The 57,671-nt window shown below is 75.3% G+C and carries 33 protein-coding genes, 1 pseudogene and 1 CRISPR repeat array (2 of these 35 only partly in view); of the genes and pseudogenes, 14 read left to right on the forward strand and 20 right to left on the reverse strand.

Annotated elements, in window-relative coordinates:
* From ACFVFR_RS19070 to ACFVFR_RS19090, 5 genes are all read left to right on the forward strand, one after another.
* A protein-coding gene (locus tag ACFVFR_RS19070; RefSeq protein ID WP_383703031.1) for an EsaB/YukD family protein crosses the window boundary here: on the forward strand, positions 1 to 91 show its 3' portion. 1,241 nt of this gene lie to the left of the window's left edge; only the last 91 of its 1,332 coding nucleotides appear in the window; the start codon falls outside the window, past its left edge; the stop codon is at positions 89 to 91.
* 77 nt (positions 92 to 168) lie between these two features.
* Entirely contained in the window at positions 169 to 1,497 is a 1,329-nt protein-coding gene (locus ACFVFR_RS19075) for a hypothetical protein (protein ID WP_383703034.1), read from the forward strand.
* The gene (gene eccCa / locus ACFVFR_RS19080) at positions 1,494 to 5,651 is read left to right on the forward strand and encodes a type VII secretion protein EccCa (protein ID WP_383703036.1); all 4,158 of its coding nucleotides are present in this window, start codon (positions 1,494 to 1,496) and stop codon (positions 5,649 to 5,651) included. The genes ACFVFR_RS19075 and eccCa overlap by 4 nt, the downstream gene beginning before the upstream one ends.
* Before the next feature lie 342 nt (positions 5,652 to 5,993).
* Positions 5,994 to 7,484, forward strand: a complete 1,491-nt coding sequence (locus tag ACFVFR_RS19085; RefSeq protein WP_383703038.1) for a DUF6177 family protein — start codon at positions 5,994 to 5,996, stop codon at positions 7,482 to 7,484.
* 769 nt (positions 7,485 to 8,253) lie between these two features.
* Entirely contained in the window at positions 8,254 to 8,661 is a 408-nt protein-coding gene (locus ACFVFR_RS19090) for a hypothetical protein (RefSeq protein WP_383703040.1), read from the forward strand.
* Between the two features lie 1,263 nt (positions 8,662 to 9,924).
* Here ACFVFR_RS19090 and ACFVFR_RS19095 read toward each other — a convergent pair.
* The 3 genes from ACFVFR_RS19095 to ACFVFR_RS19105 all read right to left on the reverse strand — a co-directional run bounded on the left by ACFVFR_RS19095 (position 9,925) and on the right by ACFVFR_RS19105 (position 16,723).
* A complete protein-coding gene (locus ACFVFR_RS19095) occupies positions 9,925 to 10,953 on the reverse strand; it encodes a PP2C family protein-serine/threonine phosphatase (protein ID WP_383703127.1) in 1,029 nt (342 codons plus the stop codon).
* A 1,540-nt stretch (positions 10,954 to 12,493) separates the two neighbouring features.
* Complete coding sequence (locus ACFVFR_RS19100) at positions 12,494 to 13,225, reverse strand: S1 family peptidase (protein WP_383703042.1); 732 nt, start codon at positions 13,223 to 13,225, stop codon at positions 12,494 to 12,496.
* A 543-nt stretch (positions 13,226 to 13,768) separates the two neighbouring features.
* Positions 13,769 to 16,723 carry a protein kinase gene (locus tag ACFVFR_RS19105; protein WP_383703044.1) on the reverse strand — a complete coding sequence of 985 codons (2,955 nt, stop codon included), beginning with the start codon at positions 16,721 to 16,723 and terminating at the stop codon, positions 13,769 to 13,771.
* Positions 16,724 to 17,048: 325 nt separating this feature from the next.
* On the opposite strand from ACFVFR_RS19105, the gene ACFVFR_RS19110 reads away from it, so the two are divergent.
* Positions 17,049 to 18,701: a hypothetical protein gene (locus tag ACFVFR_RS19110; RefSeq protein WP_383703046.1), complete on the forward strand. Its 1,653-nt coding sequence runs from the start codon at positions 17,049 to 17,051 to the stop codon at positions 18,699 to 18,701.
* Between the two features lie 362 nt (positions 18,702 to 19,063).
* Positions 19,064 to 19,336: direct repeats of the CRISPR family, unit length 29 nt; unit sequence CTGCTCCCCGCGCGTGCGGGGATGGACCC.
* Between the two features lie 341 nt (positions 19,337 to 19,677).
* Here ACFVFR_RS19110 and ACFVFR_RS19115 read toward each other — a convergent pair.
* The 12 genes from ACFVFR_RS19115 to ACFVFR_RS19170 form a co-directional block, all read right to left on the reverse strand.
* Entirely contained in the window at positions 19,678 to 23,295 is a 3,618-nt protein-coding gene (locus ACFVFR_RS19115) for a hypothetical protein (protein ID WP_383703048.1), read from the reverse strand.
* Positions 23,292 to 25,397: a hypothetical protein gene (locus ACFVFR_RS19120; RefSeq protein ID WP_383703050.1), complete on the reverse strand. Its 2,106-nt coding sequence runs from the start codon at positions 25,395 to 25,397 to the stop codon at positions 23,292 to 23,294. Before ACFVFR_RS19120 ends, ACFVFR_RS19115 begins: the two co-directional genes overlap by 4 nt.
* Positions 25,394 to 28,066, reverse strand: a complete 2,673-nt coding sequence (locus tag ACFVFR_RS19125) for a hypothetical protein (RefSeq protein ID WP_383703052.1) — start codon at positions 28,064 to 28,066, stop codon at positions 25,394 to 25,396. Before ACFVFR_RS19125 ends, ACFVFR_RS19120 begins: the two co-directional genes overlap by 4 nt.
* Entirely contained in the window at positions 28,063 to 31,818 is a 3,756-nt protein-coding gene (locus ACFVFR_RS19130) for a tubulin-like doman-containing protein (RefSeq protein ID WP_383703055.1), read from the reverse strand. The genes ACFVFR_RS19125 and ACFVFR_RS19130 overlap by 4 nt, the downstream gene beginning before the upstream one ends.
* Positions 31,819 to 32,099: 281 nt before the next feature.
* Positions 32,100 to 34,415 (reverse strand): VWA domain-containing protein, encoded by a 2,316-nt coding sequence (locus ACFVFR_RS19135; RefSeq protein WP_383703057.1) that lies wholly within the window; start codon positions 34,413 to 34,415, stop codon positions 32,100 to 32,102.
* Positions 34,416 to 34,488: 73 nt separating this feature from the next.
* Entirely contained in the window at positions 34,489 to 35,040 is a 552-nt protein-coding gene (locus tag ACFVFR_RS19140; RefSeq protein ID WP_383703059.1) for a Pycsar system effector family protein, read from the reverse strand.
* Positions 35,040 to 36,158, reverse strand: a complete 1,119-nt coding sequence (locus tag ACFVFR_RS19145) for a hypothetical protein (protein WP_383703061.1) — start codon at positions 36,156 to 36,158, stop codon at positions 35,040 to 35,042. The genes ACFVFR_RS19140 and ACFVFR_RS19145 overlap by 1 nt, the downstream gene beginning before the upstream one ends.
* Positions 36,151 to 38,721 carry a hypothetical protein gene (locus ACFVFR_RS19150; RefSeq protein WP_383703063.1) on the reverse strand — a complete coding sequence of 857 codons (2,571 nt, stop codon included), beginning with the start codon at positions 38,719 to 38,721 and terminating at the stop codon, positions 36,151 to 36,153. The genes ACFVFR_RS19145 and ACFVFR_RS19150 overlap by 8 nt, the downstream gene beginning before the upstream one ends.
* Positions 38,722 to 38,726: 5 nt before the next feature.
* On the reverse strand, positions 38,727 to 39,650 hold the full coding sequence (locus tag ACFVFR_RS19155) for a hypothetical protein (RefSeq protein WP_383703065.1): 924 nt from the start codon (positions 39,648 to 39,650) through the stop codon (positions 38,727 to 38,729).
* Positions 39,651 to 39,778: 128 nt separating this feature from the next.
* Entirely contained in the window at positions 39,779 to 40,489 is a 711-nt protein-coding gene (locus ACFVFR_RS19160) for a Crp/Fnr family transcriptional regulator (RefSeq protein ID WP_383703067.1), read from the reverse strand.
* 884 nt (positions 40,490 to 41,373) lie between these two features.
* Positions 41,374 to 42,249 carry a class I SAM-dependent methyltransferase gene (locus ACFVFR_RS19165; protein WP_383703069.1) on the reverse strand — a complete coding sequence of 292 codons (876 nt, stop codon included), beginning with the start codon at positions 42,247 to 42,249 and terminating at the stop codon, positions 41,374 to 41,376.
* Positions 42,250 to 42,348: 99 nt separating this feature from the next.
* Complete coding sequence (locus tag ACFVFR_RS19170; protein ID WP_383703071.1) at positions 42,349 to 42,822, reverse strand: pyridoxamine 5'-phosphate oxidase family protein; 474 nt, start codon at positions 42,820 to 42,822, stop codon at positions 42,349 to 42,351.
* Between the two features lie 123 nt (positions 42,823 to 42,945).
* On the opposite strand from ACFVFR_RS19170, the gene ACFVFR_RS19175 reads away from it, so the two are divergent.
* Positions 42,946 to 43,485 (forward strand): GNAT family N-acetyltransferase, encoded by a 540-nt coding sequence (locus ACFVFR_RS19175; protein ID WP_383703073.1) that lies wholly within the window; start codon positions 42,946 to 42,948, stop codon positions 43,483 to 43,485.
* A 907-nt stretch (positions 43,486 to 44,392) separates the two neighbouring features.
* Here ACFVFR_RS19175 and ACFVFR_RS19180 read toward each other — a convergent pair.
* The 3 genes and pseudogenes from ACFVFR_RS19180 to ACFVFR_RS19190 form a co-directional block, all read right to left on the reverse strand.
* Positions 44,393 to 45,166, reverse strand: a complete 774-nt coding sequence (locus ACFVFR_RS19180) for a DUF5701 family protein (protein ID WP_383703075.1) — start codon at positions 45,164 to 45,166, stop codon at positions 44,393 to 44,395.
* 186 nt (positions 45,167 to 45,352) lie between these two features.
* On the reverse strand, positions 45,353 to 46,228 hold the full coding sequence (locus ACFVFR_RS19185; protein WP_383703129.1) for a virginiamycin B lyase: 876 nt from the start codon (positions 46,226 to 46,228) through the stop codon (positions 45,353 to 45,355).
* Between the two features lie 57 nt (positions 46,229 to 46,285).
* A pseudogene (locus ACFVFR_RS19190) lies at positions 46,286 to 47,179 on the reverse strand (alpha/beta hydrolase fold domain-containing protein); the annotation flags it as partial.
* A 95-nt stretch (positions 47,180 to 47,274) separates the two neighbouring features.
* Here ACFVFR_RS19190 and ACFVFR_RS19195 point away from each other — a divergent pair.
* The 3 genes from ACFVFR_RS19195 (at position 47,275) to ACFVFR_RS19205 (ending at position 50,633) form a co-directional block, all read left to right on the forward strand.
* Positions 47,275 to 47,937 carry a TetR family transcriptional regulator gene (locus ACFVFR_RS19195; protein ID WP_383703077.1) on the forward strand — a complete coding sequence of 221 codons (663 nt, stop codon included), beginning with the start codon at positions 47,275 to 47,277 and terminating at the stop codon, positions 47,935 to 47,937.
* A gap of 628 nt (positions 47,938 to 48,565) precedes the next feature.
* On the forward strand, positions 48,566 to 49,474 hold the full coding sequence (locus ACFVFR_RS19200) for an aminoglycoside phosphotransferase family protein (RefSeq protein WP_383703079.1): 909 nt from the start codon (positions 48,566 to 48,568) through the stop codon (positions 49,472 to 49,474).
* Between the two features lie 106 nt (positions 49,475 to 49,580).
* Positions 49,581 to 50,633, forward strand: coding sequence for an aldo/keto reductase (locus tag ACFVFR_RS19205; RefSeq protein ID WP_383703132.1), 1,053 nt, complete (start codon positions 49,581 to 49,583; stop codon positions 50,631 to 50,633).
* 204 nt (positions 50,634 to 50,837) lie between these two features.
* On the opposite strand, the gene ACFVFR_RS19210 is transcribed toward ACFVFR_RS19205, so the two are convergent.
* Positions 50,838 to 52,403: an alpha/beta hydrolase gene (locus ACFVFR_RS19210; protein ID WP_383703081.1), complete on the reverse strand. Its 1,566-nt coding sequence runs from the start codon at positions 52,401 to 52,403 to the stop codon at positions 50,838 to 50,840.
* A 299-nt stretch (positions 52,404 to 52,702) separates the two neighbouring features.
* Between ACFVFR_RS19210 and tpx the strand changes: the two genes are divergently transcribed.
* Together tpx and ACFVFR_RS19220 are read left to right on the forward strand one after the other, a co-directional pair.
* Complete coding sequence (tpx, locus tag ACFVFR_RS19215; RefSeq protein WP_383703083.1) at positions 52,703 to 53,203, forward strand: thiol peroxidase; 501 nt, start codon at positions 52,703 to 52,705, stop codon at positions 53,201 to 53,203.
* Between the two features lie 369 nt (positions 53,204 to 53,572).
* A complete protein-coding gene (locus ACFVFR_RS19220; protein WP_383703085.1) occupies positions 53,573 to 54,679 on the forward strand; it encodes a GNAT family N-acetyltransferase in 1,107 nt (368 codons plus the stop codon).
* A gap of 142 nt (positions 54,680 to 54,821) precedes the next feature.
* On the opposite strand, the gene ACFVFR_RS19225 is transcribed toward ACFVFR_RS19220, so the two are convergent.
* Positions 54,822 to 56,264, reverse strand: a complete 1,443-nt coding sequence (locus ACFVFR_RS19225) for a hypothetical protein (protein WP_383703087.1) — start codon at positions 56,262 to 56,264, stop codon at positions 54,822 to 54,824.
* 351 nt (positions 56,265 to 56,615) lie between these two features.
* Between ACFVFR_RS19225 and ACFVFR_RS19230 the strand changes: the two genes are divergently transcribed.
* Positions 56,616 to 56,909: a hypothetical protein gene (locus ACFVFR_RS19230; RefSeq protein WP_383703089.1), complete on the forward strand. Its 294-nt coding sequence runs from the start codon at positions 56,616 to 56,618 to the stop codon at positions 56,907 to 56,909.
* 409 nt (positions 56,910 to 57,318) lie between these two features.
* A protein-coding gene (locus tag ACFVFR_RS19235; protein ID WP_383703091.1) for a helix-turn-helix domain-containing protein crosses the window boundary here: on the forward strand, positions 57,319 to 57,671 show its beginning. Its footprint extends 493 nt past the window's final position; 353 of the gene's 846 nt are visible here — the first part of the coding sequence; the start codon lies at positions 57,319 to 57,321; the stop codon falls past the right edge of the window.

Here is a 57,671-nt window from a genome sequence, read left to right on the forward strand (position 1 = left end):
GAACCTGGGGGAAGCGGTGGGCGTGGTCGTGCTGATACCCGCCGCCATCGGGGCTTTCGATGTCTACGGACGGCTGCTGGACACGTTCTGAGGGGCCGCTCGGTCAAGGAGGTCGTTCCGTACGCCCACGGGGCTGTTCCGTCGTCCCGTACGTTCTGAGAAGGGGCTATGTCGGCAGCGCAGGGGGACTGGCAGGGCGAGGTGTTCCGCGAGTTGGAGGGCGGCGCGCCGCGCGGGGGCGACGCCTCGCGTACCCCGGGCGGGGGCGACGGCGCGCGTACCTTGGACCGGGGTGACGCCCCGCGAGCCGGGCACGACGGCGCCGGCCCGGGGGGGCCGGGCGGAGCAGCGCACGACGTCGGAGCAGCGCACGACGGCCGCGTGGCCGCGCACGACGGCGGGGCCTCGCGGGCGCTCGGCGGCGACCTCGCGCACGTCGCCGGGCGCGTGTCCGCACACCCGCTCGGCGAGCACGCACCCGCACACCCGCCCGCGCCCGGTGGGCCCGCGCCCGTGCCCGTCGAGTCCCAGCCCCAGCCCCAGCCACCGCCGGGTGGGCTCGCGTTGCCCTCGCCCGAGTCCGTGCCGGTGCTGGGGGCCGAGTTCGCGCGGGCGCGGGGGGCGGCGCGGCGGGGGGACGGGGTGGGGCGGCGGTGGGGGCGCGCGGTGGTGCGGCTGGTGTCGTCGGCTGCGCGGGAGAGCGCCGTGGTGACCGAGGCGGCGCGGGCGATCCAGCAGCCGGTGACGACCGGCCGGCAGATCGCGGTGACCAGCATCCGAGGCGGGTGTGGCAAGTCGACCGTGGCGGCGCTGCTGTCGCTGACGTACGCGCACTACCGGAGCGACCCGGTGCTGGCCGTGGAGGCCGATCCGGCGTTGGGCACGCTGCCGCGCCGGTTGGGCGCGACGGAGGTGCGGTGGACGGGCGCGGACCTGGCGCGCATGGTGGACCCGTCGATGCGCCTGACGGACCTCACCGGGTACCTGGTGCCGCACGCGGGAGGCGGCTGGCTGCTGCCGGGGAGCCAGGGCGCGGTGGGGGCGCGGTTCGACGTCGACGCGTACCGGACGGTGATGACGTCCGTGCGGCGCTACTTCGGGACGACGGTGGTGGACTGCGAGACGCTGCCGGCCGTGGTGGCGCGCACGGCGCTGACGACCACCCAGGCCCGGGTGCTGGTGTGCCCGGCCTCCGCGGAGGGGGTGGCGGCCACGCGTGCCGTGCTCGACTGGGTGGGCGGGCTGCACCGCAGCATGCTGCCGAGCACCGTGGTGGTCGTGAACCACACCGTGCCGGACGCCGGTCTCGACGTACGGCGGGCGGTCGAGCGGTTGGCGGACGGGGGCGCGTGCGTGGTGACGATGCCGTACGACCGGCATCTGGCGCCGGGCGGCGAGGTGCGCACGCGCCTGTTGGCGCGGCGGACGGTGGACGCCACCGCGCGCCTGGCCGCGGCCGTGCTGGACCGGGCGATGGCGCGGGAGCGGCGGCGATGAGCGTACGGGTGGTGCACCGGCCCGCGCGGACCACGCGTCCGCTGCCCGCGCCGGCCGAGCGGCGGATCGAGCCGCCGCCCAACCTGCCGGAGGGCAAGGCGGGTTCGGTGGCGACGTCGCTGTTGCCGATGGCGGGCGTGCTCAGCTCCGTGGTGATGATGACGGTGGTGCGCAACAGCCAGTTCGCCGCGATCGGGGCGGTGGTGCTGGTGGTGGCCGTGATCGGTGGCGTGTTCCTGTTGTTCTCGCAGCGGGGCCGGGCGCAGCGCGCGCGACGTACGCAGCGTGAGCGCTATCTGGAGTACCTGGACGGGCTGCGCGAGGAGCTGAGTCGGGAGAACCGCGAGCTGCGGGCCGCCGCGCGGGTGTTGGCGCCGCCGCCGGAGGCGTTGTACGACCTGGTGCGCGATCCCGCCCGGCGGTGGGAGCGGCGCCGGCTCGACCGGGACTTCCTCGACGTGCGGGTGGGGACGGGGCAGGTGCCGGCGCGGGCGCTGGTGATGGAGCGGCAGAGCGGCAGCGTGCTCACGCCGCCGGACCCGTTCATGCTCAACGAGGCGGCCGGGCTCCAGGCGCGGTTCGCCACCGTGCCCGAGGCGCCGTTGACGGTGCCGTTGGACCGGGCGGGCAACGTGAGTGTGATCGGCGAGCGGGAGCAGGTGGTGCGCGTCGCGCGCACCATCGCCCTCCAGGCGGCGGTCGCGCACGCGCCGGACGACGTGGCGTTCGCGCTGGCCGCCCCCGAGGACCGGCTCGCGGACTGGGCGTGGGCCAAGTGGCTGCCGCACTTCCTCGACCCGCGGGAGTGGGACGGCCCGGTGCACGCCCGGCGTATCGCGGCCACGCCGCGTGAGCTGGCCGCCGCGCTCGCCGGCGAGCTGCGCGAGCGCGCGGGGTACGCGGCGGAGGTGCGCCGGGGGCTGGCGGGCCGGGAGGCGCTGCGGCTCGGCAAGCGGTTGCTCCTCGTGCACGACACGTACGGGGCGTCGGCGCACGAGCCACCGCGACCCGACGAGGCGGTCTCGCTGACCGACATGGGCGTGACGGCGCTGCACCTGCTCGCGCGCCGGGTGGACGAGCCGGGGCAGGTCTCGGTGCGCATCACGGTCGGGGCGGACGGGCGCACGGTGGTCGTGGAGGACCTGCGCGGCCCCGAACCGGTGACCACCACGGGCACGTTGGACGAGGTGAGCGCGGCCGGCGCGATGGGCCTGGCCCGGTCGCTGGCGCCGCTGCGGCTGTCGGCCGAGTCCGCCGCCTCGGGTACGCCGCTGTCGGGGCCGGTGGACTTCCCCGAGCTGATCGGCGTGCCGGACCCGGCCGCCCTGGACCTCCCCAGGCTGTGGGCGCCGCGCCGGGACCAGAACTTCCTGCGGGTGCCGATCGGGCTCAGCGACGCGCACGAGCCGGTGTTGCTGGACCTCAAGGAGTCGGCCGAGCTGGGCATGGGCCCGCACGGGCTGTGTGTGGGGGCCACCGGTTCGGGCAAGAGCGAGCTGTTGCGGACCCTGGTGCTGGCGCTGGTGGCCACACACCCGCCCGAGGACCTGGCGATGGTCCTCGTGGACTACAAGGGCGGCGCCACCTTCGCCCCGTTCGCGTCGCTGCCGCACGTCGCCGGGGTGATCACCAACCTGGAGAACCGGGCCGGCCTGGTGGAGCGGGTGCACTCCAGCCTGTCGGGCGAGGTCAAGCGGCGCCAGCGGGTGCTCAAGGACGCGGGGAACGTCGCGGACGTGTCGACGTACGCCGCCACCCGGGCCGAGCGGCCGGAGCTGGGGCTCGACCCGCTGCCGCACCTGTTCGTGGTCATCGACGAGTTCGGCGAACTCCTGACCGCCAAGCCGGACTTCATCGACCTGTTCCTGTCCATCGGCCGCATCGGCCGCTCCATCGGCGTCCACCTGCTGCTGTCCAGCCAGCGCATCGAGGGCGGCAAGCTCAAGGGCCTTGACACCTACCTCTCCTACCGGCTGGGCCTGCGCACCTTCTCGCCCGACGAGTCCCGCACGGTGCTGGACACGACCGACGCCTTCCACCTGCCGCCCATCCCCGGCTTCGGCTACCTGAAGGTGGACACCAGCGCGTACGAGCGGTTCAAGGCGGGGTACGTCTCCGGCCCCTACCGCGGCCCCACCCGGCGCGACACGGACGCCGACGCCGGCCCGGCGGCACTGCCCTACCCCGCGTACAACACGCTCGCCACGCACGACAGCGGGGGCGCGGGGGTGGACGGTGGCCCCGGCGAGGGCGGCGAGGCGTCGGCGGTGCCCGCGCGTCGCACCGTGGGCCCCACCCTGCTCTCGACCCTGGTCGACCAACTCGCCGGAGCGGCGGCCCCGGTGCGCAAGATCTGGCTGCCGCCGCTGCCGGAGCGGCTGACGTTGGACGCGACGGCCGGCCCGGTGCGGGCGGAGGCCAGCGGCATGCGGCTGGCGGGCCGTCCGGGCGGCGGGCCGCTACGGGTCCCGCTGGGCCTGCTCGACGACCCGGCCCGACAGTGGCAGGGGCAGTGGGTCCTGGACCTTACCGTCGCCGGCGGGCACGCCGCCGTCATCGGCGGCCCGGCGGCCGGCAAGACCACGCTGCTGCGCACCCTGGTCCTCTCGCTCGCGCTGGTCCACACGCCACGGGAGGTCGGCATCTACGGCCTGGACCTGGTGGGCGGCGGCCTCCAGGCGATGGCGGGGCTGCCGCACGTCGGCGGGGTCGCCGGCCGCTCCGACCGGGAGCGGGCCGCCCGCACGGTCGAGGAGGTACGCGCCATGCTCACCGCCCGCGAGGAGGTCTTCCGCGAGCACGGCATCGACTCCGTCGACGAGTTGCGCCGCTCGCGCGCCCAGGGCCTGCTGCCCGAGCTGGGCTCGACGGACGTGGTGTTGGTCATCGACGGGTTCGGCGAACTGCGGGAGTCGTTCGAGGAGCTGGACGACGCGGTCACCGAACTCCTCAAGCGCGGCAGCGGGTACGGCATCCACGTGGTGGCCGGCATGCTGCGCTGGAACGAGGTGCGCATCGCCGCCCAGTCCGCCTTCGGCACCCGGATCGAGCTGCGGCTGAACGACCCGTCGGACAGCACGGTGGGCCGGCGCCTGGCCGAGACCCTCACCCCCGACGAGCCGGGCCGCGCGCTGACCGACGCGAAGCTGTTCGCCCAGGTGGCCCTGCCCCGGATCGACGGCCTGGCGTCGGCCGACGCGCTGGGCGCGGCCACCGAGCAGGCGGTGCGGGCGGTGGCCGCCGCGTGGTCGGGCCAGGGCGCGCCGCCGGTGCGGGTGCTGCCCGCCCGGCTCGGCCCGCACCGGTTGCCGGGCCCCGAGGCCGAGCCGCGCCGCGTCCCGCTGGGCCTGGACCAGAACGCGCTCCAGCCGGTGGCGCTCGACCTGTTCCACCGCGACCAGCACCTGTTGGTGTTCGGCGACGGCGAGTGCGGCAAGACCAACCTGCTGCGGCTGGTCGCGCGCGGCCTGATGGCCCGGTACGGGGACGACGAGCTGGTCTTCGCGGTCCTGGACCCGCGCCGTGGCCTGCACAGCCTGGTGCCCGAGGCGTACCGGGGCGGGTACGCGTACAACGCCAACCTGGCGGCCGGGCTCTCCGGCGCCATCGCCACCGAACTCGGCCGGCGCATGCCCGACGACGCGTTGGCGCCCGAGCTGCTGGCGGCGGGCGCGGCCGAGCCGAGCGGGCCCCGCATCGTGGTGCTCGTGGACGACTACGACGTCCTGGCCGTCGCCGGGCAGCAGCCGCTGCAACCCTTCCTGCCGTTCCTGCCCTCCGCCCCCGACATCGGGTTGCACTTCGTGATCACCCGGCGGGTGGCCGGCGCCTCGCGGGCGTTGTACGAGCCGTTCCTGATGACCCTGCGGGAGAGCGGGACCGCCGCCCTGGTGATGACCGGCGACCGGGCGGAGGGCCAGCTCTTCCCCGGCGTGTACGCCCGGGACCAGCCGGTGGGGCGGGGCACGTTCGTACGCCGTGGGGCCGCCCCACGGCTCGTCCAGACCGCGCACATATCCGAGCCGGCACCGTCCGCGGCGGTGCCCGCGCAGACGCGTGTGGCGCGGGAGCGGGCGCCGGGGGCCGGGGAGCGCGAGGCCGCCGCGTGGGAGCGGGACACGTCCGCTTCGCGCGGGTCGGAACGACCGGAGTGACCACGGGGTGGTGGGGGCGGCCTGGGAGGGGAGGGCCGGGGCGGCTGCGGTAGGTGGGGTGGTGAGGGTGACTGGGGTGCAGGGGGCGTCTTGGGTGTGGGGGGTGGCCGGGGTAGCTGTGGCGACTGGTTGCCTGGGGTGAGTGGGGTGAGTGGCTGCCTGGGGTGAGTGGGGCGCTGGGGGTGAGTGAGGTGCCGGGGAGTGGCCCGGCGCATCGTGCTCCGGCGCATCGTGGCGCCCGGGGTGGCTGAGGCAGGTGGGGGCCGGGATGACCGGGATGACCGGCGTGATCCGTACGAGCGGCACGATCCGAACGAGGGGACGAGCACAGGTGAGCACCGCATGACCAAGGACGTGATCGCGCTCACCGAGCGCATGCCCGACACCTGGAGTCTGCTGGCCGGGCTGCTCTCCGGCGGCCCGGACGCCACTGTGGCCACTGTGGCCGACGGCGCTGTCGTCCAGCTCGGCGACGCCGACGGCCGCCCGCTGGCCTCCGTCGAGGCGCCCCGGCTGGTCCGGGTGCCGACCGAGGTGGCCCGGCTGCTCGGGGTGCGGGCGGCGGGGCCGGTGTGGTGGACGGAGGTCAGGGCGGCCACGGCCGCCGAGCGGTCCGGTGAACTGGCCGGTGTCATCGCCTCCCGGCTCGTGGCCCAACTCGGCGGCCGGGTCTGGCCGGCCGACGCGGCCGTCACCGACCTCGGCCGGCCCCTCCCCGACCTGGCCAGCGCCGCCGCGCCGGCCGCCGACCAACCGGCCGTGGACGTACTGAGCGAGCGGGCGGCCGTCGTCATCCAGGACCGGCCGCTGGTCGCGATGACGTCGTGGCTGGCGGAGGCGTTGCGCGCCGCGACGGTCAGCGACCGCGGGTTCCAGCTCGTGACGCCCGCCGGCGCGCGCCTGACCCTCCCCACCCGGGCCGCGCTGGCGGGCCTGCCACACCGCTGGATCGTCGGCGACGGGACCAGCGGCTACTACGACGGGCTGTCCGGGACGACGCTGCGCTGGTCGGACGGCGCGTTCGTCCCGGCCGGTACGACCGCGCCCGCCTTCCTGGCCGGGCCCGGCCAGGAGCAGCCCGGCAGCCAGCTCGCGCTGACCTTCCGTACGCGCGAGCCGGCCGAGGCGGACCTGTTGTTGGGCGGCGCGTTGGAGACCGCGTGGCGGCACCTGACGGGCGTGCCGCCGCACGGGTGGGGCAGCGCGGAACCGGCGGGGCAGCCCTGGTCGCGGACGGAGCTGACCGACTTCGTGCGGGCCCGCGCGCCCGAGCCGACCTGGACGGTGGCCGTCGGCGGCGCGGACCGCCCGGCCCTGGCGACACTGCGCACGCGACCCACCACGAGCGGCGTCGAGGAGGAGGCGACCCTGACCCTCGGCTACCGGGAACCCGGGGAGGAGCCCGACCCGGCGCGCTTCGTCGACCTCGCGGGGGAGCTCGCGGCCGAGCACGGGCTGGTCTCCCTGCTGGTGCAGCGCCGCGCCGCGCGGGCCGACCTCACAGTGCCGCCGACGCTGGAGGGCGCGCCCACGGTGCTGGGCTTCGCGGTCGGCCGCGAGGACGTACGCGCCGCCGGCGTCACCCGTGCCCGCCGCCCCCCGCTGCCAGCCCGCCCCGTCCAGCTCGGCCCGCTGGACCGCGCGGCCTTCTACTACCCCTTCCCGGACACCACGCCGGGCGCGGGCTGGGACGCGCTCGAAGCCCTGGTCACCCACCTGCGCGACGCGGCGTTCCCACGGGGGGCGCTCGCGCTGGGCGAGGGCGAGGGGGGTGGGGGTGTGGGCCAGGGGGGTCGGGCCCAGCCCGGGGGAGCCCCTCCTGGTGGGGGCTGAGGACGGGGGTGCTCGCGTTCGGATGGTGTGGGCCCGGCCTGCCGGGGGCGGGCCGGTGGGGTCGGCCTCGTGAGGCCCAGCCTGGTGGGTCTCCACCTGGTGAGGCCGGGTTGGGTGGGGGCTGAGCGGGGGCTCGCGACCGGTGGGGGTGTGGGGTGTGGTGTGGGGGCCGGCCTGGTGGGTCTCCACCTGGCGAGGCTAGGTTTGGTGGGGGCTGAGCACGGGGTGCTCGCGTTCGGGGAGGTGGCTCGGCTTGTGGGGTGGGCCGGTGGGGCCCGGCCTGGCGAGGCCCACCCTGGCGAGGCTCGGTCGGGTGGGGGCCGAGGCGGAGGGGGCTGAGCACAGGGAGTGCTCGCGCTTGGTGGGGGAGTGGGGCGTGGGTGTGGGGGTCGGCCTGGCGGGGGTCTGGTCAGCGGGGGGTCTGGTGAGGCTGAGCTTCGTGCGGTCGGTTGAGTGGGCTTCGGGCTTGCGAGAGGTCGGCCGGGTGGGGCGCGCGGGGTGGTGCGGCGTGGGAGGTAGGGGTGGTGCGGCGGGGACAGGGGGTGTGCGGGGGGCTCGTGGGGGGTGGTCGGTTGGAGCCCGCAGGGGACGCCGGGAGGCGTGGCAGGCATCATGATGGGGCACCTCACGCGACGATGCGGAACGGGGTAACCCGGTGCGGGCGCGTGCGCGAGGCGGCTGTTGTTCCTGAGGCAGACACCCGCCGTGCCCGGCGGCGGACGTGTTCCCGACCGGCTGGCACGGCCCGAACCGTCGGGGGGAAACCGCGATGACGGTGGAGTGGCACCGCTTCCACGCGCAGACCAGACCCGTTCCCGAACCCCTCACCACGCCGCGGGTGCTGGGTGTCGCGTACGCCGCGGCGTGCGTACTGGTCGCGGTGCTGTGGGCGCTCGGCCTGCTGGCGGACCCGAGCACCGTGCTGGTCGTGCTCTGCGCACTGGCCGTCGGGCTCGGTGGGTGCGCCCGCCTGGCCGCGGCCCCGGGCATAGCCGTGGTCTGCTGGATCTTCCTCAACAGCGCGGCGATCACCCCGCGCGGACGGTTGAGCTGGGCCGGCTACCCGGACGCGGGCCGGATCGGGTTCCTGCTCGCCGCCGCGGTGCTGGGCACGCTCATCGGACGACTCAGCCACGCGCGGCGAGCCTACCGTCGCACGACGACGGGCACCGGCTGACCCGCCCCCGACGTTGGCGCTGGGCGCCGCGCCCCACCCGCCGTCAGGCGCCATGTGCTCCGAGCCTGACCCCCGACGCCCGGAGCTGGCGCCCCGAACCCCGCCCCCGCGTCAGAGTCCCGCGTTGCCGTGGCCTCACCCGACGCGAGGGTCCCGCGGGCGCTGAGCCGCATCCGACGTGAGGGTTGGCCACCTACGTGCCCCGAGCCACACCCGACGCAAGAGTGGGACACCTCCGCGCCCCGAGCCTGACCCGGTGTCAGGGTGTCGCGTGTCCTGGGGCCCGCCCTCACGTCTGGGTTCCGCGTTGCCGTGGCCTCACGCGACGTAGGCGACGGGCAGATCCCCCACTCTGGCCCCGCGTCGGAGTGCCCCGCGCCCGGCGGGCCATGCTCGTTGCAGGCCCCCACGGCCTCGCGAACCTCACCCGACGTCAGGGTGTTGCGTGTCCTGGGGCCCGCCCTCACGTATGGGTTCCGCGTTGCCGTGGCCTCACGCGACGTGAGGGTTGGGCGCCTTCGTGCCCCGAGCCTGACCCGGGGTCGGGGTGTCGCGTGCCCTGGGGCCCGCCCTCACGTATGGGTTCCGCGCTGTCGTGGCCTCACGCGACGTAAGGGTTGGGCGCCTTCGTGCCCCGAGCCCCATCCGACGTCGGGGTGTCGCGTGCCCTGAGCCTGCCCTCACGTCAGGGCTCTGCGCACTAGCGATCCTCACCCGGCGTAAGCGGCGGGCAGATCCCCCACTCTGGCCCCGCGTCGGAGTGCCCCGCGCCCGGCGGGCCATGCCCGGTGCAGCTCCCACGCCCTCGCGAGCCCCACCCGGGGTCGGGGTGTCGCGTGTCCTGAGCCCGCCCCCGCGTCTGGGTTCCGCGGTGTCGTGGCCGCATCCGACGTGAGGGTTGGCCACCTACGTGCCCCGAGCCCCACCCGACGCAAGAGTGGGACACCTCCGCGCCCCGAGCCTCACCCGGTGTCAGGGCGTCGCGTGTCCTGGGACCCGTCCCGCGTCAGGGCTCTGCGCACTAGCGAACCTCACCCGACGTAGGGGTTGGGCAGACCCGCGCCCCCGCCCTCACCCCGCGTCAGGGTGCCCCGCGCCCCGCGCTGCGGCAAGCCTCACCCGACGTAAGGGTTGAGCACACCCGCACCCCCACTCTCACCCCGCGTCAGGGTGCCCCGCGCCCCACGCCCCGCGCTGCGGCAAGCCTCACCCGGCGTCAGGGTGCCCGTGTTCTGGGTCTCACCCCGCGTCAGGCCCCCCCCGTCAGCCCCCGCCAGGGTGCAAGGTGGGGGTGTCCGTTCGGTAGCGGACCAGGAGCATGGCCGCGTCGTCGTGGGGTGGGCCCGCCGTGTGGGTGACCAGGTCGCGGCGGAGGGCGGCCACCGCGGCCTCGGGGTCGGGCTCCAGGAGGAGGGCGGCACGTTGGTGGAGCGGGTAGAACCGGTCGTCGGCGTCGCGGGCCTCGCTCACGCCGTCGGTGTAGAAGAGCATCTGGTCGCCGGGTACGAAGTCCACGGTGTGCGGGCGCGGGCCCTTCATCCCCTGCAGGGCGAGGCCGAGAGGCAACGACCGCTCGGGCGGCGGGAGGTAGGTCGAGGTGCCGTCGCGGCGTACCAGCAGCGGGGCCGGGTGGCCGTAGTTCAGCAGGGTCATCGACAGGTCGGGGCCGGTCTCGGCGAGTACGGCCGTCACGAACTTCTCCGCCGTCAGATGCCGGTCCAGCGCGTGTTCGAGGCGGTCTCCGACGCCGGTCAGGGCCGGCTCGTCGTAGGCGGCCTCGCGGAACGCGCCGAGGACGACCGCCGCCGTCTCCACCGCCTCAAGGCCCTTGCCCTGGACGTCGCCCACGATGGTCCGCACCCCGTACGGCGTGGCCACCACCTCGTACAGGTCGCCCCCGATACGGGCCTCGGCCATCGCCGAGGTGTACGAGACGGCGACGCGCAGCGGGCCGGCGGCGAAGGGCACCGGGCGCAGCAGGACGCGCTGCGCGACCTCGGCGATCGAGCGCATGCTGGCCAGCTCCTCCTCACGTCGTTGCCGCATCACCGCCGCGAACAGGCCGGCCACCGTGACGCCGGCGACCGTGATCAGGGCGGTGATGCCCCGCCGGTGGGCCAACAGGTCGTCGTAGACGCCGAGTCCCGTGGTCAGCGCGAGTGCCAGGGCGCCGATCCACGCGGTGCGCTGCCAGCCGCCGACGAGCCCGGCGAACGCGGGGCCCAGTGATATCAACGGCAGGTACCGCACGCTCGCGCCCGCGGTGACGTCCACCACGGCCACGACCGTCATGACCACGTACGGGATCGCCGACAGCACGCGGGAAGGCCGATTCACTGCCGTCACCGGATACGTGACCTTTCGTCGGGAGAGGCGCGCCTCGGGGACACCTGCCGGTCCGGTCGCCCAGTGGGAGCGGGAAGCGGAGGGGTGCGCTGATGGGCGCGCTGCGCGGAACGTACGGTGAGGACAGCGAGCGCTTACCATCCCCCACCTGAGTGTGCACCGTTCGCCGGGCTTTCGCCCCCTCCTTCCCGCACCCGATCCACCTGCCCCGCCCCTCGCACCCGCGCGGGCGCCGGGCGTGGGGGCGGCAGGGGCACGCGCCGGGGGCGGCCCGCCCCCGAACGGCCCGCGCGCGTCCCGGCGGTGCGCGACGCGCCACCGGCGCTCCCGAACCCACCCCGGGCGCCGGCCGCTCACGCCGCGCCGCCGGCGTCCGCCGGGTACGCGCACGGGCGGGGGCGGCGCGTACGGGACGGGGGCCGGTACGTGGACGGAGCGGGAGGTGGGGCCGGGGGCCGGGGCGTGCTGGGGGTGGCGTGGTGTGCGGGCGGGGCGCCGTGGCGACCGTCGGCGACGGGCCGGCGCAGTGATCCGGGTGGGTCGTGGGTGGCGCGGGGAGTACGCCCCGGTGAGTTACGGCCGGGTGGGCCTCGGGCAGGGAGTCACCGTCCGCTGGGTGGTCAACCTGACGAGGCCGACGGTCCGACGCGGGCCGTAGCGCGGGAGTGGCCCCGTCCGACGGACGCCACGACCGGTCGTCGCCCGGAGACCGTCCGGTCCGTCGCGGCCGGGGCCCGGTGGTGGCCCCGATGGTAAGCGCGGTCACTGTGCGCGATCCGGTGGGGCGGCCCACCCTGACGAGACCGTGATCCAGTGACCGTCCAACCCGACGGGTGTGTGACCCGGTCGGTGCCGGCCGGGCGGGGCCGTCGCCCGTCACCGTAACCCTTCGCCTGCCAGCGCCGGCCGAGCCTCGTCGGCGGCCCGCCCGGGCAGGGGCTGGGACCAGCCGCCCCCCGAGGGGCAGCCCGCCCTGGGGCCGGCCCCGACCCGCCAGCCCTGACGGCGGCCCACTTCGACAACGGCCGGGACGAGTCCGACGGGAACAGCTCACCCCGGCGGCGACCGAGTCCAGTCGGGCCCGCGAAGCAGCTCACCCCGACGGCGACAGCTGAAGCCGGCCGCCGCCACGAGCCGGAGCCAGCCGGACCGAGCGACGGGGCGACAGCGCGACGGGCGGAGTCAGCCGTTCCAACCCGAGGGCGGTCCGGCCCGCCGAGGTCGTGTACCGGTGGGAGCGGGCTCCGTCGGACGCGGGGCGGATGCGCCCTCCGGAGCTGGGGCCGGGGCGAGGTGGGTGGTGCGCGGGGTGCGCGGGGGGTGGTGCGGGCGCCGGTCGGTCGCCGCCGCGTCGACCGGCGCCCGGACGGGAGCGAGGGCACCGCCCGTACGGGGCCCCGGGCGGGGACAGCCGTACGGGGCGGTGCCCCCGACCCGTGGCGTTCCGTCAGCGCGCGTCACCGCGCGCGGCGGGCAGGGGCGCTGCTCAGACGCCCGCGACCTGCTTGATCCACGAGCGGTACGCCGTCACGTTGGTGTACGCCGTGGTGGTCTGGCGGTCGCTGGTGGAGGCCACGCCGACCTGGATGCCGTTGGCCATCATCGGGCCGCCCGAGTCGCCACCGGCGGTGATGCCGTTGCCGCGACGGGCGCAGATCGCCTGGCCGTTGTACGCGTCGGTGCAACCGCCGGAGACGGTCACGTTCGCGACCTTGAGGAACTGCGACTGGCAGTTGATCTCCGAGCCGCACTGGGACGTGGCGCCCCAGCCGTAGACCTGGACGCTCTGGCCCACGTTGACCGAGCCCGGCTGGCCGAGCTGCGCGTACGTCGCCTGCACGGAGCGGTCGAGGCGGACCAGGGCCAGGTCGGACGACGGGCTGGTGACCGTCTGCACGCCGTTGGCCGTGGTGCCGCCGCTGGTCTGGTCGAGGCTACCGATGCGGAACGAGAGACCACCGCCGGTCACACAGTGCTTGGCGGTCAGAATCCAGTTGGCCGAAATGATGGTGGAGGTGCAGGTCTGCCTCCCGTTGGAGAACAGGCGGGCGGCCCAGGGGCCACTCTGCGCGTAACCGCCACCAATGATCTTGGTTTCCACGCTGCTCGGGGCCGTGGGCTTGGGCTGCTCGGCGGCGGAGGCGGTGGTGGCGCCGGCGAGGGTGAGGACGGAGGCCGAAGCGGCTACGAGTGCGGGGATCAACCTGGATATACGCAAGGTTCCTCGTTTCCGAAGACGCGCGATTTCTCGGGCGTCGGTTGCCAGGGGGCTACCAGGATTCCGAAACCTTGTTGAAGCGGGTAGTAACAATTTTCCATAACACGCGGATATAGCTCGCGCGGCCCCGAGGCGAGGTGCGCGGCGCGTCCGGATAACCCGTCGCACCCGGTGTGGACATGAAGCGTCGCAGGTCAACGAGATTGTGCGGGGTTGTTCTCGGGCAGCCGGGCACGCTCCCCGATTGCCCTCTTTCGCGGCGTAAGCGACGGAAAGGCGGGAGAATCGCGCTCGTCCTCGCCGTGTCCGTGCACGGGGCTTTGTGTTTCCTGAATGTGGATTTGTGTTTCTTGGCCGGTAAAGCGCTAGGTGGCCGGAATGAGGTGGTCGATGGTTTTCGCTGGTCGCGGTGCGTACGGTCCGGCCGGGGCCGGGCGTATTTCCCGTATTCCTTGAGGAGTTGACGTCGAAAGGGGGCCGGTAGGTTCCCTCGCGATAACTTCCGAACAGTGCGCGGTCGCCGCGCGCCCCGCCCGTACCCGGTCAGCCGATACGGGTGAAGGGGGTCATGTCGGTCTGGAAGCCGGTGGTCCGGTAGAGGTTGCCGTCGCTGTCGAAGGCGAACGAGGACGCGTTGTCCCCGGGGCAGTAGCCGGTGGAGGCGGGTGTGGCCACGTCGGTGGGGCCCACCGACACCCGCTTGCCGCCCTCGTCCACCGAGACCAGCCGGGCCGTGGACTCACAGTGCCCGGCGCCGTCCCAGCTCAGTGTGATCGCGTGCTGGCCGGGCGACGCCTGACGGACCACCAGCCGCTGGGAGACCGGCCCCGCGTAGTTCTTGCGCTCCCAGGTGCCCAGGTAGCGCTGCGGGATCGCGCCCGAGGAGGTGGGGCGGGACGTGGGCGGCCGGTCGCCGTCGGAGTCGCCGCCGGCGGGGCGGTCGGCCGTGCCCTCCGGCGCGTCGTCCCCGCCGCCGGACTGGTCGGCCGCGTCGCCGCCGACGGGCCGCTCGTCGCCCCGCGCGTCCCGCGAGGGGCTCGCGCCCCCGGCATCCGTGTCACCGTCCTTCTTCGCGTCGGCGCCCTGGCCGGCGTCGTCCCGCTGGTCCTTGTCCGCGTCCCTGGCCTCGTCCTTCTTCCGCCGCTCACGCTGGTCGTCCGCGCTGCGGCTGGCGGACGGCGCGGGCGAGGCGGCGACGGGCGCGGTCGGAGTGGGCGTGGTGCGCCCCCCGGCCTGGGTGCCCTTGTCGTCACCCCGGCTGAGCAGGGTCGCGATACTGGCTGTGGCGACGACGGCGAGCACCACCGTGGCGATCACCCATCCGTTACGCCATCGGCTCCGCCCGCCCCCGCCCCCGCCCCTGGCCCCGCTCCCGGCCGCGTCGCCCGAGCCGGTGGCCCGCGCGGCGGTGGTCGGCCCCGCCGGGGCCGGCTGTGCCGAGGGGGTTGGCTGTGCCGGCGAGGCTGGCTGTGCTGACGGGGCCGGTTGTGCTGGAGCGGTGGCCCGCTCGGTCGCGGGGCGCGTCGCTGCGGCGCCCACGGGTTCCGCCACGGGCGGCATGGGGCCAGCGGGCGCGATGGCGGAGTCGGCCGCTGGGCCGGCGCCGGCCGGGTCGACCGGCCCGGCCTCCGAGGCCGCCGACCCCGCCTCCGAAGCCGCCGGCCCTGACGAGGGGCCGTTCCCGGCCACTTCGCCGGGCCGTACGACTGCGGCTGGCGCCGCGTCGTGGGCTGACCCTGACGCGGGGTTGGGGTGAGCGTCTGGGGTTGGCCCTGACGTGAGGTTGGGGTGAGCGTCCGGGGTTGGCCCTGACGCGGGGTTGGGGCCTGACGCGGGGTTGGGGCCTGACGTGGAGATGGGCCCTGATGTGGGGGTGGGCCCTGATGTCGGGGTGGGTCGGGCGGCCTGGGCTGGCCCTGACGTAAGGGCTGAGCCTGACGCGGGGTCGGGGTGGGCCGTCGGGGCTGGCCGTGACGTCGGAGTGGGGTTCGGCAGCGCGGGCGACGCCTCGGCGGACGCGCCGCCCGCCGCCCCCTCGGCGGAGGCCGCCCCGTAGCCCGCCGGAACGGCGCCGGACGACTCCCCGTCGGTGGAGCGTGCCTCGGCGGGCTCCGCACCGGCCGACACACTCCGACCGGCAGCCGCGCTCACACCCGCCGACGCCCCCGCGCCGGCCGGCACCCCCTCACCCGCTGGCGCCGGCGCCGGTGCCGACGCGTCCGCAGACGTACCCCGACCCGCCGACACGCTCGCATCCGCCGACGTACCGGCACCCGCCGACACGCTCGCATCCGCCGACGTACCCGCATCCGCCGACGCGCTCGCACTCGGCGACACACCCTCACCCGCTGGTGTCGGCACACCCTCGGGCGTGCTGGCACTCGTCGTCGCGGGCACACCCGCACCCGTGCCACCACTCGTCGGCGCGGGGGCCCCCGCGCCCGCGCCCGCGTCCGCCCCCGCGCCGGCCGGCGTGAGGCCGACCGTCGGCCGGTCCGCGGGTGGGGTGGCGGCAGCCGGCTGGCTGGGGCTGGGTGAGGTGGCGGGGGCCTCCGCGTCGAGAAGGCGGGCCGCCTGCCGCGCGATGCGGGCCAGCAGCGTCGGGGGGAGCCAGGCGCCGGCGGCGCTCTCGGGCCGGGGGCGGGCCGGGTCCGCGAGGAGGTCGGCCACGGCGGGGCGGTCGGCGGGGTTCTTGGCCAGGCAGCGGGCGATCAGCGCGCGTAGCGCCTTGTCCCGTACGGGGGCCAGGTCGGGCGCGTGTTGGACGATGCGGAACATCACCGCGTGCTGGTTCGGGGCGCCGTGCCCGAACGGCAGCCGCCCCGTCGCCGCGTACATCGTCACGCAGCCGAGCGCGAAGACGTCGGCCGAGGGACCCACGGCCTCGCCGACGACCTGCTCGGGCGCCATGAACCCGGGCGAGCCGATCACCATGCCGGTGCTGGTCAGCAGGGACTCGACGGAGGGTTGCAGGGCGCGGGCGATGCCGAAGTCGATGACCCGTGGGCCCTCGACAGTGAGCAGCACGTTGGACGGCTTGAGGTCGCGGTGCACGATGCCGGCGCCGTGAATGCCCTGGAGCGCCCGCGACAGGCCCTCGACCAGCGCGTACACCGACGGGCCGGGCAGTGGGCCGTGTTCGCGTACGACCTGTTCCAGCGACGGGCCCGGTACGTACCCGGTGGCCACCCAGGGGCGGCGCGCGTCCGGGTCGCCCTCCAGGACCGGTGCCGTGAACCGTTCGCCGACCCGCCGCGCCGCGTTCACCTCGCGCCGGAAGCGGGCCCGGAACTCGCTGTTCGTCGCGTGCTCCTCGTGCACGACCTTGACCGCGACGGTCCGGCCGCCGGCCGAGCGGGCCAGGTAGACCCGGCCCATGCCCCCGGACCCGAGCCGGCCGAGCAGGACGTAGGGGCCGATGCGGGGCGGGTCGGACGGAGTGAGCGGTGCTATGCCGCTGATGCCGTCACCCCGGCCGTCGTCGTGGTCGTCGTGCATGACGGACTGATCCCCCGATCGCCCCTGTGTGGTCGCCCGGCGCGCGAGCGCCGAACTCGGAGGCAGGATAGACGTCGTCGTGATCCACGACGAAGCGCCCCCGGCGTCGTCACCACCGCCGCCACCTGCGCGGCGGCCCGGTTCGTACGCCACACCGGCCTCTCACGCGGGCGCCGCGCGGCCGGGCCGCGCGCCGTCGACGGCCGCCGCGCTCCGCCGCGTAGGCGCACCGCCACGGTCTGTCGCGCCGGCGCGGCGGACGGCGGACGGACGGAAGTGGCCGTTGCGGGCGCGCGTGCCGGCTGGGCCTGCCACGCTGGGCACCGTGAAGTACGCGGTGAGTGTGGACGCTCAGATAGCCAGCGGGGGCCCCGAACTGGACCCCCTGCACCGAGTGGGCGTCGTGGCCCTGCTGGAGCGCGGGTTCGAGTCGGTGGAGGCCATCGACGGACCCGACGGCGTGGAAGTGGAGGTGCTCGACACCTTCGTCGGCGTGCACCCCGGCGGTGCGCTGATGAAGGTCTTCGTGGACGCTCCGATGCTGGAGTTGGCCGAGGAGGCGGTGCGCTCGCTGGTGGACGAGCTGCTGGAGCGCTCGGAGCTGCTGGCCGAGTGGACGATCGCGCGGTGCGCCGTCGAGCTGCACGCCGACCTCGCCAAGGAGAGCCTGGACGCGGCGCTCGGCCCCGGCGCCCCGCCCGACGACCTGGCCTCCCGGCGCGCGCGGCTCAGCGGCCAGGACGGCCCGGGGACGACGGCCGAGGCGCCCGTCGACGCGGTGGACGCGCTGGCCATGCGCGAGACGTTCGACGCGTTGGCCGACCGGCTGCGGGCCTTCGGCTCGGAGGACTTCGGCGGGCCCGCGACGGAGCGGGCCGGCGAGGGAGCGAACGGGTCGGCCGGATCAGCCGGTTCGAGCCGCTCGGGTGGCCGGGGCGGGGACGGGGTCGGGCTCGTGGCCGTCGTCTCGACAGCCGAGGCACGCCTGGCGGCGGGCGCGCTCGTGTACGGCATGGACCTGCTGCTCGACGAGCTGTTCCAGGACGTGTGCGCGCTGGACGAGGACGGCGGCAGCGTCGCCGACTGCGACGAGCCGATGTGGCTGCTGGACGAGCTGCCCCGGCGCTACGCCCTGCGCTACGACGCCCGCTTCGCCCGCCGCTTCCTGGTCACCGCCATCGCCCTGACCACCCGCTTCACCCAGGACACCTTCGAGCGGCTGAGCTGTGTGGCCGAGGAGTTGGCACTGCGGCTGCTGCTGCGCGAGGCGGAGATCGCCCTCGACCTGTTCGGCCTACTGGACGACGGCGTCGCGCTGGCCCTGGAGTGCTTCGCCGACGCGGTGTACGAGGACATGAACCACGAGTGGCTGTACGACGACTCGATGGACGGCATCGACGAGAGCCCCGTCGGCGCCTACCTCGGCGTCGCCCCCATGGGCATCGCGCGTTGGTTCACACCGTTCGACCCCGAGCGCTACGTCCACCCGTACGCGGCCGACGACCCGGAAGCGGACCCCGACCCCGACACCGACCCCGAACTGAGCTCGGCCCTTGACCCCGACCTGGACGCGGAACTGGACGAGGGCCTCGACGCGGACATCGACACGGCCCCTGACACGACCCCTGACACCGAACCGGGCCCCACACTGGGCTCCGCCCCGCACCCCGAGCCAGGCCCCGAGCCGCACCCCGAACCGGGCCCCGAGCCGGCCACGGACCCGGACACGGAGGCCGGGTCAGGCTCCACCTCCGACGTTCACCGTGGCTCCGACCCGGACGCCGCCTCGGGCCCGGACGCCGACCACCGTGGCTCCGACCCGGACGCCGACCTTGGCTCTGACTCGGGTACGCCCCCGAGCGCCGGCTCGGCTTCCGGCTCGGAAGGTGCCCCAGGCCCGGGAGCCGACGCCGATCCCGATGCCGATCCCGATGGCGGGTCCGCCGACCCTGACGAGGGGGCCGCTGGACCCGGCTAGCCGAGCTGCGCCGTCGGGGATGTGCCCCCGCGTTCGCGGGCATCCGCAGGTATGACCGGCACCCCCCGTGCCTGCGGGTCGGCCCCCGTCGTGGGGCCTAGCGCCACGGCCCAGAGCTCCCCCGGGGCCGCCGGGTACGGCACCGCGACATGCGGGGTCCTCAGCTCTCGCGGCCCCAACTCCCTTATGCGGCGCAAGGTATGGTCAGCGCTCGTGACAGGAAGCCAGGGCGGGCGACTGCGGTGCCAGGCGGGCCAGGCGGAGGCGGGAGCGGGCGATTTGATGGCTTTGGGCGATAGGTCGCGATCGGCGAAAGTTGCAGAAAACCGGCTCCCTGCCGGGTAAACCCGCAGGTCAATTACCTGCTCCCCGCGCGTGCGGGGATGGACCCCTGCTGGACGTATTTCCACTCATCCAGGCTCACTGCTCCCCGCGCGTGCGGGGATGGACCCGCCGCGTACATGCGGCCGTACCTGCGAGAGCGCTGCTCCCCGCGCGTGCGGGGATGGACCCGTACGACGGCATCGCCACCACCTTGGTCGCGCCTGCTCCCCGCGCGTGCGGGGGTGGTCCCACGGTGTCGGGTGGGTCGATGTGTCGGTAGCCCTGGTCCCCGCGCCTTGCGGGGTTGGCTCAATGCTCTACTGCGGGTGTGGGGCGGGGGCGTTTGCGGTCTGGGTTGCGCCGTGGCACGTCGTGGTTGGGTTGGGGCTGGCTGCCTCCTGGGGCCTGGGCTCCTTGTCTTGAAGTCCTGGGCCGGGTTCTGTTCGGCGCGCTGGTGGCTGTTCGCTTGTCGCCGTCGTTGGCGGATTGCTGTGCTCTGTGGCGGGCGGCGGTGCGGGCCCAGGCTGTCTTGTGTGGGGCTCGGCGTGTGGATGTCGTCGGGTGCCGCGCCCGGGGCTGTGTGGCGGTGGCACCGGGCGGCGCTGACGTACGTCGCGTACGCCTACGCCGGTGGTGGGGCGGGGCGCGGGGGCTACGACAGGGCCACGACGATGACCACGACGAGTGTGACGGCGACGCCCACCAGGGCTACGAAAGTGGCGTGGGCCCCGGCTCTTCCGTCGTGCGGTGCCTCGTTCGTCTCGGTGTCCTTTCCCTCGCGTCGGGTGAACTTCGGCAGCCAGGACGGTAGGTGGCGGGGGGTGCGCGGCGGCGTGTCGGGCGGAGTGGGTGGGGTCGGTGCCGTGTCGGAGCGGTCCAGCAGGTCGCGGGTGATCTGTCGCCAGAGAGCGACCGGCAGGTCGGGGAGGGCGTCGTTGGTGGGCGCGAGGATGGTCAGCTCGATCCAGCGCCTGGTGGGGGCGTGTTGTCCGTGGCAGAGCCGGTGGAAGAGCTGCATCAGTTCGTGCAGATGGCGGGTGTCGTGGGCCACGGGGGCGACCGCCCACGCGAACAGTTCCGCCGCGCGGCGCAGCATGTCCTCCGCTGACAGCCGACCCTGTTCGGGGCCGTTCGGCGCGTAGTAGAGGCCCTGTTCCAGCACCTCCTTGCACAGCGCGTAGCGCGTCTCGGAGGTGCGCTCGCGGATGCGCCGCGCCTCCCGCAGCTCGCCCAGGAGCAGGTCCCGTGCCTCGGGGGACAGTTCGGTGGACGCCAACTCGGCGACGAGCGTCTCGTCCGGTACGACCCGTAGGCGCTGGGCCAGCGTGTTGCGTTGGATGGCGTTCGTGTGGCGGTACAGGCGCAGGTCCTCGTGGAGTGGTGGCACCCCGCCGCCGGTCCCGGGTTGGCTGCCACCGGGCTGGGTCGTACCCCGCGCGTCGGGTGTCGGCGGGGTGCTGGGCGGGGCGGTCGCCGGAAGTGCCCCGGGTGCGGCGGCCGGCGGCGGGGCCGCGCCGTGGGGGGCGGCGACCGGTGGGGTGCCGGGGGCGGCGGCTGGCCGCTGGTGGGTGGCGGGCGCGGGTTGAGCGGGCCCGAAGTGGGCGACCAGGCCCGTGCCAGCGCCCGACGCGTGGGGCCCCCACTGGTCGGTTCCGGTCGCGCTGGTCACGCCGGTTGTGCCGGTCGCGGTGTCGCCGGGCGTCGTGCCTGGCCCCGCGCCGGGCGATGGCGGGTCGGCGGACGGGCGCGGCGGGTGGGCGGGTGAGGCCCCCGCCTCCCGATGTGACCACCCGTCCTGGTGCGGTCCCGTGGCCCGGTGGGGTCCGGCGTCCCGCTGCGGCGGCGCCTCGTGTGGCGGGGTGACGCCCTGGTACGGGCCTGTTTCCTGTCCTGGCCCCGCATCCCCGTGCGGGCCGACCCCGTGCGGGCCGACCCCGTGCGGGCCGACCCCGTGCGGCGCTACGCCCCGGCTCACGACCGCCTCCCGGCCCGGCCCCGCGTCCCGCTGCGGCGCCGCCTCGTGTGGTGGGGCCACACCCTGGCGCGGCGCCGCTTCCTGGCGCTGTCCCGGCCCGACACCCCCCTGGCCCAACTCCCCACCCTGGCCCGCCCCCACGCTTTGGCTTGCGCCTACGCCCTGGCCAGCACCCACACCTTGGCCCGCCCCCACGCCTTGGCTCGCGCCTGCGCCCTGGCCTGGCGGTACGCCTTGGCCAGCACCCACACCCGGGCCTGCCTCCACACCCGGGCCAGCACCCACACCCTGGCCCGCCCCCACCCCTTGACCCGTCGGCGCACTCGGGTTGGCTGGCGCACCTGCTCCCGCGCCAACATTCTGGCCCGCCTCCAGACCGTGGCCGGTCGGCACACCCTGACGCGGGTCCACCTTCTGACCTGCCCCTACCCCCGCACTCTGGCCGGTCGGCACACCCTGGCGCGGGTCCGCCTCCTGGCTCGCGCCCATCTCCCGGCCCAGCGACGCACCCGACCCCGCCCCCACACCTTGGCCCGCCCCAACACCCTGGTCCGCCCGCACCCCTTGGCCCGCCGGCGTGCCCGACCCCGCCCCCACAATCTGGCCTGCCCCTACGCCATGGCCGTTCGGCGCACTCGGGTTGGCTGGCGCATCTGGTCCCCCACCCACACCCTGGCTCGACTCCAGGTCGTGGCCCGTCGGTACGCCCTGGCGCGGGGGCGATTCCTGGCTGGCGCCCACCCCCTGGCCCATCGGCGCGCCCGGCCCCGGCCCCACACCCTGACTCGCCGGCCCACCCGGCCCCGGTCCCGGGCCCACACCCTGGCCCGCTCCCGCTCCCTCGCCAGGCGCGGGCCCCGCTGGCCACGGGGTCGTGGCGTCCGCCGCGTGGTGCGCCTGGGGGCGTTCCACCTGGCCCGTCACCGACCGGCGGGCGGGCGGCGTACCGCGCCGAAGCGAGACACGGGAACCAACTCCCCTGTTGGTGCCGGGTGTTACCGCGTCCTCCCGCGACCCGGCGCCCGGCCCCCCGACCCTGGGCCCGGCGCCCTCGCCTGTGCCCGACCCCTCGACGCCCGGCCCCCCGGCGCCCCACGCTCCGTCCACACCCGCACCCACACCCGCGCTGGCCCCCGCTTCGGCCCCGGTATCCGCGCCCCGCGCGGCACCCACCCCCGCGCCCCGCGCCGCACCGGGCCAGGCGCCCACACCCGCGCCCGCAGTACCCGATCCGGCGGCGCCCGCCGCCGTGCCCGTCGCGTCCGCGTCCAACGGCCCCCCGGCGCCCCGCGCCGGCCCCGCCCCCGCGGCCTCCCGCGTGCTCGCCGCGCCCCCCGCGCCCCTCGCACCCGCCGCGCCCACCGCCTCCAGGATCGTCTTGAGTCGGTCGCGCCGCTGTGGCCAGGGGATCGTCGCGCCGCCGCGTAGGCCGTCGGCCAGGGGGGCGACGCCGGCGGGCTGGTCCAGGTGGTGGAGGAGGTATTCCACGAGGCGGGCCGCCGCGCGGTGTTCGAACAGGACGGGGTCCGGTGGTGTGGTCATCACCCGGGCCAGGGGGCCCGCGCCGCCGGCGTCGGGTTCCCAGCGGGGGACGGCGGTCAGCCGGAGGGGATGGGTGTCGACGGTGTCGTACGTCGCGAACGTCCACTCGCGGCCCAGCCAGTGGCCGAAGAGCAGGAACAGGCCCAGGTACACCACCGGCGCGCTGTCCCGGCCGCCGAGTTCGGGCAGCGCGTCCGCGCGCAGCGACACGCGTTGGCGGGGGTCGCGTAGCCACTCCGCGGTGACCATGATCAGCTCCTTGCGTACCCGTGGCAGCTGGTCCGTCATCTCCGCCAGCCGGTCGCGCGCCAGGTCGTCCAGGTCCGCGCAGTCGACCATGGGTTGGTCGCCGACGGCCCGCTCGGCCTTGACCCGCTTTCCCCAGCCGCCGTACGCCAGGCCCAGACACAGCCGGGTCTTGAGGCTGCCGGTGTCGCCGAGCAGGACGTGGCTGACGGTGCTGGGCCGGCCACCCGGGTCGGTGGTGGGCCAGCGGCGTACGAGCATGACGTCGCCGTCGCGCGAGAGGGTGCGCACGACGCTGGTGCGCGCCGGCTGGGACTCGGGGACCCACAGCAACGGGCCCAGCTCTCGGCCCAGTTCGTCGGCCAGCTCGACCGGGCAGGAGTGCGCGACGGCCTTCATGCCGGTGTCCTGGCGGCCGTGGTTGCCGTCCCAGCGGAAGACCATCTGGTGCACCCGGCCGGGGGCCGGTGCCCGCTCGGCCGGCCGGCGCTCCTGGAAGTCGTTCACAGCGTGTCCTCTCCGATCGGCCCGACCGGGCCCCTGTGTCGGGGCGCCGGCTCCGCCTGCCGCGCCCATCCCACGGCGTGCGCCCGCGCGCCGTCCGGCACCTCGATCAGCCCGTGCATCGCCAGCAGCGACAGCAGCGGCGCGAGCACCCGGCGCGGCCCGGCGCCCGCCGGGTAGCGGCCTCCCGCCTCCTGCCCGCCGGTGGCCGACGCGACGTGCAGCGTGCACTGGCGGATCGCGTCGAAGGGCCGCAGCCACGCCTGGCCGGCGTGCTGCCGCAGCAGCCCGTACACGTCCCGGCTCTCCGCGTACGCGGCGGCGGCGTCCAGCGGGGCGCGCGGGCGCTCGTCCAACCAGCGGTCCACGGGCGGCTGGAAGCGCAGCAGATCGGCCTTGGCCAGCACCATCGCGCCCGCCACGGACAGGTACGGGCCGTTCTTCGGCAGCCGGTCCAGGACGGTGCCGAACGCCAGGTCGCCGTCCCGGTTGACCTCAAGCCCCAGGCGTTCTCGCGCGTGGTCCAGATGCGGCAGCGGCAGCGCGAGGACGGGATCGACGACGAAGACGACGGCGTCCACGCCCAGCAGGAAGCGCAGCGCCGAGTCCGTGCGCACCAGGTCCTCGCCACCCAGGTCGAAGAAGGCCACCGGCCGGGTCTGGCCCCGGGCGTCGGTGAGGAGCAGGGACTCCACGAACCGCGCGAAGCCGCCCAGGCTGAGGACGCCGGTGTGGCCCAGGACCTTGCCGTTGCGCAGCGGCTGGACGCGCTCGCGTACGAACCGGGCGTGCTGTTCGGGGTTGACGGACTGCCAGCTCAGGCCGTGTGGTTCCAGGCCGCCGTCGGTGATCTCCGCGATCATCTGGGTCAGCAGGTGGCTCTTGCCGGTCGAGGACTGGCCGACCATGGCGATCGTCAGGGGGCGCCCGTAGGTGAGGTAGGGGACGGGGATGAAGTGCTCGGGGAAGTCGGGGTCGGCCGCGCACTTCTGGACGGCGCCGCGCATGACGTCCTGGCGCCGCACCGGATTGCCGATCCCCGAGATGTCGAGCTTCTGGTACTGGTTGCGGCTGTCGGTCTCGTACAGCGCCGAGAGGTCCAGCCGCAGGGGCTCCAGGCAGTACGGGCACAGCACCTCGCCCGTCGCCAGGGGTGGCGCGGCGGGCGGTTCGGGCGGCGGGGCCTGCCGTTTGAGGCGTAGCGCTCGTTTGAAGGCCGCCCGGTGCGCCCGGCCCTCGCCGTCGGTGGGTGTGGCCGGCGCGAGGCGGCTCGCGACGCCGGGGGCCAGCAGGTCCAACAGGTCGGCCGGGGTGGGCCGGTCGGCGGCGCGCGGGGCGAAGGCGCCGCGCAGCGTCTCGGCGAGCACCCGGTGTTCGCCGAGGTCGGCGGGCTCCCGGTCGCCGGGGCCGGGCCGGCCGGTGACGAGCTGGTAGAGGACCTGGGCCGCGCTCCACACCGCGTCCCGGGAGTCCACCAGGCCCTCGCCGCGCCGCTGTTCGGGCGAGCAGTACGGCGCCCGCCCCCAGCGGGTGCGGGCCTGCCCGGCGCGGGCCACCGCCTCCAGGCCCCACAGCTGTACGGAAGCGCCGTCCCAGAGCACCGTGGCGGGCGAGATACCGCGCGGCACCAGGCCCTGTTCGTCCAGCAGGCACAGCGCCAGGACCAGGTCCCGGGCGAAGATCCGCTGGTCGGTCGCGCTCATCACGTGGGTGCGCAGGGCGGCGGTGCCGCGCGGTGCGGCGTACAGCAGGAACGGCTCGGTCGTGTCCAGCTCGTAGCCGACGATGCGGGGGAAGAGCGCGGCGTGATCGGTGTCGGCCAGCAGGCGGTGCAGCCGCAGCGCGGTGCCCGTCTCCGTGTCGAGCAGGGCGCGGGCCGCCGGGTGCGCCGCGTCGGGGGTGGCCAGGCGGACCTGGACGACCTGCTGGCCCTCGTCGCCCAGCAGCCCGTTGCGCACGCGCTGGGGCAGCGCCGGGTCGCGCCGGGACTCGGGGCCGAAGCGCACCGGGGCGGTGTGCCGGCGCCCGGTGGGCGTGGTGAAGGCCAGCATGGCCCGGTGCGCGCCGGCCTGCTCCACCCGGTGCGGGTGTGAGGTGCTGGTCACCAGTCGCCGTCCCTTCGGTCGTGCGTGTCCACACGGTCGTCCGTGGGGTGCTGGCGCGGCCGTACGGTGTCGACCACGCCCATCCGCAGCGGGGTGAGCCGGATGAGCCCCGCGTAGCGGCCCGTCGTGGTCCACAGCGCCTCGTCGGGCTGGAGGGCGCCGCTGGCCTGCCAGGCGCGCTCCACGTCGCCGCGTACCGCGTCGGGGGCGAACCTGAGCCACACGGTGGCCTGGGGGTCCCGGTTGAGGAGGGTGGCCTGCTCGGGCGAGGAGAGCTGGACCACCGCGTGGCGTTCGGCCTCGGCGCCCACGAGTTCGGCCACCCGGTGCGGGTCGGTGCCCAGCAGGTTGGCCGAGGTGGCCCGGGCCCGGTGGCGGGCCGCGAACGGGGGTGGGGCCAGCACGCCGTTGCGCTGGAGGTGGCGGCGGGCCGTGGACAGCAGGTCGCGTACCCGCTCCTCGGTGCGCCGCACGGCGAGCGCGCCGGCCTGGCCGCGTTCGACGGCGCCCCAGTACGGGCCCATCGCCACCACCGCCGCGTCGGCCAGGTCACCGGTCAGGGTGGTGACCAGTTCGGCGCCGCCCTCCCCGGTCTCCCGCTCCAGCCAGCGCGGCGTGAGTGGGGTGGGCCACGTGTCCACGGCCGGCGCGTCCGCCGGCTGGGGGGCCGGCGCCGGCCGCTCCGCGTCGTCGGCCGGCGGGTCCCAGGCCGAGCCGCCCTCCCAGGCGAACTCGCCGCCCCAGTCGTCGTCCCCGCCCTCGCCCCCGGGAAGGGAGTCGCTCTCCAGCCCCGAGGGCCCGGCCAGCCACGCGTCGCCGGCGCTCTCGTCGGCCGCCTCGCCGACGGCGGCCGGCGCCGGTTCGGCCCGCGCCTCGGCGTCGGCGGCGGCGGCCGTGGCCCGCAGCATGCCGGCCACCGAGCGGGCCGCGTCGGCGCAGTACAGCCGCTCGTCGGCGGCCCAGTGCTCGCGCACCGCGTCGGCCAGCAGCCCGTCCACGCCCTCCAGCGCCTGGCGCAGCGCGGTGATCCCGTACGCCAGGGCCCACGCGTCGGCGCTGGCGTACCAGAGCCGGCGGGCCGTCTCCACCGCCAGGGCCAGGCCCGCCAGCAGCCCGGCCGCGCCCAGCCACACCGGTGGGTGGGTCAGCGCGCCGGCCCCCACGCCCGCGAGCGCGCCCGCGCACACCGCGACCCGGGGGCCCACGGCCCAGCGCTCCGGGTGCCCGGGGCCCCACAGCCGGGCGGCGCCGAGCACCACCACGCCGACGAAGACCAGCGGCACCAGCGCGGCCAGCGCGGCCAGCGGCCCCTGCCACAGGCCGCCCAGCACGCCGGCCACGCCGGCCGCCGCGATCGCGATCTTGGGCGAGGGCACCGGCCCGCCGCCGGCCACCGTGCGCCCGGCGACGGCCTCGGGGGAGTGCTCGGACAGGCGGGGCAGCAGCGCCGAGCCGGGCACCGGCTCCACGCGGCCGGCCAGGCCGGTGAAGCGCTGGGCGACCGCGCGCAGCGCCAGCCCCTGCCCGAGCAGCTTGCCGGCGAACTCCCGCAGGCCCTCGCCGATCCGCTCGCCCACGCCCTCGGCCGACGGCACCCACAGGCCGAGCGCGGCCAGCCGGGTGGTGGCCTCGGCGGTGGAGGGCGCGGAGCCGCTCGCGCCGCCGCTGCGCAGCGCCGCGCGGACCAGGTCGCGGTACTCGTCCAGCGCCCGGTGCGCCCGCTCGATGTCGGCCTCGAACGCCGCCCGCCGGGCCGGGGTCAACAGGCCCGGCAGGGACTGGAGTTCGGCCAGGGCCTCGTCGGCGTCGCGCAGCGCGTCGTCGCACGCCCGGTAGGCGCTGTCGGCGACGCCGCCCTTCTCGCGGTGCTGGCGGGTGCGCCCGCCCCGGCCGGTGGCCAGGCCGCGCAGCGGCTCGGGCAGGTCGGCCGTGGACCACGAGCTGGTGGCCATGCCCGGGGCCAGCTCGGTGTCCTCGCCGGCGAACCGGGTGAGCGCGTCGCGCCAGGCCCGGTCGCGCACCTCCGGCGGCAGGTCCTGCTCCAACAGGCGTACGCCGGGCGCCGCGACCGCCTCGGGCAGCGCGCCGACGTCGGCCAGCACGCGTACGAAGACGTCCGGCACCGAGAGGACGTCCACCAGCACGGCCAGCGCCCGTGGGTCGTCGGGCGCCGGCTGTTCCAGGGCGGTGCGGGCCGAACGCAGGTCGCCGGCCCACAGCAGGGCGATGTTGGACGCGCGCAGCGCGGTGGGCCGCACCAGGCGCCGGTCCGGCTGGAACGCCTCGCCGTGCGCGCCCGCCCCGCCGTACGCGCCGTCCCCGGGGCCCGGGTCGTACGCGCCGTTCCCGGAGCCCTGGTCGTACGCGCCGGGCTCCCCGTCCGGGTCGGCCTCGCCGTTGGAGCCGGGCGCGCGCCCCACCAGGAGGACCAGGACGCGCACCTCGCCCACGGCCCGGTAGGTGGTGAGCAGTTCGTACTGGTGCTGGTGGGCGGTGAGCCCGGCGGGCGTGTCCACCACCAGGAACAGCGGGTGGTCCGGCTCGGGCAGCCCGGCCAGGCCGAGCTGTCGGGCGACCGTCTCGCGCAGGGCGCGGGGGGTGCGCAACTCGGGTGCGAGAGCGCGCAGGTCCAGGTGGACGACGGCGCCCACCTCCTCGGTGGCGATCACTCCGCGTCTCCGTCCCACGGGTTGGGCCGCCGACGGTCGCGGGCGCCCGCCGCGCCCGGGTCGTCGGCCTCGTCCCACGGCGCCCAGGGCCGCTCGCCCTCGCCGGCCCGCTCGCCGGCCCGGTCCTCGGCCCGGTCGTCCCCGGCACGCCGCCGGCGCTCGCCGCCCGCGCCGCCGCCGGGGTCCCCGGGTTCGCCGGCCGCGCCACCGACGTCCCGGGCGTAGCCGTCGTAGCCGCCGTCGTACCCGTCGTACCCGTCGGCGGGATCGCTCGCGCGGCGGTCGCCACGGCCCTGGCCGGCCCGCTGGTCACGACCCGCGCCGGCCCACGCGCCCCGCTCGTCCTCGCCCCGGGCCCGGCCCGGGTCCCGCTCGTGCCGCTCCTCGCCGTACGCGTCGGGGCCGCCGTACGCGTCGGCCCGTGGCGCGGGCCGCCCCTCGCCCCGGGCCCGGGCGCCCGAGCCGGATTCCTGGCGCGGGCGGCGCGGGCGCTCCTCCTCGTCGTACCCGCCGGACGTGGCACGCGGCGCGGTGCCCCAGTCGTCGTCGGCCAGCGGCCGGCGCGCCTCGGGCACCTCCTCGCCGCCCCGACGCGGGTGCGGCGTGCCGCCCCGCACGTGTTCCAGGAGGGTGCGCAGCGTGGGCTGGATGGCCCGCTGGTCACCGAACTCGGTGTCCAGGGCGGCCGGCAGGGTCTCCGCCCAGAACTCCCACAGCGGGCGCACCCACCCCTCCACCCGCTCGCCGTCGCGCTCGCGCCGCTCCTCCAGGAGGTCCAGCTGGCGCGGGGCGATCTTCTCGACCAGTTCGACGAAGAGCGGGTGCGGCTCGCTGCCGTTGCGCGCCAGGCCCAGCGGCTGGGCGCCCATCAGCTCGCGGCAGTAGTCCTCCACGATGCGCTCGTCGTCCAACACCGTCCACCGCTCGTAGCTGCGCAGCAGTTCGGCCCAGCTGGAGACGCCGCCGGGGAAGTCGCCCAGCCGCAGCCGTACGCCCGGTACCTGGTCGCCGGACTCGGGGAACAGCCGCAGCCGGACCCGCTCCGGCGAGGTGGAGTCGCCGTCCACGACGTCCACCTGCCCGTTCCACACGCCGCACAGCAGCCGGTGCAGGATGACGCGCCGGTCCTCCTCGCCGCTGACCATCCAGCTGTCGCGGTAGCCCAGGCGCTGGCGCCACCGCAGCACGTCCTGTGCCTGCTCGGAGTCCTTGGCCCGGGCCCACTGGCGCAGCACCTTGCGGGCCTCGGGCACCTGGGTCAGGCTCATCTCGCTGCGGAAGAGGACCACGGTGATCGAGTCGCTCTCCACGCCCCGGTACTCCACCGAGTTCTTCGCGTCCGAGGGCAGCCGCAGCGCCTTGCCCAGGTGCTCCTGCACCTCCTCGACGGCCTGCACGCGCGGGTGGGTGACCAGCACCCGCAGCGGGCCGGTGCCCTCCGGCGTGAAGCCCACCGGCAGCAGTCCGGTCAGCTTGCGCCCGAACAGGTCCAGGGCCTCCTTGCTGACCTGCTCGGCGGCGTCCGCGTCGCCGGCCGAGGCGGCCAGCAGGGTGCTCATCGGCGGCAGCAGCGGGCGCTCCTCCAACTGCTCGCCGCTCTCCGCGAACAGCCGGGTGATCCGCCCCTCCAACTGGGCCTTGACCACGGCGACCGCGTTGTCCGGGCTGCGTCGGCTCAGCGCCTGCACCCGCCGCCAGGTGTCCCCGTCGACGAGCTTGAGCAGCAGCGTCGCCTCGCTGTCCTGCTCGCGCAGCCCCTCGCGCCGCAACAGCCGGGTCACCAGGTCCTCGTAGAAGTGGTTGAGGGTGCGCTGGGGTGGCAGCAGGTACGAGATGCCCGTCCGGTCCTCGTACAGCTCAAGGCCCTTCTGCGCGGAGACCTTCCGTTCGCGCTCGGAGTGCTTGAGGAAGGCGTCCACCAGGCGCCGCAGGTCGGCCGCCGCCGCCTCCGCCTGGGGCCGCCAGCGCTGCTGCTGCTCGCGCCACGCCTCGTGCCACACGGTGTGGCTGCGCCACCGGTACCACACGTCCTGTTCGCGCAGGGCGGCCTGGACGTCGTCGTCGCCCCAGTGCGCTGGTGACAGGCCACCCAACCGGCCCTTGATCCGGGGGGCCTTGGGTGGCTGTTCGGTCATGCCCGGCGGGGGTGGTGGGGCCACCGAGCGGCGGTCGAGCATGCCGAGGAAGCCCTGTTGGGCGATGAACTCCTCGCTCTTGGCCACGCCCCGCACCACGCGCTCGGCCAGGAACGGGTCGACGCTCTTGAGCAGGCTGTCGATGGCCGGGCGCGGCGCGAACTGGCCGGCCATGGAAGCGGCCCGGCGCTCCGCGTCGTCCCGCAGCGTGTCCAGGTGCTGCATCATCGTCGTCGTGCGCTCGTTCAGCGCGTCCTCGATGGCCCGGCTGCCGCGCGGCAGCGGGTCGGGCTCCACGACGGGCACCTGGGGGCGTTCCCACAGCGTCTGGAGCTGCGCGTCCGCGAACAGCTGCCGGATCATCGGCACGGCACCGTCCCGCAGTTCGGTACGCGGCTGCTCGACCAGGTCCAGTACGGCCTCGCGCAGCAGCCGCCCGGCCACCAGGTCGGCCAACTGCTCGATGGGCGCGGTCATCGAGGCGACCAGGCTGGTGGACACGCCCTGGCGGCCGATGCCGGTGGGGGAGATGGCACTGCGGTGCACGCCCCGGTTGATGAAGCTGGCGGCGAAGGTCTGGTAGTCGTCGTCCGAGGCCAGGGCTCGCCCCCGCGACGAGCCGTCACCCAGTTCGGTACCGACCAGCGACATGACCAGCGAGACGATGGAGCGGCGCAGGTCGTCCTGGCGGATGCCGGCGGTCGGGCTGAACAGGAACGCCGTGGGCAGGATGCCGGTGCGCAGCCGGATGGTCGTGGTGCCCGGGTAGCGGATGCCGATGCCCGTGTCGTGGTCCAGGTCGCCGATCTCCGCGCCCTCGGTCGGCGCGTTCTGCGCGTCGACCATACGGAACAGGTCGACCAGCGCGCGGGCCGCGTTCAGGTCGGCCTCCCGGCCGCCGCCGGAGGCGGAGGGGAACGAGGAGGGCATGACGACCAGCGGGTAGATCTTCGCGCCGTCGAAGCGGCGGAGCTGGAAGGCGTAGTTGATCAGGTGCAGGTAGTCCAGGAAGATCCCCGCGCCGGTGCCGCCGGCCACCGAGAACGCCACGAACACGTCGCAGCCGTTGACCTTGCCACCGCCCAGCTCGCTCAGCTCGCCGGCCGACCGGGCGATCGCGTCGATGGCCTGGAGCAGCGGTTCGAGCACCGGGCTCAGGCTGTGCCGCAGCGTGGCGAACAGCGCGGCGCGCCCCACCGTGGGCAGCTGGCCGGCGCCGTTGTGCAGCGGGGCCACCTTGGGCTCGTCCACGCGCGGCGGCAGCCAGTCGGCGACCTCCTCGCGCAGGCTGGCCCGCAGCATCTTGGTCACCTCGGGCGAACTGTCGAAGTTCGGCAGCAGGTTGTGGGTGGCCCGCGAGGTGTGCGCGTACGCGGCGCGCTGCGAGGCGTCCACGTTGAACTGCGGTAGCCGCTGGAGGTCGGACTCGCTGTAGTCGGCGTACACGAACTGGAGGCAGTCCGGTAGCTGGTACGGGGCGTGCCCGGCCAGTCGGGTGGTGAGCGCGACGCCGTCCGGGCCGCACAGTTCGGCGCGGAGCCTGCGCTCCAGCTCGGCGCCGACCAGGCCACCGGTGCCGCCCAGGCCGACGAACAGCATCGGCTGGAAGATCTTCATGGGTTTCCTCCCCGCTCGCCGCCGGTTCGGCGGCCGGTTGTCCTCGTGCGTCGGTGCGTGTGCGCTGGGTGCGTGGCGGTGGGGGTCTCTCGCCGTCTCGCGGTCGGGTCGCTGGCTGTCTCGCTGTCTCGCTGTTCCGCGTCGGGTGTGGGTGGGGCCGGGTGTGCGGTGGGGGTGGGTCGGGGAGTGGCGGGGGCGGGGGGGGGCGGGGGGCGGCCCCCCCCCCGGGGGGGGGGGGGGGGGGGGGGGGGGGGGGGGGGCCCGCCCCCCCCGCCCGGGGCTCACCGGTAGGCGTCGTAGGTGCTGGCGCCCCCGCCCTCACCGGCGGTGGGCGCGGGGGGTGGGGTGGCCCGGGACCGGCCGCTGCGGGGGCGGCGGCTCCGGGTGGAGCGGGGCTCGTCCCCGAGGGTGAGGTTGACGCCCTCGCTCAGGCCGACGACCTCGTGCGCGCGCAGCCGGGTGGGGCGCTCGCCGCGCCTGCGCAGGACGGCCCCGCCCTCGGGGCTGCGCTGGATCGCGTACTCGCCCCGGGGGCGCCGCTCGATACGCGGGTTGCGGCGCGGCTCGACGACCGTGAACTCGTACCACTGGTTCCGCGCCCGCCCCACGGTGTGCTCGTGCAGGACGTCGCCCTCGCCGGAGACCAGGTGCAGCACCAGGCCGCGCGGGTCCTGGCGGACCCGGCGCTGGCGCACCCACAGCGTGCCGGCCAGCGCGAGCACGGCCAGCACGGCGGCGCCGACGACGAACGCCCACCAGTACCGGTCCCAGAAGCTCGGCTCGGGCGTCACCCGCACCGACACCGAGGAGCGCACCAGCACCCGGTTGCCGTCGCTCGCGTCGGACACCGTGACGGTGCCCGCCAGCCGCACCCCGCCCTCGTCCAGCCGGCTGCCGAAGATGTCCTTGGGGGCGACCTCGAAGGTCACCCGGCGGCTGGTGGACTCCCCGGGGTCCACGGTGATCTTGTCGGGGCTGATCGCCAGCAGCCCGGGCCGTACGTCGCCGACCGTCAGCCGCAGGGTGTGCGCGGTCTTGCTGGAGTTGTGCACCGAGAGCGTGCCGGAGACCGCGGAGCCGGGGTGGGCCGTGGCGGTCGGCGCGTTCAGCGCGGCCGTCACGTCCGGGGTGCCGAGTGCCACGTCACCGGAGGCGCTGCGGGTGTCGGCGCTCAGCCCCGAGGCCGTCAGCGTGCCGCTGACCTTGACCGCCCCGTCGGCGCCGCGCGGGATGCGGACGGTGCCGGCGAAGGACCCGTCGCTGGCGGCGCCGTCGGGGCCCTTCCCGTCGTCGGCCAGGGCGACCGGCTGGGGCTCGAAGCCCGCGCCGGACAGTTCGCCGCGTACGCGCAGCCCCGCGTAGTCGTCCGGGTCCCTGATCTCGTAGCCCTCGCGGGTCTGCAACCGCATGGTCACGGTGGCCTTCTCGCCGGGCTGCGGGGACGGCGGGTCCATGATGATCGCGCCGCGCAGTTCGCCCTGCCACAGCACGCTGACCCCCACCGGCAGCGAACGGTGTCCCTCGGGCGCGGTGGCGACCACCTTCCAGGTGCCCGGCATCGGGTCGGTGATCTTCAGCGCCTCGACCGTGTGGCCGGCGCCGGCCAGCTCGAACTTCGAGTCCCGGTCCGTGCCGTTCTTGGGCACCTCGTGGCCGCTGGGGTCGCGGTAGCTGATGGTCACCTCGGGGTCGGCCTTGTCGACCACGATGCTGCCCACCGTCGCCAGCGGCGAGATGTCCACCTCCAGGGTGGCCGGCGGGCGCTTGCTGGTGCCCTCCTCGTACCGCAGGCAGTGCGCGGCGGCGAAGATCTGCTCCAGCGCCCGGCCGACGTCCTTGGCGCCGGAGACCTTGCTGGCCCGGGGCCGGGCCCCGGGCAGTTCGACACAGCCCTTCTGGTAGCCGCCGGCGGCGATCCGGTCGAGCTGCGCCTTGTCCGGGTCGGCGCCGAAGCCCAACGGCCAGATCTGCACGCGCTGCGCGGCGGCGTTCCGCAACTCCTGCGCCAACTGCCGCTCGCCCTCGGCCGCCCGGTGCGCGGGGTCGCCGTACTGCGGGCTGCCGGAGACGTCCATCTTGCCGTCGGTCAGCAGGAACAGCACCCGGGGTTCGGCCGGGTCGGTGCCGGTGGTCAGGTCGTGGACGCCCTGCCGGATGGCGCTGGGGAAGTCGGTGCCGGTGCCCTCGCTCTTCTTACGGCCCCGCAGCTTGTTCACGCACGCGCCGATCGAGTCGCGCCCGGCCGCGTCCAGTTCGGTGCGCGGACAGATGGGGTCCACGGCCCGCTGGTCGTCGGTCTCGGCGGCGGCGAAGCCGAAGACGCTGGCGTGCGAGGACGAGGAGACGTCGCCGAGCGCGATACGCGAGGCGGCGGCCTTCTCGGCGGCCATGTCCTCGGGCGCCAGGCTCGCCGACTCGTCCACGGCCACGGCGTAGTTGACCGGTGCGATGCTCGGTCGCGGTGCCCGATCCGGCGCCGGATCGGCGCCGGCCGGTGTGAGCAGGGACGCCAGCACGGCCGTACCGCCGAGCGCGGTGACCACGGCGCGCCGCGCCCAACCCCCTGGTGTCTGCCGTTCTCCCCGTACTGTTCCCACGGCCGTCCCCTCGTGTCATGTCTTCTTCATGTGTGGCGGTGGTGCGCGCCGACGCCCCCCGCGCGCGGGTGCGTCAGCGCGCCGTCAGGCCCCAGGCCGACGCCAGTGCCGCGGCCGGGGCCAGCGTGCTCACGGCCCAGCGGATGGCCCGGTACTTGGCGGACAGGATCGAGCTGACGTCCACGGCCTGGACGAGCAGCCAGTGCGCCGGATCGCGCCCGGCCTCGGTGAGTTCGGTGGACAGCCGCCCGAGGTCGTGCGGCGGCAGCAGGTCGCGGTAGTACGTCAGCCCGCCGCCCGCGCGGACCGTGCCGGTGCGCGGCAGCAGCGCCCGCACCAGCGCGCTCACCGCGACCACCCACAGCACGCCCGCCAGCAGCAGCGCGACGTCGCCCAGGCCGCTCCAGCCCGGCGCGCCGTGCCAGCCGATCAGGACCGCCGGCATCGCCAGCGCCCCGGACAGCAGCACGCCCGCCTTGGAGTCGGCCCGGCCCAGGTCCTCGCGGACCGTGGCCAACAGGCGCTCGGCGATGCGTTCCCCCGGCCTCTCGCGCCCGTGCTGACCCCCGTCCGGCACGGGCGCGAGGGAGCCGGGGGTGGTGCGGGTGCCGCCGTCGGCCGTCATCAGCCCTCCTCCGCCCAGGCCCAGCCGTCGTCCTCCCGCCGGTTGCGCCGCCGAGGCGGCTCCGGCTCGTCCCGCCCGGCCCCGTACGCGCCCTCGGCGGGCTCCCCGTCACCCTGGTCGTACGCGTCCCCGGCCGGGCGGCGCGGCGCTCGCGCGGGCCGCTGGGGCGGGGCGGGCTCGTCCCGGACCCAGTCGGGGGTGAACGGCTCGTCGGCGGGCGGCTCCAGTTGCGGCGGGGTGCGGTGGGCCGGGCGGGCGCCGAGCGGGCCCTGGACGGCCTGGCGGCCCTGGTTGAGGAGGTTGAGGGCCTGCGTCTCCACGTCGTTGGACTGGATCTGGCCGCTCTCGACCATCGCGAACAGCCGCTCCACGCGGTCCTTCTCGTCCTGCCGCCCCTCCTGGCGGATCTTCTCCAGGAACGCCTTGGCCTCCTCGGGCTCGGCCGCCAGCATGTAGCTGAGCTGGTCCAGCTCGCCGCCCTGGAGCATGCTCCGGAACTGCGTCTGGTGCACCCGGGTCACCTCGGCCGAGGCGTGCGCGTCGCGGATGCCGTCCATGTGCTGGATGGTCCGGTCGTCCACCCGCAGCCGCGCGTACAGCCGCACCCGCAGGCCCAGGTCCTGGCCCAGGTCGTCCCAACGCCCGTCGGAACAGTGCCGGCCGATGGCCCGGTCGGCCTGCTCGGCCTGGTTCACCCGGAACTCGGCCGAGACCTCCCGCAGCCGTTGCAGGGTGGGCGCGGTGAGCTGCTGGGCCACGTCGGTGACGACCCGGACGGCGGCCTGGTGCGGGTCGGTGACCTCCCAGTGGATGTCCACCTCGGCCTTGAAGAACGTGGTGCCGCCCGCCGCCGGCAACTCCAGGTGGAGCGTGGTCACGAAGGTGCCCAGCGCGATCTCGCAGATGGCCGTCGGCCGGGCCAGCGCCCGCTTGTCGACGTGCTGGACGCCGGAGACGGTGACGATGCTGTAGCCGCCGTTGCGGTAGAAGAGCACGGACGCGGTGCGCGCGCTGGTGTGTCGGAAGGGCCCGTTGGGTGTGTACTCCCGCAGCAGCGGGCCCGCCGGGTCGCTGCCGGCGCCGCCCCCGTACGGCGCGCCCCACTGGTCCTCAGCCATGGACTTCCTCCCCGTCGTGCCGGCCCCTCGCGATGTGCCGGGCTCGCTCGCGTACCTGTTCCGCGTCCTGGCGCTGCGTGGCCAGCCGCCACAACTGGCGGGCCCGCGCGTCCGGGAGTGGGTCGTCGGGATCGTTCATCATGCGGCGCAACAGCCAGTCGAGGCGGCGCCGGTCGGCTTCCGTGCCCGTCAGCGCGGGCAGCAGCGTGGCCAGGCCCGGCATCGTCCACTCCGTACTGTCCTTGCGTACCGCCGACCGCAGCAAGGTCTCCAGCACGTCCGTCGCGACTTCTTTCGACCGCTGGGTGTGGAGCGCCGTCCACATCAAGTCGGCGATCGGACCCACCAGTTCGGGGCGGGTGGCCGTCAGGGCCAGCATCAGCGGCCAGTCGCCGCGCTCGGCCAGCCCGGTGTCCGCCTCGTCCGTCAGCACGTCGGCCACCTCGTGCTCGGCCAGCCGCACGGTGGTCACCAGCCCCAGGTCCTGGTAGGCGGGGAGGCGGTGCCGGGTCCAGTCGGACAGCCGGCGCAGCACCGTGGCGCTGTCGGGTCCGGCCAGCAGGCGTACGACGTTGAAGGACGCCACCGCCAGCTGCTCGCCGTCGCCGCGCACCCCGATCCGGGCCAGCGCGTCCAGCGTGTCGCCGGTGCTGGCGGCGGCGTTGCCGTACCCCAGCGCCATGGCCGCCGTCCAGCGCAGCGCCTTGGTGCCGTCACGCACCCAGCCGGCGACCACCTTGCGCACCACCTCGCGGTGGGTGGCGTGCCCGGCGGCCTGGTCGAGGAGGGTGGCCGCGAAGATCCGGCGGCGCGGCGTGGGCGCCTCGGCCAGCGGGCGCACCAGCTCACCGTGCCCGTAGTCGAAGTCGCGTACGCACAGCTCGCCCGCGGCCACCGCGGCCCGCACCCACACCTGCGCGCGGGGGTCGTCGGCCAGCAGCCGCAGCCAGCGCACGACCGGCGCCCGGACCGGGAAGTGCCGGTCCCACACCTCGCCCAGGACCGCGCCGGGCAGCGCCGAACCCCGGTACCAGATGAGTCGCGCGGCGACCTCCGTGCCGGCCGTCTCCACGCGCCCGTCGACCAGTTCGGCCCGCGACAGGGCCAGGTCGGACTCCGGGTCGTCGCAGAACAACGGCCGGGCCGGCGTGCTGTCCGGATCGCTCTGTACGGACAGCTCCCAGGTCAACAGGTGCGCGGCGGTGCTCACCGCGCTCTGGGTGGCCCCGCCGAGCACGGCCAGCGCGATCCGCGAGGCCACCGGGTGGAAGAGGGCCGCGGTGCCCGGCCGCGCCGGCCCCCCGCCCGCCTCGGCGGCCGGCGCGACCAGCGCCCGGTCCACACCGGCGAACCACTCCCGCGCCTGGCTGGCGGCCAGGCCGCGACAGCCGGCCAACAGCTCCTCGTACGACAGGTTGCCCAGCAGGTGCCCGGCCAGCAGCGAGGCCAGCAGCTCGGCCTCGGCCGGACGCAGGTCGGCCAGCCCCACGGCCTCGGTCACCGCCTCCCCGGCCGCCAACTCCTCGGCCTGTGCCAGAAGTGCGGCCACCCGCTCGGTGGCCTCCCGTGGCGCGAGGTCGCCGGTGGTGACCACGTGTTCCTCGACGCGTTCGCGCAGCCGGGTGGCCAGCAGCTCCCGTGTGTCGGCCGGCGGGCACAGCATCCCGTACCGCCCGGCCAGCAGCGGACCGGCCGCCGTCCCGACCGTGACGACGACCACGGCGTACGCGCCACACCCGGCCAGCGCCGCCGCCAGCCGGTCCAGGTCGAGGGCGTCCGGGGGCGAGGCGTCGGGCCGGCTCAGCGACAGCTTCAGCAGATAGCCGGTGCCCCGCGCGGGGTCGGCGCCCTCGCCGACCAGCGAGTCCGCGAGCTGGCGCACCCCGCCGTCGGGGTCCACCCGCCGCACCCGCGAGGCGTCCGCGTCCGCGGGCTCCACGGCGTCCGGGACCTGCGCGGTGACCTCGTCCAGCAGGGACAGCGCGGTGCTGGTCCGCCCGGTGCCCGGCGCCGCGCCCAGCACCAGCAGCCGACGCGCGAGCAGCGCGCCGCGCAACCGCACGTACCCCTCGGGCTCCACGTGCACCCGGCGCAACCGGCGCAACTCCTCGGCGGGCACCGGCCCGCCACGCACCCCGGCCACCGGCTGCCGGGCGTCCACCCGCAGGTGGATGTCGCCGATGTGGGCGTTGCCGATGAAGGAGCGGTCGAAGGTGTTGTGGTCCCGGCCGGTGTCGAAGAGGACCCGGGCGGCCTGCCGGGCGCGGGAGGCCGCGGCCAGGTCGGTGGGCCCCTCCTCGCTCTCCTCGTCGGCCAGCGGGTCGCGGGTGTGCTCCCGGAAGCGGCCCGCCGCCCGCTCGCGCTCCCGCTCCCGCTCGGCGGCCTCGTCCTCGCCCTGTTCGCCCTCGGCCGCGTCGTCCTGACCGGGCTCGCCCTCGCGCCGGCCGTCCGCCGCCCGCCCGTCGTCCCGGCCCTCCCGCCGGCCCGCGCCCCGCTGGTCGGGGCCGGGGGCGTCGTCCCCGGCGGCGTCGGCTCCGCCGTTCGCCCGCTGCTCGTCGGCCATCGTCGTCATCCCTTCCGCGGCCCGGGGTCGCCGATGGTGCGCCCGATGTGTACGCCCTGGTGGTACTGGTTGTTGCTGTGCTGCGAGAAGTCGCCGCGAACGGTGTACCGGACGCCGCCGGGACCGGTCCCGTACTCCTCGTCGGCCTCACCCGCCGCCCCCGTCACGGCGGCCTCGGCGGCGTCGTCCCCGGCCGCGTCGTAGGCGTGCTCGGTGTCGGTGGCGGTGTCGCCCGGCGGTGACGCGGCGGGGGGACCGGCCGCCCCACCGCCCCCGGCCGCATCGCCGCCCCCGGCGGCATCGGTGGCATCGGTGGCCAGGGCGTCGGCGGGGAGCGTGGGGGCCGGCCGGCCCGGGAGCCGGAACCAGGCGCTGACCTCACCCTCCTTGAGCCGCAGGCAGGCCGGCGCGTAGTGCGCCGCGTCGATGTACTTGCCGCCGCCGCGCACCACGTCCTCGTAGAGCGGGTGCGAGACCACCACCACGAGGTCGGCCCGCTCCGCGTCGAGCAGCGCGCGGGCCACGGACGAGTCGGCCAGCCGGCACGCGAGGTCCACCGCGCGCCCGCTGATGCCCCGCTCGTCGTGGCGGACCGGGCCCACGTGCAGGCCGATCCGCAACCCGAGCGGCCGGCTCAGCCCCCGGTTCTCGTGCCGCAGGAACTCGTGCACCTCCACCAGCCACAGCCCGAGCAGCCGGGTCACCGGCACCCGGCTGGCCACCGAGGCCAGCACCCCGTCCCCCCGGTCCTCCAGGTGCAGGCCGCCCGGGCCCACCCTGGCCTGTCCGAACGCCGCTTCCAGCACGCGGTAGATCTGGGCTCGTAGGGACGGCTTGTCCGCGTCGTCGTACTCTCCGGACCGTCGCGCGTCGACGCTGATCACCAGCTCGTAGCGCGCTTCGGCGGCGTCTGTCGTGTCGTCGTCCACGCCGTGCCCCCACTCGTCGTCGGTGCCGCTCTCTCTCGCCTCAGCTTCGGGCCGTGGGCCCTGGGCCGTCTGTAGCCGTTTACACAAGGCCGCCCGTCGGCACGGGTCGCGCCACGGACGCGCTCGCGCTACTCCTCGTGCCCCTCCGCCAGGAGTGCCAGGAGCGCGGGGTCGAGGATCTCCACCATGCGGTTGCCGGTGCGGACGACGTTCTGGCCGCGCAACAGCCGCAGGGCCTTGGCCACGGCCTCGCGGGTGGCGCCGACGGTCGCGGCCAGCTCGTCCTGGGCGAGCCGCACCACGGTCCTGGCCCGCGCGGCGCCCGGCCCCTCCGACGCGTACGGACCGGCGGGGTTGGCCTGGGCCAGCTCGGTCAGCCGGGAGGCCAGGCGCTGCAGCACGGTCAGCGAGGCCAGCGCGGTCCGCTCCTGGTCGGCGCTGCGCAGCCGGAAGGTGAGCTGACGTATCACCAGACCGCTGACCCGGGGGTGCAGGGCCAGGAAGCGACGGAACGCGTCCCCCGCGATGACCTGGGCCTCCACCGGGCCCAGCGCGCGCACGGTGGCGCTGCGCGGGTGGTTGTCCAACGCGGCCATCTCGCCCAGCAGTTCACCGGGGCCGCGCAGCCCCAGGATCAGCCGCGTACCACCCCGATCGGTGGCCACGGAAACGGTCACCCATCCGCGTATTATGATCATTACGTGACTGGTTCGGTCCCCCTCCGTGAGGAGATGGGCATCGGCCGCGAACTTCCGTCGACCTCCGAGGGCCATCACGCCCTCGTGTTCCTGTGCTGTCAGAGAGCGCGCGAATCCCAGTTCATCGCCGAGCAGCCCCATGGCCACTCCCCCCACGGCAATCCGTATGGCCTGAATGCACTGGCGTAGATGCTCGCAGAGCGTCATGCGGTTGGGAGTGAAATCCGCCACATTGCTGTGCGACCCGTGATGCGGAGAACCGCCAGGTAGACCGGCTGTCGGACAGCGCATGTGTGGCGCATTCCGTTCGCCGCGCCCCACCAGTACTTCGCACAACCCCGGTCGCTGGTAATGGTGTTGGCCCGTGATGACCAGGTCACCAGGGGTGCGTCGCGGTGCGGCCGGCCGCGCCGCACGCATCCGGACACCGGGGGCGGGCTTGGCGAAAAGTGCGATTCCCGCTGGCGGCGGCCCGTCCCGCGCCGTACGGGGTGGCGCGGCCACCCGACCACCGCCCCACGGCGTGCGGGGACCGGGCGTCGACGCGCCACGCCGCCGGCCGGTATTCGCCCCTGCGACGGGCGTCCGACCCGGTACGGAAGTTCCGCCTCCGCCGTCAACGAGCATGGTACGTAAGGGAGTTGTCCTCCCTCGTGCAGCGGTTGATCCGACCCGGGCGCGGGTGATCGCGGAGCGGCGCGATACGAACGTGACTGTCGCGTGTACGTGGCGGGGGCCGGGCGGCGGGGGCGGCGCGGGGCGCCGTGTGGGCCGGCGCGCATGGTGGGGCGGCTGGCGCGGTGGGGTCCCGTACGCGGCGCGGCCGGCAGGGACGTCGGGCGCGGCGCGGCGCGCCGATCGCGTCGAAGTGGCCGCCGCGCGCGTCGGGTTGGGCCTTTGCGCGCCCTCCATGGCCACCGCGTGACTCCGCCCGCGCGGGCGCCGCCGTGGTGGGGGGTGGCGCCTCCGGCCGGTCACCCACGGCGCTCGCCGGGGTGGGCGCCGCGCGCCGGGTCGTGCGCGCGCTACGTCAACTGGTCTTCGGACGAAGGGCGTTCGGCGATGACGAGGAGGTGGCCGGCCATGCCGTGGATGGCCGGGTCGTCGGCGGTGGCGTAGGCGAGGTCGAGCAGGCGCTGGTAGGCCCCGGGGTCGCGCTGGGCCAGGGCGGCGGCCTCGGGTTGGGCGCGGGCCAGGAACCCCTGGGAGGCGAGCAGGCGGCGTACACGAAAGCCGTGCTCCTCGAAGAGCGGTGGCACGTCCTCGGGCCGGATCAGGTAGCCGCCGGTGAAGCGCCCGGGGCGGGGGTCGTCGTAGCGGCCCTCGTCCAGGACGCGGCCCACCGCGCCGCTGGTGAACGCCGCCGAGCCGTGCTCCAGGACGGTGGAGAGCAGCCGGGGGTAGGGCGGCATGACGCTCGCGAAGAGCACGCCACCCGGCCGCAGGACGCGACGGGCCTCCCGCAGGGCCCGCCGCCGGTCGCCGCTGTGGGGCAGGTGGTAGAGGGGGCCCAGGCACAGGAGGGCGTCGAAGTGTCCGTCCGGGAAGGCGCTCAGGTCCCGCGCGTCGGCCTCGACGACCGCCGCCACGTTCTCGGCGTGCTGCCGGGGGGCCCGCGCCAGGCGCTCACGGGCCAGGTCCAGCAGCGCCGGCGACAGATCGGCGAGCGTCACCCGGTAGCCGCGCTCCGCCAGCCACAGGGTCCAGGTGCCGGGGCCCCCGCCGTCGTCGAGCACCCGCGCGGGGGCGGGAGGCAGGTGCTCCGCCAGGGCCCGCGCGTGCACCTCGCGCTCGACAGCGCCGTCCGCCGGCCTCGCCAGCCGCTCGACCTCACGTTCCGCCGACTGCTCGTAGTAGTCGCGCACAGCGGCCACCAGGTCGGGTTCACCCGCTCTCGCCATGGTCCTCATGATCACGGCCCGACCGCGCGGCTGTCACGGCTGGCGGCCCAGCTTTCATGTGGCGTACATCTTTCGCCGCGTCGACCCGTACGGGAACACTCAGGCCAGCCACACCCCGTCGCGCATGACGACCCGGCCGCGCAACTCCGGTGCGCCGCGCCAGGCGCGCACCGTGCGCGGCACCACGCTCAGGTACACGTGCGGGCGTGGCTCCGCGCGCGGGTCCCAGCCGAACTTGTCGGCGAACGCGTCCGCGGCCGACGCCGGCGCCTCCGGAGCGGGGTGACAGGTCGCCTCGCCCTGGAGGGAGACCACGTCGAAACTGTCCGGCAGCGCCAGCCGCACCCGTGGCTGGGCCCGCACGTTGCGCACGGTCACCGAGTCCGCCCCGGTGCACACCCACACCGCCCGGCCGTCCCACAGGAACCACAGCGGCACCTGGTGCGGGCCGTGTTCGGGGTGGCTCGTCGCCACCCACACGTCCCGCTCCCCACCCAGTCGCTCCAGGGTGTCCCGTCCGCGCTCGGCGGCGTCGCGCCGCCCGTCCCCCGTGTCGTTCTCCGTATCCGCCATGAACGCCGACGCTAGCCAGCGGGGGCCGCTCCGCGCATGAGCCGAGAGCCCGGGGAAGGGTCCGCCTTCAGATCTAGGCGTCGTCTGTTATATGCCGAAATGACCGCCTGTTAGGGTGCGCGAATGGAAGATCTGGATCATGTGACCTGGCCGCCGGAGCCGATACGGACCACGCGCCTGGTGCTCCGGGCGCCCGAGGCCCGGGACCGTGCGGCCTTCATCGAGCTGTTCGCCTCACCGGAGGTGCACACCTACCTCGGCGGCCCCCGGCCGCGCGAGGACCTGGAGCGCGAGATCCCCGGGGCGCCCGCGCCCCGACCTGGCAGCTTCGTCGTCGACCTGGACGGCTCGATGATCGGCCTGGTCCTGCTCAGGCGGGCGAAGGGGCACCTGCGGCCGGCCGCCGAGGGGAAGGTCGACCTCGGCTACCTGTTCCTGCCGCAGGCGTGGGGTCACGGATACGCCGCCGAGGCGTGCGCGGCGGCGCTCGACTGGCTCACCGGCGCGCTTCCCGGCGAACCGGTGGTGCTCGCCACCCAGAGCGCCAACCGCGCCTCGATGCGTCTCGCGGCGAAGCTGGGTTTCACCGAGGTGGAGCGGTTCGAAGCCTGGGACGCGGAACAGTGGCTCGGCGCGCGGGCCCCCGCCGCGGCCGCCGGCTGACGACCACGCGGGCTGGCTGACCGCCCGGGTGCGGGTTTCCCCGGGTGCGGGTTTCCTCCGGGTGCTGGCTCTCCCGGCCGCCGGGCGCCCGTTCTTCCCGGGGCGTCGGTTTCCCCGGGCGCCGGCTGACCGGCGCTTGGCGTCGGTTTCTCCGGGCGCCGGCTGACCGGCGCTTGGCGTCGGTTTCTCCGGGCGCCGGCTGACCGGCGCTTGGCGTCGGTTTCCTGGCGCGCGGCGTCGGTTTTCTGAGGGGCCACCTTCTGGGTGATGGGCTTCGCTTCCTGGGGGTGCCGCTTCCTGGGGGTGGGGGTGGGAGTGCGGGCTGGGGCGCTTGGCGTCGGTTTCCTGGTGCGCGGTGGCGCCTCCACGGGCTTGTGGTGCTGCTTTCGCGGCGGGCGGCGCCTTGATGGGGGTGCCGGGTGTACGACGTGGCTGGCGTGGCTTCCCCGGCGTACGGACGAACCCTCGCGGGTCGGCGTCGGCTGTTCGGCGCTGCCGACTGCCGTGAGGGGGCGGGTGGCCCATGAGGCCAGTGGCGGGGGAGTCCGCCCTGTGCCCCCCCGTGCCCCGCGCGCCCGTGTCCCGCGCGCCCGTGTCCGGCCGGGCGCGCGGTCGTTGGCTGTCGGGGCTGCCCCCGGAGCGGGTTCCGCCCCTCGGAGCGGGTTCCGCCCCCCCGTGCCGGGTTCCCCCCGTACCGGGTTGCGGCCCCCGGCCTGGACCCCGCCCCTGATCCGTTCGCCCCGGGCCCGGGGCCCGTCCCCGACCTGGGTTCCGGCCCTCGGCCTGGGCGGCCCGGCCGGGGCTTTGCCCCCGTCGGAGCTCCGCCCCTCGCCTCAAGCCCGGCCTGGGCCCCGCCCTCGGCCCGGGCTCTGCTCGTCGCCGCGACCCGGCCCGGTGGGCCGCGCGTTCACGCTCCCGCGCGTCGGTCGCCGGCTGAGGCCATGCCCAGCCAGGTGTGGGGGTTGCCCACCCAGCACCAGCCCAGCTTGGGTGCCTTCTGGCTGATCCACAGGGCGGGGACGCGGCGGTCGCCGCTGCGGGAGCCACCCAGCGAGAAACACTTGTTCTTGACGAGAACCTGCGGGAAGTGGGTGACCAGGGCGATGCCCTCCTCGATGGTGAGGGGAGTGCGGCCCCGGTCGGCGAGGGTGCGCAGGGCGTCGGCGGGAACGGCGCCGCAGAACTCCTCGCCGCGTTCGACGTCGAGCAGCAGATAGGCGCGGTGGCCGGGGAGCGCCACCTCCTCGGTGGCGACGAACCGCTCCAGCGCGCCGGGTTCGAAGCTGCGGTCCACGAAACCGGGGAGCCGCCCGCCGTGCAGCGTGGTGCGCGGCATCGTCTCCTCGATCGGGGCCACGTCGCGGGTGACGACCAGCAGGAACGAGACCCGACCGGTCTCCGCGACCCGATCGGGCTCATCGGCGTACCCCGCCGGCGACTCCGGTTCGTAACCCGTCGCGTCGGGTGCCTCGCGCGGCGTCGCGACGGCCGCTCCGTCACTCGCCGGCGCCGGTGCCGTCTCGCGCGCCGCCACCGTGGCGACGGCACTCGCGCGCAGCGGGGTGAGGAGGGCCGTGAACCGCTCGGCGTCGAGGCCGGCCATGGCCGGGTAGCCGAGTGCGATCAGGGTGTTGACCTGGCGGTCGAAGGCGGTACCTGCGTCAAGGGCCGTACGGGGCAAGGAGATTCCTTCCGTGGGGTGCGGGGTGCGGGGTGCGGGGTGGTCGGGGCGTGTACCCGGTCGGGTACGGGCGTGGGTTACGGGTGCGGGCTACGGGCGGGGGCCCGCGTCGCCATGGCGCGTGCGGGTTGGTGGCCGGCCCGCGCTGGTGGCGGGGCTGGGAAGCGGGGGCTGTCGGCGGGGCCGTCAGTGGGGTGGCGCCTCGATCCTGGCCAGCGCGCCGGTTTCCAGGGCGCACCACAGGGCGCCGTCATGCGCGGTGATGCCGTGCGGCTCGCTCGTGCGGCTGGGCAGGTCGTACGCGGTGAACTCGCCGTCGATGGTGACGCGCCCGACCCGGCCGGCGCCCCACTCGGTGAACCACAGCGCTCCGTCCGGGCCGGCGGTGATGGCGTGCGGGCGGGCCTGGCGGTCGGGCAACGGGTACTCGGTGATCACGCCGGCCACGGTGATCCGCCCGACCTGTCCCGCCCCGATCTCGACGAACCACAGCGCGCCGTCGGGCCCGGCGGTGATGCCGACCGGGCCGGCGGAGGCGGTCGGCAGCGGGTAGGCGACGGCCCGGCCGTCCACCGTGACGCGGCCGATCGCGTTGCCCTGGTTGAGCGTGCACCACAGCGCGCCGTCCGGCCCCGCGACCAGGGCCGAGGGGAAGGCACCGGGCGCCGGGTACTCGGTGACGGTGCCGTCCGGGGCGATCCGACCGATCCGGTCGGCGGCGGCGAGGGTGAACCACATCGCCCCGTCCGGTCCCGCCGCGATGCCGTACGGCCCGCCGTCGGCCGTCAGCGGCGCGTACGAGGAGACCTCGCCGGCCGTCGTGATCCGGCCGACGCGGTGCGCGCCGTACTCCGTGAACCACAGGGCGCCGTCGTGCCCCGGCGTCACCACGGTCGGGCCCGCGCCCACGGGATAGGTGGTGACCTGCCCGAACGCGTCCCGGCGCCCGACGGCGCCCTGGTGGACCAGGGTGAACCAGAGCGCCCCGTCCGACCCGCCGGCCACCCCGTACGGCCCCGCGTCCGGGCCGCTGACGGGGTACGCGCGAACCGGGTCGGCCAGCCACCGCGCGACCCGGTCGAGTACCCACTCGCCGTGCGTGGACAGGTGGAAGGCGTGCGGCATGCCCTCGTACACGTCCAGGCGCACACTCGCCCCCGCCGCGTCGGCCACCTCCGCGAAGCGGCGGGCGTCGTCGTACAGCACCTCGTCCGCACCGACGGCGACCAGCAGCGGCGGCAGCCCGGGCGACGTGCCGTACAGCGGCGACTGCGGCGCCTCGGCCGGGTCGGCGCCGGCCAGGTAGTCGGCCGCGACGGCGCTCAGCACGGCACGGCTCATCACGTCCGTGCCCTCGGCCGCGTCCAACGAGGCGCCCGTCAGCGCGAGGTCCGTGATCGGCGAGATCACGGCGGCGGCCCCGGGCGCCGGCCCCCCGGCCCGCCCGATCTCCCACAGCGCCGACAGGACGAGGGTGGCCCCCGCCGACTCGCCGACCAGCACGACATCCCCGGCGGCCACGCCGTCGTCCAACACGCCCCGCCAGGCGGCCAACACGTCGTGCACCGCGGCCGGATACGGATGCGCGGGCGCCAACCGGTAGTCCACGCGCAGGACCGGCCGCCCCGTCGCCCGCGAGAGCCGGTACGCCAGCACGCGCTCGGCCTCGGGACGGGTGTGCGCGAACCCGCCCCCGTGGACGTAGATCACCGCGCCACCCCGCGCCCCCGGCGCGCGCACCCAGTCGCCCCGCACCTCGGCATCGGCCGGCAGCGGCCCGGCGACCAGTGACCCGATATCCGCACGGATCGAACGGCCCGGGCCCTCGGCCGGCGCGGGAACAGCGTTGACGGTCAGCAAACAGTCCTCCAGGGGTGGGGTTGGTCCTGCGGGGTCGGACGGGCTGGGAGTGGGGTCGCGGGGTGGTGGGGGTGTGCGGCGGTGTGTGTGCGGTGGTGCGTGTGAGGCGGGGCCGGGGCGTGTGCGGTGGTGTGCGTGAGAGGGCGGAAGCACGCCGCGCCCCGAGGAGAAATTTACGACGAGAGCAAATTTACTTCCGAGGTAGCAGGGGTGTCAACATATAAATACAACGAGGGTAAGATTCGCTCATGGGTATCGAGTCGAGTACCACGACGGACGGCGCGGCCCCGGGCCTGCGCGAAGCCAAGAAGCGCGAGACGCGGCAGGTGATCTCCGACCAGGCGACGCGGCTGTTCATCCAGCGCGGCTTCGAGCGCACCACCATCGCCGAGATCGCCGCCGCCGCCCGTGTCGCCAAGAAGACGGTGACCAACTACTTCCCGCGCAAGGAGGACCTGGCCCTCGACCACCAGGACGCGTTCGTCGCCTCCCTCGCGCGCTGTGTCGCCGACCGCGCGAGCGGCGAACCCGCGTTGACGGCGCTACGTCGCGCCTTCCTGGCCGCCGTCGCCGCCCAGGACCCGCTCGCGGGCTTCGCCGGCCCCCTCTTCACCCGCATGATCGCGGAGAGCCCCGCGCTGACCACCTGCCTGCGCGGCCTGCACGACCAGCGCGAGGAGGCCCTGGCCCGCGCCCTCGCGGAGGACACCGGGGCAGCCCCCGACGCCATCGCGCCCCGCACGGCCGCGGCCCTCATCGGCGGGGTGCACCGGGTCCTGTTCCGCCGCATCCAGGACCTCACGCTCGCGGGGTACCCCAACCCGGAGGTCGCCAAGGTCGTCGAACCCGAGGCGATCCAGGCGTTCGCCCTCCTCGAACCGTCCCTGGCGCACTACGCGGTAGCGCGGTAGCGCGCTGGCGCGCTGGGCCCGACCCCGCCCCGGCTGAGCCTGACGCTCGACGGCCAACCCGATATGGGCCGGGCTGGGTCGCTCTGGGCCGGGTTGAGTTGGGCCGGCTTCGGTTGGGCCTACCTGGGTTCGCCTGACCTGGGTCAGCTCGGCCTGGGCTGGGCTTGCTGTTGCTGCCCCCGGGGCTCGCCCGGGCTGAACCGTCCTGAGCCGGGCCGGGACGAATGGGTCCGGGCTCGCCTGGGCCTGACCTGACCTTGCTGGGTCGGTCTGGTTGGGGCTGGGGCGAGTTGAGCTCACCAGGGGTTGAGCCCGCCCGTGCTGGTTTGGTCTGGGTTGAAGCTGGCGTGCGCCGGGTGGGGCTGGCCTGGCCTGGACGGAGCTGGTTCGGGCTCGCCTGGGTTGGACCCGACTGGGTTGAGCCCGCTTGGGTTGGACCCGACTGGGGGGCCGAGTCGGGTGGGGCCCACCCGGCCTGTGCCCCACCCGGCCTGCGCCCCACCGGGGTTGGGCCCCACCCGGCCAGAGCTGGCTCGGGCCAGCCCCGCCTGGGCCAGGCCCGCCCGGGCCAACCCCGCCGGGCCCGGTTCGTCGTCGCGTCGTCGTCGCGTCGGTACTGTGGCCCCCCATGACCGACACCGAGATCGAGATCGAGATCACCGCGAACCTGGTCCGCGACCTGTTGCGGGAGCAGCACCCGGACCTCGCGGGGCTGGCCATCCGCGAGGTGGCGGGCGGTTGGGGCAACCAGATGTGGCGCCTCGGGGACGAGTTGGTCGTGCGTATGCAGCGCATGGACCCCACCCCGGAGCTCCAGCTCAAGGAGCGGCGGTGGCTCCCCGTACTGGCCCCGCGCCTGCCGCTGCCGGTGCCGACCCCGGTACGGTCCGGCCGGCCCTCCGAGCGCTTCCCCAAGCACTGGACCGTGATGACGTGGGTTCCCGGCGAACCGCTGGACCACGGCTCGATCAGCCGGGGCGCCCACGCGGCCGACACGTTGGCGGGCTTCCTCCGGGCGCTCCACGTGGCGGCGCCCGCCGAGGCGCCGACCGCCACCGACCGTGGCGCTCACCCCCGGAACTGCGCGGAGGGCTTCGCGTACTTCTTCCAGGCCCTCGACGACGCCCCCGCCGACTTCGCCGCCGACGTACGGGCCGTCTGGGACGACGCCGTCGCCGCCCCCGAATGGGAAGGCCCGCCGGTGTGGGTGCACGGCGACCTGCACCCCGCGAACGTCGTCATCGCCGACGGAACGCTCGCGGGCGTCGTGGACTTCGGTGACATGTTCGCCGGCGATCCGGCGTGGGACCTCGCCGCCGCGTGGGTGCTGCTCCCCGAGGGCACGGCCGCACGGTTCTTCGACCGGTACGCGCGGGCGGACGAGGCGGCGATCCGACGCGCCCGTGGGCTGGCCGCCATGAAGAGCCTCTTCCTGATGCTCATGGGGCGGAACGGAGATCGGGGCCTTCCCGGCGGCAAGCCGCACTGGGGGCCGGTGGGCCGGGCCGCCCTCGACCGCGTCGTGAAGGGCGTGTGACACACGCCTTTCCCCCCCCCGCCAGCCAGCCGGTGTCGCGTAACCCGCCACGCCCGGGCCCTTGACCTGGAGTCCACTCCAACACGTAGCGTCCCGGCGCATGGACATGCGTTACCGCCCCCTGGGGCGTACGGGGATCGACGTCAGCGCGTACTGCCTGGGCACCATGATGTTCGGGGCCGTGGGCAACCCGGACCACGACGACTGCGTACGCATCGTGCACGCGGCGCTCGACCAGGGGATCAACTTCCTGGACACCGCGGACATGTACTCCGCCGGCGAGTCCGAGACCATCGTCGGGAAGGCGCTGCGGGGGCGCCGGGACGATGTGGTACTCGCCACCAAGGTGCACTTCCAGATGGGCGAGGGGCGCAACCGCAGCGGCAACTCCCGGCGCTGGATCACCCAGGCCGTGGAGGAGAGCCTGACCCGGCTCGACACCGACTGGATCGACCTCTACCAGGTGCACCGGCCCGACCCGCACACCGACATCGAGGAGACCCTCTCCGTACTCGGTGACCTCGTCCGACAGGGCAAGATCCGCGCGTTCGGCTGCTCCTCCTTCCCGGCCGAGGAGATCGCCGAGTCACACCACGTCGCCGAGCGCCGCGCGCTGCCCCGCTTCCGCACCAACCAGCCGCCGTACTCGCTGCTCGCCCGGGGCGTGGAGACCTCGGTGCTGCCCACCGGCCAGCGGTACGGGATGGGCGTGCTGACCTGGAGCCCGCTCGCCTTCGGCTTCCTGACCGGCAAGTACCGCAAGGACCAGCCGGTGGACATGAACACCGGCCGGGCCGCGCTGCGCCCAGCCCGCTTCGACCCGGCCCTGCCGGCCAACGCGGCCAAGTACGACGCCGTGGAGCAACTCGCCGACCTCGCCGACGACCTGGGCCACACCCTCCCCGAACTCGCCGTCGCCTTCCCGCTCGCCCACCCCGCCGTCACCTCGGTGATCATCGGCCCGCGCACCCGGGAGCAGCTGGACAGCCTGCTCAAGGGCGCCACCCTCACCCTGGACGACGCCACTCTCGACCGCGTCGACGCGATCGTCCCACCCGGCACCGACCTCTACCAGGCCGACGGTGTCTGGCAACCCACCTCCCTGACCAACCCCGCCGAACGCCGCCGCCCACAACCGGACCGCGCGGCGGCGTCGTAGCGGGCCTCCGGCCTCCCGTTGACCCGGGGCCAGACCCGCCACCGCTCCGGCCCACCCTCCCGACGAACCCCCGACGCACCCCCCGACGCACCCCGCCCCCGCTCCGACTGGGAGCGGGGGCGGGGCGGGTTGAGCTTGGAGAACCACGGGGGCTCGGCGGGGCGGTGGAGCGGCCCCGGGAGTCCGTGGGGTGGGGGTGGGGGGTCAGTTGCTCGCGAGCTGGTTCGCGGGGGCCGGGAGGCGGACCGACTTCTGGAGCTTGGGCTCGGGGGCCTTGCAGGTCAGGTCCTTGGCCGGGAGCTTGCCGGTGGTCAGGTAGGCGGTGGCCGTCTTGTCGGCGCAGGAGCCGGAGCCGTAGATGCCGTGGCCCTCGCCGCCGGAGACGGTGACCATGCGCGAACCCTTCAGGGCCTTGTGCGCGCCGACGCCGCTGACCAGCGGGGTCTGGGAGTCCCACTGGTTCTGCAGGATCAGCGTGGGCACCTTGTTGTTGACCTTGGTGGCCGGCTCGCTGCCCTTGCCCCAGAAGGCGCACGGCGTGATGTTGGAGGCGAAGTCGCCGTAGATGGGGTACTTGGCCTTGTCGCGGATCGCGTCGCGGCGGTACGTCTCCGGGTCGTGCGACCAGTTACGCGTGTCGGCGCACAGGATGGACCAGAACAGCGCGGTGCCGTTGTCGGCGGCGACCTTGACGCCGAACGTCGGCGGGGTGGCCGGCTTGGTGATGCCGGGCAGCCGGGCCAGCCGCGGCTTGCTCTTGCCGTCGGCGGCCTTCTTCAGCTCGGCGATCGCGTCGGCGCCGTCGCGCACGCTGAAGAACAGCTCCCGCGCGCCGCTGCGGATGTCGTCACCGTTGATCTTCTGGCCGTCGATCACGATGGGCTTGCGGTCGGCCCGCTTGACCAGGTTCCAGAACGTCGTCCGCACGGCGCTCGGCGTCTTGCCGAGTTTGTACGTCGCGTCGCGCTTGGCGGTCCACTGGGTCCACCGGTCGAACGCCGGCTCGGTGCCCTCCGCCCACACCTGGATCATGCCGCGCCACACGCGCTGCGGGTCCACCGCGCTGTCCAGCACGAACCGGTCGGCGCGGGTGGGGAACATCTGCGCGTAGACGGCGCCCAGGTAGGTGCCGTACGAGTACCCCAGGTAGGAGATCTTCTTCTCGCCGAGCGCGGCGCGGACGGCGTCCATGTCGCGGGCGGTGTTGCGGGTGTTCAGGTGCGGCAGCTTGGCGCCGACCTTGGACCGGCACTTGTCGGCCACGGTGCGGGCCCACCGGACGTCGTTGGAGAAGGTGGCGGCCTTGTACGGCCGCCCGAACTCCTCCTCCGAGGGCTTCAACCCACAGGTGACGGGCGAGCTCTGGCCCAGCCCGCGCGGATCGAAGCCGATCAGGTCGTAGCGGCTCGTGACCGACTTGGGTAGCTGCTCGGCCAGGTAGGGCGGCATGTGCAGGCCCTCGCCGCCCGGCCCACCGGGGTTCAGCAGCAGTACGCCGCGCCGCTGGGCGGGCGAGCTGGCCTTGATCCGGGATATCGCGACGTCGATCTTGGTGCCGTTGGGCCGGCTGTAGTCGAGCGGCACCTTGAGCGTGGTGCACTGGAAGTTCGCCGGCAAGTCGGGCGCGCAGCGCTTCCACTTGAGCTTGGCTGCCGCGTACTGCTCGCCGGTCCGGTCGGCCGCGGAGGCCGTGGCCGGGGCCAGCGTGGGGATCAGGGCGGCGACGGCGCTCGCCGCGACCAGGGAGGCGGCCAGTCGTCTGTTGCGCACGGAGCGGGACCCTTCGGTCGATGGGTGACGGAAGCACCAACCTTCTCGCGTGTGACGGTTCGGGCGAAACTAACGTTCGGATATGTCGCGCTCCACCTGGAGTATGACGTGGGGGGCACGGACGTAGTCCTGGGGTCGTAGCCACATGGTGCGGCCCGTGGAGGTGGGGGGCGCTCTGGTCGGCCGGGCGCGGTGTGAGCCGGTGCGGTCCCGGGGGGCTCCAGGCTTCGCGAGGCCGGCCCCGCAGTAGGATCGGCGACGCCGCACTGACGTTGGATACCGCTGGTAGGAGGCTTTTCATGGCGCAGGTTACGTTGAAGGGGACCCCGGTTCAGGTCGCCGGCGAACTGCCCAAGACCGGTGCCCAGGCGCCCTCGTTCAACCTGGTCGGCGAAGGGCTGGCGGACAAGACGCTGGCCGACTACGCCGGACAGCGCAAGGTCCTGAACATCTTCCCGAGCGTCGACACCCCGACCTGCGCGCAGTCCGTGCGCGAGTTCAACACGCGGGCCGCGCAGCTCGACAACACCGTGGTGCTGTGCATCTCCGCCGACCTGCCCTTCGCGCAGGGCCGGTTCTGCGGTGCCGAGGGTCTTGAGCAGGTCAAGACCCTGTCCACGCTGCGGGGCCGCGAGTTCCTCGACGCCTACGGCGTGGCGATCGCGGAGGGCCCGATGGCCGGGCTGGCCGCGCGCGCCGTCGTCGTGCTCGACGAGAACGACACGGTCCTCCACACGGAGCTGGTCGGCGAGATCGCCGACGAGCCGAACTACGACGCCGCGCTCGCCGCCCTGAACTGACCAGGACCCGGCAGCCCGCAGCGGGGCCCCGCCCCGGCCACCCCGGCCGGCGCGGGGCCCCGTGCGTGTCGGGCCGATGACCGATGACCGACGGCGGGTCGGCGGGTTCGGCGGGGTTCGCCGGGCTCGGCGGGTCGGCGGGTTGACGCGGCGGGTTGGCCGGGGCGGCCGGCCTGGCCGGTGGGTCGTGGCGGCGGGTGGGCCGGCCCGGTGGGTAGGCGTGGTGGGTGGGCTCAAGGCGACGGGTGGGTCCGCGAGGCGCCGGCCGGGGCGGCGGGTGGGGTGGGGTGGCGGTTACGATGCCCGCGTACCGCATCGCGTGGCGGCCTCTTCCCCGACGTTCTCCGACGTTCCCGTGGAGGCACACCCATGCCCGCAGCCGCCGTGGCGCTCCCCGCCGCCCGCGTACGCCCGTTCCGGCGAGCCGACCGCGATCAGCTCACCGACCTGCTCAACCGGCACGCCGCCGCCGTACTCCCCGGCGTCTCCGCGTCCGTCAACACCGTCCTCGGCGCCCTGGAACGGCGCCCCGACGAGTACGTCACCGATCCGTGGGTGGCCGAACGCGGCACGCTGGTCGCCGAGCACCGCGCCCGCGTCGTGGCCGCCGCCCACCTGCTGCGTTACCGCGACGCCAGCGACGTGGACCGCACCTACCGGGGGGTCGGGTCGATCGAGTGGCTCGTCCATCTGCCGACGGACGGTGCCGGGCCCGCCGACCAGCTGATGGGCGCCTGCCTGGACCAACTCGTGCGCTGGGGATGCCCCGTGTGGCACGCGGACGGCAACCTGCCGGTGCCCGGGGTGTACGGCGTGCCCGACCCGTGGCCGCACGTGCGCGCGCTGTACGAGCGCGCCGGGTTCCGCCCCACCGGCCCCACCGAGACCCTGCTGCTGGCCACCGTCGCGGAGTTGCCCGCCGGATCGCTCCCGCACGGCCTCACCGTCCGCCGCACCCTCGGCGACCTCGGCACCCGCTTCACGGCTCGGCGCGATGGGCGGGACGTGGGCCACCTGGAGGTGGACACCGGCCTGGAGCGGGCGGAACGCCGCTCCCGTGACGGCGCCCTGGCCGACATCGCCGACCTCACCCTGACCCAACCCTCCTCCACCGAGCCCGCCGCCGACCAACCCTTCTCCACCGAGCCCGCCGTCACTCAACCCTTCTTCACCGAGCCCGCCGCCCGCCAACCCGCCGTCACCGAGAGCGCCCCGGGCGGCGCCCCGGTCGAGGGCGCCCCGGGCGTGGTCCTCGACGCCCTCCTGTCCGAGGCGGGCGCGTGGCTGCGCCGCTGCGGCGTGGACCGACTGCTCGCCTACGTGGCCGACACCGAGACCGGCACGGAGACCGCCGCTACCCCACCCGGCACCGCCGCCGAACCCGACCCCGAGGCGGTGACGGCTGACCGGCTGCGCCGTCGCGGCTTCGCCGAGCTGACGCGCACCGCACGCGGCTGGACACGTACCCGGCCCTGACCGGGCGGCGTCCGGGGCCCCGCGCCCGGCCAGCGGCCACCTGGCCGCGGAGCCCCGCACGGGCGGTGACCGAGGGGTGGCGGGGGCAGGCGCGGACGGCTGGGCCGGCGGCGGCCGGCCCGTGCGCCCCGCGCCCGTCTCGCTACCTACCGAGCGGTGGCGTCGGGTCCTCCAGGCGGACCGAGGTCAGCTCGCGTAGGGCCGCGACGGGCAGCAGGATGCCGCTGAGCCCGCTTTCGGACCGGGCCAGGACGAGGCCGGCCAGGCCGCCCGTGCTGGCGAACGCCGGGGCCCCGGCCAGCCCCTTCGCGACGTCGCCGGACACCCGGAGCCAGTCGCCCGTACGGCCCCGGATGTCGAGGACGCACGAGTACGGCCCGACCACGGCGTGCGCGCTCACCAGGAGCTGGCGGCCGACCCGGGGGCGCCAGTCGAAGGTGAGCGGCTGGTCGGGCACGGGGACGGGCTCGGCCAGCCGCAGCACCACCAGGGGCGCGAAGGCCCGGTGCCAGCCGGCGCCGAGCGAGGGCAAGGGGCGGGTCTCGACCACCGTGGCCGCCACCGTCCGGCCGGCCACGTCGACCTGGCACCCGCCCTCCACGAGGTGGGCGGGACCCGCCAACGGGTCGGCCGAGGTGATCACCGTGGTGGCGTCGACGAGCAGACCGTTGCCCAGATGGTGGTCGCGGTCGTGCAGCCGTACGCTCACCGCCGCCACGAGATCCTCGTCCACCAGCCAGTCGTCCGTGTTGACGGTGACGCTGCCGTGTACATGGCCGAACTGGTACACCGAGTTCAGCGGCGGCGAACCGGGCTCGGCCACGAACTGGTTCCGTACGAAGGACTCACCGGCCGACGCCGTCCCTTCCGCCTCGGGGGCGCGGGCCGGCGCGGGAACCCGGCGAACCGGCTCCGGCAGCAGGGAGGGTTCGCTCATCTCGTCGGTCGCGCCCTCCGCCTCGGCGAGTTGGCGTTCGAGCTGCTCACAGCGTTCCTCGGCGCGCTGGTGCCGGGCCCGCACCCGCCCCAACTCCTCCTTCAGTTCCCGCACTTCCTGGCGCAGCCGGTCCTGCTCTCGTGCTTGTTCGTCGGCGACGGCCTGGTCCAGCGGGTCCGCCGGGGGCGCGAGGGGCGTCGCCCGGAGCTCTCGGTAACGGATCTCCAGGTCGCGTACGCGGTGCTCGCGGTCCCGGAGCGTGTCCTCAAGCCACCGTTCGCGGGCCGCCGCCCGCCGCGCCTCCTGGTCGGCCTCGGCCAGCTTCCGCTCCAGGGCCCGCACCTTGTGGGCCGGGCTCCGGCTGCCGTTCAGGGCCGCCGTGTGCAGCCCGCGCAGCATGCCGATCGTCTCCTCGGTCGGCGGGGTGCCCCGCTCCTCACCGACGTCGTGCAGCAGGTTGAGGACGAACTCCCACGGCGGTATGCGGCTGCCGTTCAGATACCGGGAGAGGGTGGAGGAGTCGTACGCGCGGCGGGCCGCGTACCGACGGGTGGAGACACCCAGGCCCTGGAACAGGTCGCGCAACGCCCGGGCCAGCGCGGTCACGTCGGGCGGCAACTCGTCCTTGACCGGCCTCAGTTCGCTCATCGTCTCCCGCCGCCCCCGATCCCGTACGCCCGTCGCGTACGCCCAATCTCCCACGGGCGTGCTGCCAACCGTTCGGCAGCACCGCGGCACCTGCCGCCGCACCCGGCCCCGCGCCAGTCTGGCACCACATCGCCACAGACACCGTGGCCCACCCCGGGCACGGAGAACGGGGACCGCCCCATGACACACCCGCAGCACACCACCCCACCAGGCCACTCCGCCCGGCCCTTCCCCCCGGCCGCGCGCCCCACCCCGGCGGGCCCGGGCGGGCCCGGCCACCCCGCGACGTCCCCCGAACCCTTCGCGCCCGAACCCTTCTCGCCGGCCGGCACAGCCGGCCAACCCGCCGCCTTGGTGAGTAGGGATGGGCTCGGCCAACCCGCCGCGCCCACGCCCGAGCCGACGGGTCCGGCCCAACCCGCCGCGCCGACTGGCGGTCGGCGAAGCGACGAGGCGGCTCCCGCGCGGCTCACCCGCCACCGGTACGACCTCGTCGTCTTCCTGCTGGTGCTCGGCGCCGGTGCGGGGCTCGTGCTGTGTGGCGTGGCGCCGGAGTCGCTGGCGACGATCGCCGTCGCGGTCTCCGGCCTGTACGCCGCGTGGCGTGGTGGCGGCGACCGCGCGCAGCCGCCGGACGCCCGGTAGCGGCGTACGGCGGAGACGCCTGGCGCCGACGTACGACACAGGTGCCCGGCGCCGGCGCCCGCCCCGCCCTCGCGACCGGGGCGGGCTACCTCGTGGTGGGGTCGGGCTGTGTCGTATCCGGCCGGGTGGGCCGTGGCACCTCGCGACCGGGTTGGGTGGCCCCGTGCCCAGGCCGGGCCACCTCGTGGTGCGGCCGGGCCGTATCGCGGCTGGCCGGGTGGGTCGGGGCACCTCGTGGTCGGGCCAGACCACCTCGCCACCGGGCCAGACCACCTCGCGACCGGGTCAGACCACCTCGCCACCGGGCCAGACCACCTCGCGACCGGGTCAGACCACCTCGCGACCGGGTCGGGTCGCCTCGTGTCCGGGCCCGGGTCGGCGGGTTCGGGGCCGGTCTTAGGGTGAGGCCATGTCGCCTTCCCGCCGTCAGGCCCCGCCCCGCACTTCCCGCGCGTCGGCGCGGGGTGGGCAGGACGGGCGGGCCGAGCGGGAGACGAGGTCGTTGCCGGTGGTCGCCGCGGGGGCGGTGGACGTGCCGTTCGCGATCCAGCCGTATGACGAGGTCGTCGCGCGCGACACCACCTGGGGTGAGCACTCGCACCCCTTCCACGAGCTGCTGTGGAACGAGCGCGGCGCGTCGAGTGCCGTGGTCGGGGCGCGGGTGTGGACCATTACGCCGGCGCTCGGCCTGTGGATGCCGGCGGGCACGTTGCACTCGGGGTCGGCGATCGCCGGAACCTGGTTCCGCGCGAGCTTCTTCGG

Source organism: Streptomyces sp. NPDC057702, assembly GCF_042799315.1.
Lineage (GTDB): Bacteria > Actinomycetota > Actinomycetes > Streptomycetales > Streptomycetaceae > Streptomyces.

Bases quoted from the DNA above. Each gene is read 5' to 3' on its own strand.
- ACFVFR_RS19165 (WP_383703069.1), bottom strand. From the start codon at position 42,249: ATGGCGAGAGCGGGTGAACCCGACCTGGTGGCCGCTGTGCGCGACTAC.
- ACFVFR_RS19105 (WP_383703044.1), bottom strand. From the start codon at position 16,723: ATGCACGACGACCACGACGACGGCCGGGGTGACGGCATCAGCGGCATA.
- eccCa (WP_383703036.1), top strand. From the start codon at position 1,494: ATGAGCGTACGGGTGGTGCACCGGCCCGCGCGGACCACGCGTCCGCTG.
- ACFVFR_RS19220 (WP_383703085.1), top strand. From the start codon at position 53,573: ATGCCCGCAGCCGCCGTGGCGCTCCCCGCCGCCCGCGTACGCCCGTTC.
- ACFVFR_RS19140 (WP_383703059.1), bottom strand. From the start codon at position 35,040: ATGACGGCCGACGGCGGCACCCGCACCACCCCCGGCTCCCTCGCGCCC.
- ACFVFR_RS19150 (WP_383703063.1), bottom strand. From the start codon at position 38,721: ATGGCCGACGAGCAGCGGGCGAACGGCGGAGCCGACGCCGCCGGGGAC.
- ACFVFR_RS19170 (WP_383703071.1), bottom strand. From the start codon at position 42,822: ATGGCGGATACGGAGAACGACACGGGGGACGGGCGGCGCGACGCCGCC.
- tpx (WP_383703083.1), top strand. From the start codon at position 52,703: ATGGCGCAGGTTACGTTGAAGGGGACCCCGGTTCAGGTCGCCGGCGAA.
- ACFVFR_RS19145 (WP_383703061.1), bottom strand. From the start codon at position 36,158: ATGGCTGAGGACCAGTGGGGCGCGCCGTACGGGGGCGGCGCCGGCAGC.
- ACFVFR_RS19175 (WP_383703073.1), top strand. From the start codon at position 42,946: ATGGAAGATCTGGATCATGTGACCTGGCCGCCGGAGCCGATACGGACC.
- ACFVFR_RS19225 (WP_383703087.1), bottom strand. From the start codon at position 56,264: ATGAGCGAACTGAGGCCGGTCAAGGACGAGTTGCCGCCCGACGTGACC.
- ACFVFR_RS19200 (WP_383703079.1), top strand. From the start codon at position 48,566: ATGACCGACACCGAGATCGAGATCGAGATCACCGCGAACCTGGTCCGC.
- ACFVFR_RS19090 (WP_383703040.1), top strand. From the start codon at position 8,254: ATGACGGTGGAGTGGCACCGCTTCCACGCGCAGACCAGACCCGTTCCC.
- ACFVFR_RS19095 (WP_383703127.1), bottom strand. From the start codon at position 10,953: ATGACGGTCGTGGCCGTGGTGGACGTCACCGCGGGCGCGAGCGTGCGG.
- ACFVFR_RS19205 (WP_383703132.1), top strand. From the start codon at position 49,581: ATGCGTTACCGCCCCCTGGGGCGTACGGGGATCGACGTCAGCGCGTAC.
- ACFVFR_RS19195 (WP_383703077.1), top strand. From the start codon at position 47,275: ATGGGTATCGAGTCGAGTACCACGACGGACGGCGCGGCCCCGGGCCTG.
- ACFVFR_RS19160 (WP_383703067.1), bottom strand. From the start codon at position 40,489: ATGGGGCTGCTCGGCGATGAACTGGGATTCGCGCGCTCTCTGACAGCA.
- ACFVFR_RS19130 (WP_383703055.1), bottom strand. From the start codon at position 31,818: ATGAAGATCTTCCAGCCGATGCTGTTCGTCGGCCTGGGCGGCACCGGT.
- ACFVFR_RS19075 (WP_383703034.1), top strand. From the start codon at position 169: ATGTCGGCAGCGCAGGGGGACTGGCAGGGCGAGGTGTTCCGCGAGTTG.
- ACFVFR_RS19085 (WP_383703038.1), top strand. From the start codon at position 5,994: ATGACCAAGGACGTGATCGCGCTCACCGAGCGCATGCCCGACACCTGG.